Annotated in this window: 38 protein-coding genes (2 of these 38 only partly in view); 19 read left to right on the top strand and 19 right to left on the bottom strand. The window is 41.8% G+C overall.

The features are described from left to right. Positions 1–2,594, top strand: the 3' portion of a protein-coding gene (locus FLL46_RS22040) for a hypothetical protein (RefSeq protein WP_142933778.1). It extends 541 nt beyond the left edge of the window; 2,594 of the gene's 3,135 nt are visible here — the last part of the coding sequence; its start codon lies off the left edge, out of view; it ends in the stop codon at positions 2,592–2,594. Positions 2,595–2,707: 113 nt separating this feature from the next. On the opposite strand, the gene FLL46_RS22035 is transcribed toward FLL46_RS22040, so the two are convergent. Then, a complete protein-coding gene (locus tag FLL46_RS22035) occupies positions 2,708–4,726 on the bottom strand; it encodes a winged helix-turn-helix domain-containing protein (RefSeq protein WP_142933777.1) in 2,019 nt (672 codons plus the stop codon). Positions 4,727–5,151: 425 nt separating this feature from the next. Between FLL46_RS22035 and FLL46_RS22030 the strand changes: the two genes are divergently transcribed. The 9 genes from FLL46_RS22030 to FLL46_RS21990 all read left to right on the top strand — a co-directional run bounded on the left by FLL46_RS22030 (position 5,152) and on the right by FLL46_RS21990 (position 21,740). Next, positions 5,152–7,308, top strand: a complete 2,157-nt coding sequence (locus tag FLL46_RS22030) for a hypothetical protein (RefSeq protein WP_142933775.1) — start codon at positions 5,152–5,154, stop codon at positions 7,306–7,308. A 229-nt stretch (positions 7,309–7,537) separates the two neighbouring features. After that, positions 7,538–7,855 (top strand): hypothetical protein, encoded by a 318-nt coding sequence (locus tag FLL46_RS22025; protein ID WP_142933773.1) that lies wholly within the window; start codon positions 7,538–7,540, stop codon positions 7,853–7,855. Between the two features lie 15 nt (positions 7,856–7,870). After that, entirely contained in the window at positions 7,871–12,031 is a 4,161-nt protein-coding gene (locus tag FLL46_RS22020) for a hybrid sensor histidine kinase/response regulator transcription factor (protein ID WP_142933771.1), read from the top strand. Between the two features lie 204 nt (positions 12,032–12,235). Further along, entirely contained in the window at positions 12,236–12,580 is a 345-nt protein-coding gene (locus tag FLL46_RS22015; RefSeq protein ID WP_142933769.1) for a hypothetical protein, read from the top strand. Positions 12,581–12,652: 72 nt separating this feature from the next. Then, positions 12,653–12,955: a hypothetical protein gene (locus FLL46_RS22010; protein WP_142933767.1), complete on the top strand. Its 303-nt coding sequence runs from the start codon at positions 12,653–12,655 to the stop codon at positions 12,953–12,955. Between the two features lie 50 nt (positions 12,956–13,005). Next, positions 13,006–13,341 carry a hypothetical protein gene (locus FLL46_RS22005; protein WP_142933765.1) on the top strand — a complete coding sequence of 112 codons (336 nt, stop codon included), beginning with the start codon at positions 13,006–13,008 and terminating at the stop codon, positions 13,339–13,341. Between the two features lie 521 nt (positions 13,342–13,862). Then, entirely contained in the window at positions 13,863–16,058 is a 2,196-nt protein-coding gene (locus FLL46_RS22000) for a type I secretion system permease/ATPase (protein ID WP_142933763.1), read from the top strand. Next, a complete protein-coding gene (locus FLL46_RS21995; protein WP_142933761.1) occupies positions 16,055–17,350 on the top strand; it encodes a beta-barrel domain-containing protein in 1,296 nt (431 codons plus the stop codon). The genes FLL46_RS22000 and FLL46_RS21995 overlap by 4 nt, the downstream gene beginning before the upstream one ends. 97 nt (positions 17,351–17,447) lie before the next feature. Further along, complete coding sequence (locus FLL46_RS21990) at positions 17,448–21,740, top strand: calcium-binding protein (RefSeq protein ID WP_142933759.1); 4,293 nt, start codon at positions 17,448–17,450, stop codon at positions 21,738–21,740. Positions 21,741–21,857: 117 nt separating this feature from the next. On the opposite strand, the gene FLL46_RS21985 is transcribed toward FLL46_RS21990, so the two are convergent. Beyond that, a complete protein-coding gene (locus FLL46_RS21985) occupies positions 21,858–22,232 on the bottom strand; it encodes a hypothetical protein (RefSeq protein ID WP_168204284.1) in 375 nt (124 codons plus the stop codon). A gap of 337 nt (positions 22,233–22,569) precedes the next feature. On the opposite strand from FLL46_RS21985, the gene FLL46_RS21980 reads away from it, so the two are divergent. The 3 genes from FLL46_RS21980 to secF all read left to right on the top strand — a co-directional run bounded on the left by FLL46_RS21980 (position 22,570) and on the right by secF (position 26,025). After that, a complete protein-coding gene (locus FLL46_RS21980; protein ID WP_142933755.1) occupies positions 22,570–23,025 on the top strand; it encodes a hypothetical protein in 456 nt (151 codons plus the stop codon). Between the two features lie 214 nt (positions 23,026–23,239). Beyond that, on the top strand, positions 23,240–25,087 hold the full coding sequence (secD, locus tag FLL46_RS21975) for a protein translocase subunit SecD (RefSeq protein WP_142933754.1): 1,848 nt from the start codon (positions 23,240–23,242) through the stop codon (positions 25,085–25,087). Further along, positions 25,084–26,025, top strand: coding sequence for a protein translocase subunit SecF (gene secF, locus FLL46_RS21970; RefSeq protein ID WP_142933752.1), 942 nt, complete (start codon positions 25,084–25,086; stop codon positions 26,023–26,025). Before secD ends, secF begins: the two co-directional genes overlap by 4 nt. Positions 26,026–26,119: 94 nt before the next feature. Here the strand turns inward: secF and FLL46_RS21965 are convergent, their stop codons facing one another. Together FLL46_RS21965 and FLL46_RS21960 are read right to left on the bottom strand one after the other, a co-directional pair. Beyond that, on the bottom strand, positions 26,120–26,566 hold the full coding sequence (locus FLL46_RS21965) for a hypothetical protein (RefSeq protein ID WP_142933750.1): 447 nt from the start codon (positions 26,564–26,566) through the stop codon (positions 26,120–26,122). A 21-nt stretch (positions 26,567–26,587) separates the two neighbouring features. Next, a complete protein-coding gene (locus tag FLL46_RS21960; RefSeq protein WP_142933748.1) occupies positions 26,588–26,941 on the bottom strand; it encodes a hypothetical protein in 354 nt (117 codons plus the stop codon). 1,045 nt (positions 26,942–27,986) lie between these two features. On the opposite strand from FLL46_RS21960, the gene FLL46_RS21955 reads away from it, so the two are divergent. Then, positions 27,987–28,715, top strand: a complete 729-nt coding sequence (locus FLL46_RS21955) for a hypothetical protein (protein WP_142933746.1) — start codon at positions 27,987–27,989, stop codon at positions 28,713–28,715. A 188-nt stretch (positions 28,716–28,903) separates the two neighbouring features. Here the strand turns inward: FLL46_RS21955 and thrC are convergent, their stop codons facing one another. The 4 genes from thrC to FLL46_RS21935 form a co-directional block, all read right to left on the bottom strand. Continuing rightward, positions 28,904–30,184 (bottom strand): threonine synthase, encoded by a 1,281-nt coding sequence (thrC, locus tag FLL46_RS21950; RefSeq protein ID WP_142933744.1) that lies wholly within the window; start codon positions 30,182–30,184, stop codon positions 28,904–28,906. Between the two features lie 44 nt (positions 30,185–30,228). Further along, positions 30,229–31,194, bottom strand: a complete 966-nt coding sequence (gene thrB / locus FLL46_RS21945) for a homoserine kinase (RefSeq protein WP_142933742.1) — start codon at positions 31,192–31,194, stop codon at positions 30,229–30,231. 36 nt (positions 31,195–31,230) lie between these two features. Further along, complete coding sequence (gene thrA, locus FLL46_RS21940; protein WP_142933740.1) at positions 31,231–33,687, bottom strand: bifunctional aspartate kinase/homoserine dehydrogenase I; 2,457 nt, start codon at positions 33,685–33,687, stop codon at positions 31,231–31,233. Positions 33,688–34,128: 441 nt separating this feature from the next. Beyond that, positions 34,129–35,040, bottom strand: a complete 912-nt coding sequence (locus tag FLL46_RS21935; protein WP_142933738.1) for a DMT family transporter — start codon at positions 35,038–35,040, stop codon at positions 34,129–34,131. Between the two features lie 337 nt (positions 35,041–35,377). Between FLL46_RS21935 and FLL46_RS21930 the strand changes: the two genes are divergently transcribed. Both FLL46_RS21930 and FLL46_RS21925 read left to right on the top strand, forming a co-directional pair. Then, positions 35,378–36,112: a TetR/AcrR family transcriptional regulator gene (locus FLL46_RS21930; protein ID WP_142933736.1), complete on the top strand. Its 735-nt coding sequence runs from the start codon at positions 35,378–35,380 to the stop codon at positions 36,110–36,112. 360 nt (positions 36,113–36,472) lie between these two features. Then, entirely contained in the window at positions 36,473–38,971 is a 2,499-nt protein-coding gene (locus FLL46_RS21925; protein WP_142933734.1) for a TonB-dependent receptor, read from the top strand. 571 nt (positions 38,972–39,542) lie between these two features. On the opposite strand, the gene FLL46_RS21920 is transcribed toward FLL46_RS21925, so the two are convergent. From FLL46_RS21920 to FLL46_RS21880, 9 genes are all read right to left on the bottom strand, one after another. Beyond that, positions 39,543–41,864, bottom strand: a complete 2,322-nt coding sequence (locus FLL46_RS21920; protein ID WP_142933732.1) for a xanthine dehydrogenase family protein molybdopterin-binding subunit — start codon at positions 41,862–41,864, stop codon at positions 39,543–39,545. A 1-nt stretch (position 41,865) separates the two neighbouring features. After that, a complete protein-coding gene (locus FLL46_RS21915; RefSeq protein ID WP_142933730.1) occupies positions 41,866–42,330 on the bottom strand; it encodes a (2Fe-2S)-binding protein in 465 nt (154 codons plus the stop codon). 14 nt (positions 42,331–42,344) lie between these two features. Further along, a complete protein-coding gene (locus FLL46_RS21910; protein WP_142933728.1) occupies positions 42,345–43,124 on the bottom strand; it encodes a nucleotidyltransferase family protein in 780 nt (259 codons plus the stop codon). Then, complete coding sequence (locus tag FLL46_RS21905; RefSeq protein ID WP_142933726.1) at positions 43,124–44,173, bottom strand: XdhC family protein; 1,050 nt, start codon at positions 44,171–44,173, stop codon at positions 43,124–43,126. Before FLL46_RS21905 ends, FLL46_RS21910 begins: the two co-directional genes overlap by 1 nt. Before the next feature lie 12 nt (positions 44,174–44,185). Beyond that, positions 44,186–44,650 carry a Fe-S cluster assembly sulfur transfer protein SufU gene (sufU, locus tag FLL46_RS21900; RefSeq protein WP_142933724.1) on the bottom strand — a complete coding sequence of 155 codons (465 nt, stop codon included), beginning with the start codon at positions 44,648–44,650 and terminating at the stop codon, positions 44,186–44,188. A gap of 284 nt (positions 44,651–44,934) precedes the next feature. Further along, positions 44,935–47,073 carry a TonB-dependent receptor plug domain-containing protein gene (locus tag FLL46_RS21895; protein ID WP_142933722.1) on the bottom strand — a complete coding sequence of 713 codons (2,139 nt, stop codon included), beginning with the start codon at positions 47,071–47,073 and terminating at the stop codon, positions 44,935–44,937. A gap of 277 nt (positions 47,074–47,350) precedes the next feature. Beyond that, positions 47,351–48,892 carry a parallel beta-helix domain-containing protein gene (locus tag FLL46_RS21890; protein ID WP_246119377.1) on the bottom strand — a complete coding sequence of 514 codons (1,542 nt, stop codon included), beginning with the start codon at positions 48,890–48,892 and terminating at the stop codon, positions 47,351–47,353. Then, the gene (locus FLL46_RS21885) at positions 48,889–50,160 is read right to left on the bottom strand and encodes a cytochrome-c peroxidase (protein WP_246119376.1); all 1,272 of its coding nucleotides are present in this window, start codon (positions 50,158–50,160) and stop codon (positions 48,889–48,891) included. The genes FLL46_RS21890 and FLL46_RS21885 overlap by 4 nt, the downstream gene beginning before the upstream one ends. A 9-nt stretch (positions 50,161–50,169) precedes the next feature. After that, positions 50,170–50,838 (bottom strand): c-type cytochrome, encoded by a 669-nt coding sequence (locus FLL46_RS21880; RefSeq protein ID WP_142933720.1) that lies wholly within the window; start codon positions 50,836–50,838, stop codon positions 50,170–50,172. Between the two features lie 302 nt (positions 50,839–51,140). Between FLL46_RS21880 and FLL46_RS21875 the strand changes: the two genes are divergently transcribed. Continuing rightward, a complete protein-coding gene (locus FLL46_RS21875; protein WP_142933718.1) occupies positions 51,141–51,704 on the top strand; it encodes a peroxiredoxin family protein in 564 nt (187 codons plus the stop codon). Between the two features lie 74 nt (positions 51,705–51,778). Here FLL46_RS21875 and FLL46_RS21870 read toward each other — a convergent pair whose 3' ends face one another. Beyond that, positions 51,779–53,623 (bottom strand): beta-ketoacyl synthase, encoded by a 1,845-nt coding sequence (locus FLL46_RS21870; protein WP_142933717.1) that lies wholly within the window; start codon positions 53,621–53,623, stop codon positions 51,779–51,781. A gap of 210 nt (positions 53,624–53,833) precedes the next feature. On the opposite strand from FLL46_RS21870, the gene FLL46_RS21865 reads away from it, so the two are divergent. Continuing rightward, positions 53,834–54,823 carry a GlxA family transcriptional regulator gene (locus FLL46_RS21865; RefSeq protein WP_142933715.1) on the top strand — a complete coding sequence of 330 codons (990 nt, stop codon included), beginning with the start codon at positions 53,834–53,836 and terminating at the stop codon, positions 54,821–54,823. 207 nt (positions 54,824–55,030) lie between these two features. Here the strand turns inward: FLL46_RS21865 and FLL46_RS21860 are convergent, their stop codons facing one another. After that, positions 55,031–56,062 carry a DMT family transporter gene (locus FLL46_RS21860; protein WP_142933713.1) on the bottom strand — a complete coding sequence of 344 codons (1,032 nt, stop codon included), beginning with the start codon at positions 56,060–56,062 and terminating at the stop codon, positions 55,031–55,033. Positions 56,063–56,337: 275 nt separating this feature from the next. Between FLL46_RS21860 and FLL46_RS21855 the strand changes: the two genes are divergently transcribed. Continuing rightward, positions 56,338–57,671, top strand: partial view of an aminotransferase-like domain-containing protein gene (locus tag FLL46_RS21855; protein ID WP_210418785.1) — the 5' portion only. The gene runs 130 nt beyond the window's last position; the window shows 1,334 of its 1,464 coding nt (coding positions 1–1,334); it begins with the start codon at positions 56,338–56,340; the stop codon falls past the right edge of the window.

The raw sequence follows: 57,671 nt of genomic DNA, 5'->3' as shown, positions 1-57,671 counted from the left end.
TTGCTGAAGAAGAGTTTACCCTTTTGCGGCATTCAATGAGAATTCTGGATCAGGCGCAAGGTAGCGGCTCAGTAAGTTGCGGCAACGGTTTAGATGAAGATTTCGTTGGTTCAGCAGTCATTACAGCCAGCCAAAAAGCGACGACAGTGGTTAACCAGGTAAGTCCAACAACCATACTCTCTTCGGAGGCTTTTGTCGGTGGCGCGTCGGAATTGTCCCTGCCATTGATTAATATCAATAACTATGGTGTGGGCACTGGCATTGCCGTGCAAAATACCTCGGCACAGGAATCGTTTAATGTGTTGTTGGACGTGACATGTCAAGATCCTGCCGCTTCTTTTCAGAAAAGTGCTGAATTAGGTCCATCGAGTTCGCACAATTTTATTTTTCTGAATTCTGATCAGGAGACTTGTGTAGGCTCCGCAACCTTGACGACTGATTCTAACTCCCCGGACGCTAAAATTGTCGCACTGGTTAATCAGCTAAAGGACGAGCAGGGCTCCGCCTATAATGGTATTGACGTTGAAAAAGCAACCGCAGGCGTGGCCTTTCCCATTATTATGGACAGGCACTATGGCTATTCAACGGCGTTTCAATTACAAAATGTTGGGTCTCAAAGTGCTTTGGTTACTTGCTCCTTCTCAAATTGTTCCGGCAATCAAAATTGTGTTGTCGCAAAAAACATTCAGCCTGATGATAGCGTGACTTTCTATCAAAAAGGCGCATTTGAAGCTGGCTATGTCGGTGCTGCTCTGTGTGTGTCTGATAACCTGAATAGATCGATATTAGGCGTTGCTAACCAACTCGCAGACAATGCTGTTGGCGATCAACTGCTAACTCACAATGGTCTTTCATATCAGCCAAATATTGATCAACAATGCGTTTCGCCCGGAACTTCGGAAACCATTATTTTTGATGATGTCATTGCTGGCGAACAAGTCATTCTGGAAATCAGCGAAGGCGATCTTCACCAGCCTACATGCTTTTACGCCAATTTATCCGAACCCATCGGTATCGATACTGCCATTAGTGAAGCGGTGTTAATTGGTCCAACTCAGTCGTTATTCAATGAGCCTGTGTGCGTGACCTTACCGTTTGATCAGGAACGTTATGAGGCGCTGATAAATGAGGATTATGTAGGAGAGTCCATCAGTATTTTTATAAAAGACCTGGCTGATTTTGGTCAGGGTCAACATCATTCAAATGGTTATCGTCGTTTGAAAACGACACTGGATGTTAGTAACAACACTGCAACTGCCTGCACACTTCAACTGGGTGTTTTTCAAGTGATTGTTTCTGAAAAATTACGTAGTAGTCTGGCGCAAATAGATAAGATAGAGAATCTTGATATGCAGGAAATATGCAAGCCATTTAAAGAATATGTTCAGGCCCCTGATAATGACTGGCCTGAAAACATGGGAATGAAAGTATTGTTTAACGAGGCCAGTGTATTCGAATTTACCCGTGGCACTGTGAAAAAACAAGCGGGTAGTGATAGTGTTTGGGGAATTTGGGATCAGCAGTTCGCTTCGTTTGCGTTTGCCGGAAATGGATTTAATTTTAGTCCTAGTTCATTGGGCGGCGGCGTTTCTTCAGGTGTAGCATGGTCGTCAACAACGGCGGTGTTGGATGCCTGGATTGGATTTTTTGGTTCTTTGGCATATGGCGATAATTGGGATTTAGATAAGTTTGAGAGATTGATCAATCCTTTCACAATATTACTCGACGCCGGCGTTAGTATCGAGCCGTTTATATCCTACACGGATGATCCTGAACAGGGAGGGCATGCTCACATTCCACCTGACGGAACTTTTGGTGCGTCTTTTGGTATTGGTGCTTCGCTAGGTTTGGATATTCCGCTCGACATTCTTGATGATGTCGCTTCGACGGTTCCCAGTATTTCTCTGTCAAATTGGATACCCAATAATGTGGTAACCCAAGCCTTTTTTAATGAGCTTGATGATGGAACAGCATGGTTGAAAAGCAAAGAAATTGGTGGTGTGGATTATAACTACGTGAGTTTTCGACACAGCCTAGACTCTTCCGAACCCTTCGAAAAAAGCGCTCGGAGAATGGCAAAAACCATCGTAAAATCTTCGGGTGGTTTGAATCCGATCGCCGATCTGATTTCGAAAAAAGCAGTTTATGTGGGAGCATGGCGAGATACGCAATGTAAAGACGGGGCTTATCGAGTGGGCAATCAGGACATTCCGCCAAATTTGATCAGCTCTTGTCAATGCGAACTCGGTCATTGTGATTACTATCTTCAGCATTATTCAAAAAGACCGGCTGATACCGATGATTTGTGTAAGTCGAAGTTTAACCTTCTGCCAGGAAGAACCCGCCAGCCAACCTGGAGAGAAAGTTTTTGTCAGGTAGACAAGCGGGGAAATCTGACCGCGATAATCACCCAGGGGATCGGCGGGGACATTATTGGTGATCCTGCTACGCCAGAAAAATGTTCAGAAGCGCAAAAAGGGAATACCTACGGGATTATTTGCTGTCTCAATGAGAAAAAAGGAAAGTTTAAATCTGAAACGACTAAAAACGCTACCGTTGAAGACATTATGAAGACTATGGAGAGCTATCAATAAAGAAGCTCAACTAAACGTATCGGATTTAAGCCTCACCTTGGCTCATCGTTTAAAGGTGAGGCTTAAAACTAAGCCATGTAACTAAAAAATGTGAGTGCCTTTCAATGTTTTTCTCACTCTGAGTCTGCTTTAGTCAATCGCTCGACAGATTCGAGCCGTTTTACAAAGATTTTATTTAATGCTAAGTATCCCAGCCTGTCGCTGGTTGAAATCATTTCTTTAAGCAGCGCTTTTGCTTCAGAAACTTGATTTTTCATTAACAAGAAATTGATTTTGACATTTTGCGCATCTAGCGTTACTTTTTCGTTTTGTAGGGCTTTGGCATTTTCAAATAACTTATCAACAAAGTGAGCTGCTTTAGTTTCGTTTTTTTCACGGATCCAGAAATTGGCTAGTACAGAAAGCCCGACTTTTTCTGCATTTTTGTCGCCGACTAACTGGTAAATTTCTAAAGCTTGAAGATAGAGTTTTAGTGCTTTTTGTTTATCGTCTATTGCAGAATAAGCACCCATTTTAACCAGTGTTGCGGCAACACCTAACTGATTTCCGGCCCTGTTTCTGACTGCGAGTGAATGCTCAAGATAAAGTTTCGCCTGTTCTAGCTGATTAATTTCAAATGACCGTTCCGCTAAAAACTGAAGTGTCCAACCTTGACCGCGTAAGTGCTCAATTTTTTGGTAAAGCGAGAGAGCTGTATTCAGGTGTTGGATGGCGAGCATGGGGTTACGATTGAAGCCTGCGATGCGGCTTTTTAAAATATAGGTCCAGGCCAGCCATTTGTCATTTTTATGTTTTTCAAATATCGCTTGCGCGTAGTTGAAAAGAGAATCAGATTTGTCATAGTGGCCTTGATAGTAATGAATTTTTCCAAGCAGGTTGGCAGAATGCGCGGCGAGCAATTCGTCGACTCTCAATCGCTCAGCGGTATTATTTTGTGAGTCGATAATTGCTTCCAGCAGATTTTTGGCGCGGTTGAGATCGCCGAGTTCTACTTCTGTTTTAGCTAACTTAAACTTGGCTTCCAAAAACTCTGGATGATGTTGTAATACAATCTCAAAGTAATGTTTAGCAAGATAATGCTGTCGTGATAATAAGGCTTCGTTTCCTTCCGCAAAAATTCTTACCATAAAGTCATCTTGCATCGCCGCTGGGTGGTGCTCGAATGTTAAAGCGCCGTGAATAAAGCGGTCTGTTAATTGAAAGTTGAGTTTGTTGATTAAGTTACCGAGAGATGAGTCTTCTATTTGCCTACTAACAGAGAGTTTATCTTTGGCGATATAAATCGAGGCATGCGCACCATAATCATTGCTTTCTCCGCTCACTGTGACTGATACAACATAGTCCGCAGATGTAGTTTGTGCGAGTTTTTCCAGTTGAAACTCATCAAGCAATGTATTGGGCTTGATGGATTGTTGTGATAGTAAACTCAATATACCTTTACTGGGGTAGGTAATAAATGAGTCCTGGTAAGCAACGTTATTTTCCAGTATATCCATCAGCCCCAAGGTAATCCAACTCGCATCAATGTGGGAAGTTTGATTAACGAACGGGAGAATCGCGATCATGGGTTTTCGATTTGAATTGTTAGCCATTGATTGATTGGACGTCGCATTACCCGATCCAGAGGAGTCCGCTATCTCACTCAATAAGTTATCGTTTGTTAGTCCCGTCAAGTTTTTTGATGCCTTCACCGGTTCAACTTTTAACCAATAGGACACCATCATTAAGCCAATGATAAAGATACCGGCAAATGCAAATATTTTAATCAGGTGTCGCTTAAGCTTATTCATTGTTACCCGATTAATGATCGTTTCGGGTTGGTAGGTATCGTAAGGATAGATCCACTGATAGCCTTTTTTGGGAAGTGTTTGGATAAATAAGGAGTGTCGAGGGGAATCTCCTAATGCCTGACGAAGCTCCTTTATTGCATCATAAATGACGTTTTCGCCCACCACTGATTCTGACCATACAGAGGCGAGCAGCTGGTTTTTATCAACGATTTGTGATGAGTTTTCCAGTAATACTTTTAATAAGAGTTTGGATTTCGGTCTTAGTTCAATGACGTGACCGTTTTGGGTTAGCGTGAGTGTCGTGGAATCAAATTTAAACAATGAGAATTGATAAATATCCATAAGATTCCGAAATGAAGTAAAGCTATTGCGAAGCCGGAGTTCGCCTAAAACAATCAGGAGTTAGTAAAAGGTGAAAATAAAATAAAAAATCCAGCTGAAAAATAGTAACAAACATGATGCTTTACGGTAAACGTAAATATTAATAACAAAATGTCTTTGTCGAAAATACTTTTGTATTTTTTGATTTTAATCTCTTCGGGAGATTGTAGGCTTTAAAAAATCCCTTCTAATGCTTAATTAATGTACGAAATAGAAAACACTAGAAAACAATAGAACCCTTTTCTCGACGGTTATTTTAAAAAGGAGGTGCTTGTCAGCATCGCTATTCGGTTTTAATTGAATCGTTTTCGATGATGCTGTTTCGAAGTACTTAATGAATGTTTTATTCAATGGATCTGTTTACGATTTTATACTGGAGAAAAGCCATGCCGAAAAAATATTTTTCACTCTTGTTTTATCTAATTTCTATTGCTTTGCTACCGACTTTTTTTATCGATGATGCTCAGGCAAGGCCAGATTATGGTGATCCTTGGTGGTGTGACCATCTGGATGAAATTCCAGAAGGAAAGCCGTGGCCTGATTGTGATAATCCGACGCCCACGCCGCCCGCGCCACCTGAATTTATTGCTTATACACCTTATTCAGAAAGTGGAACTTTTAAAGTTCGCTGGGGAGACTCACCAACCTCAGGCGTGACTTATCAGTTAAGTCGCCGTGTTAACAATGGAAGCTGGAGCCTAATATATTCTGGGTTGGCGTTAAGCCATCAAGTTTCTGCTTTAGGCAGCAACCGATACCGGTTTGGGGTAAAAGCCTGTAAGGCAGGAAAATGCAGCAATACGGTTCATATTGGCAATATGCTGGTCAAACGGCCAAATCCGACTAGTGTATTTTCTGTTCAAAGTAATCTCAGCACTCAATCTCAAGATGCTAAAGGTGCTGGGGCTATGACACTTTCCAGACAGGCGCTTTCCAGAGATACGGATTTAAACGACGAACAGATAGGTACTCGAGCGATTGCGCCCGATGAAGGAGAGCCTGATGAAGGAGGAGCCGGTTCCGGTGGTTCTGGAGGTTCAGGGGGATCTGGTTCAGGCGGATCAACAACACCCGAAATAGATATCAGCATGCTCGGTAATGGCTACGATAGTTTGAAAGTTGTTGCATCTCCAAGCGATTGCTGGGTTCAAAATGATAACCAGCTGTTGAACGGCGAACTACAACCTTACGATAACAAAGTCTACTTGTTTTCGTTGGCGAATACGCGGTCTGAGTTAGCGACTCATCTGGATTTAAGTAACTCAATCACGGCGGAAGGCGCATATGGTGGATTTTCGGCCAGCTACAACAATACAACCGAACTATATCAAGCCATCAGTAAAGTTGAAGAAACTTCAGTCATTGTAGCGAAGTTAGAATTAAGCTCTTATCGAGCGAATATTGTCGATTCAACTCAACGCCAATTGAGGAGCGGTCATCTTGATGATTTGATTTCGCAAGACTATAACCGCAGAAAAAACTTTCGGCATAACTGTGGTGATGAATACGTCAACCAAATTGTTTTGGGACGACAAACTTATGTGACCATTCAGGTAAACAAGCAAGATGCAACCAAAGAAGAAAAAAGATCAACAACATCTTCGTTGAAAGGTGACTTGAGCATATTTAGCGCAGATCTATCAGAATCTGAGCGCTCATCGCTTTTATCTAAATACTCAGGCTATAGCTTTGAAGTTTTGGCGGTTTCCAAAGGTTCTTCGGTTAATGTTACCAGTATTGGTGGGCTCGCCGAATTGACTAGATTTTTGCAAGATTTTGAAAATGAATCAGCGCTGAGACAGGTTGCTATTCAGCTTTCTCACAAAAAATATGAAATGCCGTTAGAATTAGCAGGCAGCAGCCATTTTGATGTGTTTCTTGACTATCGACCTATGCAAGCCAAACTCAATGCTTGGGAATCCCTTGATCGCCAGGTGGCGAGTAGGTGTGAGCTGTTTCATGTAGACCCAGAGTTTCCAGACGATGCTAAAGAAGATTTAGCGCAGGCCTATAGTGTCGAGGTTTATAAGCGATTAAACATCTATCCACTCAATATCTGCCATTCAACCAAAAGCATGATTAAGTCTGGGGTTGCGCAATGTGCCGATCATGAAAACTGGGCGAACTGCTATGTGCCATTAGATTCTAATTGCCAGGACACCGTTAATAATAATGGTCAATGTATGGTTTTACCTAACAAACTACCGATCTGGCAGATTGAAGAGCATCATGGTTTTATTAGAACGAGAGTAGATAGCTGCTCACTTTTTTCTACTTGTAAAGAGGAGAAAGAATCTGAAATCTGTCTGTCTTCAGCCGATGCCATTCGAGACCTGAGTGTAGGCAGTGGCAATACCGTCGGTGCCTTGATCAGGGTGTCCAAGTTTGGAGAAACCTCTTCATCTCACAGCCTAACTCAAAACGGCAGGTGCTTAAAATCATATGGTAAGTCGGTTAAGCACGGGTGGGGAGCCGGTGCTAAATATAACAGTGACCAGTATTTTTATGGTTATGAGCCGTTGTTTATCGGCTATGGATTTTAGTCAATAGGTGGTCAGATATGTGGCCCGATACATGGTGCCTACACTATTTGTAGGTACCACGTTTGAACTTTTTGTTATTAAGAAAATCTCAGCTAGAAATGTTAATCTTTGAAATTGTACGCAAATATTAATGGTTGGATAATCCATCTATAAATTGGATAATTTCAGTGATAATATTCGCCCTATTTAATGGAGGCTGTAGCCAAAAATAGTTCTAGTAGGAGACACTATGAGATTTACATTTTTGATTAAACTTTCAGTAATAGCAGTTCTAACCGTCGGCTCCTATGCAGTTAGCGCCAATACGTTAAACAAACATGGCAGTGACTGGAAATTGGCGAAACAAGCCATGGCTGAAACAAACAGTGCGTCATTTTGTTCCATTTATTTATGTGAATCAATACTGCCTTATTACGATACACCGCGAGCACGCCGCGATAAAGATCCTGTCGATGGAATGGTAGAAGTTACTTATTGGCATTATATCGGCGGACCAGGTCCACTCCCTCAAGATCCAAGACCAACAGACGGTACGGATGCATCATAAAAGTTTAACGGCTTAATGAAAGTTTTATTATGGATTGGCATTTCTATTTACGGCTTATGTGCACCATTTACGGTAGCAGGCGAGCAATTACTTCATATTGAACCCTACTTTGAGCATATTGCTAACGAGCAAGGACTTTCTAATGTAACAGTTAAAGATATTGCGCAAGATGCGCAAGGGTATCTTTGGTTCGCAACAGATGACGGACTCAACCGTTTTGATGGCTATTCGTTCAAAGTTTATCGGCCTGTAAGTGGCGATGAGTCCTCGATTGCCCACTTTCGCCCCAATGTTTTACTTGTTAACAGTTCAAATCAATTGTTGGTGGGAACACCGCTAGGTTTAGAATTGTATGATGAATCGCAAGATAGTTTTTTACCTGTCAGTACAATACCTGAAATTGCGGAGTCGTTGTCAGGTGTTTCCGTCACGGCACTTTTCGAAGATAAAGATAATAATTTGTGGGTGGGCACCGCCAGAAATGGATTAAAAGTTGTTGATTTTAATCTAAATCAAGTCACGGACTTTAGCGCTTCAGAGGATAACGAGCGTAAGCTTAGCAGTAATTTTATTACCGTAATTAGCCAAACTAAAAATGGCAAAATATGGGTAGGTACTCGAAAAGGTGTCAATGTTATAGATAGCAATAATTTTAAAGTCGCTACCAATTTTCAATTTAAAAGCGATAGCCGTCGCTTAATTGAAGATGATGTCTGGGATGTGTTAATCACGGACCAAGATGACATCTGGTTAGGCTCTAATAAAGGTTTAAGCCTGTTTAATATTAATACTGGAAAATTTGAATCGTTTTTCTCTGGAATAAATCAAGAAAATAACGCAAGTGTTCAGATTATCGAAGAGGGTCCTGATGGGCAATTATGGTTAGGGACTCGTAACGGTTTAATTCTATTTGATCCGGCCACAAAAAAATACGTTCATTATCAACACAAGGAAAATAAACCTGAGAGCCTTGGTGGTCAGTCGATATTGTCAATATTTAAGGATAGAGAAGGATTGTTTTGGTTTGGTAGTTATGCCAAAGGGATCGACAAATATAATCCAGAGATGAAGCGATTTGGCCACCATGTGAGTTCAGGCAATGACGATGAATGTCTTTCTGGTAACCTTATTTATTCATCGTATATAGATAGTTATGGTGATATCTGGTTGGGCGCTAACGGCAAGGGGCTTCATCGTATTGATAGGAAAAACAGTCATTGCTATTGGTACCGTCAGGGAACAACAAATCTTGAGGCGGTAACTTTCAAGAGTATTGTTGACATATACGAAGATGCAGAATCAAACTTGTGGTTTGCCACCTTAAGAGAAGGCCTCATTCAGTATAATCGTAGCGAGAACCATTTTCGACAATTTCTCCATAACAAAGATGAAAATAGTATTAGCTCGAATTACACGCGATCTGTGACTGCCGATCACCTGGGTAATATCTGGGTGGGTAGTTACCGTGAAGGCCTTAGTCGCTACAATATTCGCGAGAATACTTTTACTTCATTGACAGGTAAGCATTCTGAAAGCTTTTCGTTTGATCGTAATGTCATCACAAGCCTTGTGGCAGACAAGAAAAATAACTTATGGGTCGGAACATCAAATAATGGTTTGCTAAAAATTGAACAAAATTCAAATTCTTTGATTGAATTTCAAGGAAAAAATTCACTGTTTCCTCCAAATGTTAGTGCACTAGCATTTGACCAGGCGGGCAGTCTTTGGCTGGGGAGTGCTGGGTATGGTCTTTATCATTTCGATATTAAGACAGAAGAATTAATCCACTTTTCAACGGAGCAAGGATTAGCCAGCAATTTTATTTACCACATTGAAATCGATAATCAGAGAAATGCCTGGGCGTCTTCTAGTGCCGGACTATCTCGAATAGAATTTGACTCCGGTAAAATTGCGAATTTTACTCGTAAAGACGGCCTACAAAATAACGAGTTTACAAGCGCTGGATCTTATCATTCAAAAACGGATGAAATGCTCTTTGCGGGAATCAACGGGTATAATCTATTTAATCCTCAAGGTGTTTTTAGTGATGTTATTCCTCCTCGTATCGCAATTAACCAATTACAGATTTTCAATAAAGATGTTCAGCTAAAAAGAGAGCAATCTGACTCGGTGCTTTCTCAAACAATAAACACGACTCGTCAGCTAAACCTGGATTATGATCAAACGGTATTTGGTTTTGAATATGTTGGGCTAAACTATTTAAACCCTAAACAAACCCGTTATGCATACCAGTTAGTTGGATATGATGATGATTGGATTTACGTTGATTCAAATCGGCGTTACGTCAGCTATTCGAACCTGGATGCCGGCAACTATACGTTTCAATTAAAGGCATCGAATAAAAATGGTGTTTGGAGTGAAGAACCTAAATCAATAGCGATTTCTATTGCATCTGCTCCTTGGAGAACTTGGTGGGCTTATTTACTTTATGCCGTCTTTACTATTGCGATCATGACAACGGTTATCTGGTTATCTTGGCGCAAAAAAGTGGCGCAACAGGAAAAACTTTCTGCACTGGAGGTTGCGAAGGCAAAAGATCGTTTATTTACCAATGTGTCACACGAATTTAGAACGCCGTTGACTTTAATGCTGAGTCCGATCGAATTAATGCTGAAGAGTAACCCGTCGGAGACTACTCGAAGTAAATTAATGATGATGAAGCGTAACGGCCAGCGATTGTCTAAAATGGTTGATCAATTTTTAGAGATGGCTCGACTTGATTCGTCAAGCTCTGAAGAAACACAAATCTATGAACTAAAAAGTTTTATTCAGTCATTACATGCATCCTTCCAATCATTATTAGATGCCAAGAACTTATCTTTAGAAGTCAATATTTCCGAAGAAATATCGCTTAGTCTAACACGTGACTCTCTCGAAATTATCGTCACTAACTTATTGTCCAACGCGGTAAAATATACGCCAAATGACGGCAAAATTATGATAACCGCCGAACGAACTAACGATGACCTGATACTCTCTATTTCGGATACTGGCCCGGGAATCAGTTTAGATAATCAACCATTAGTTTTTGAACGGTTTACGCGATTAAATGATGAGAGTACAGAAAGTATTCAGGGGACGGGTATTGGACTCGCCCTTGTGAAAGAGATTGTTGAACGTAATGACGGTAAAATTACCCTCGAAAGTGAGTTAGGTAAGGGGAGTTGTTTTAAAGTTTACTTACCAATGGAAAAGATAAGCATAACTATGGACTCAGTGGAACTCTCCACTACACCTATTTCGTCGTCGACAGAGTTAGAAATCAAGGTTCTAAGGAATTCTGACTCAAGTGAGCAAGTGACAAAAACTGATGATAGTCTTACACAAGATTTTCAGCTCAAAACGGACATCCCTGAAAATTCGGCTCACGAGAAAACGATACTGTTCATTGACGATAATCGTGACATGAGAGAATTGTTATTGACTATTTTTAAACCCCAGTTTCATTGTTTGGTTGCTAACAACGGCACTGAAGGGTTGAATCTGGCATCAAGCTATGTTCCTGACATAATCATTTGTGATTTGATGATGCCAGGAATTAGCGGTTATGAAGTAGCCTCCAGTCTAAAACAAAACGAAATGACCAGTCATATTCCCATTATTATGTTAACGGCGAAAGGTGGCGTTGAGAGTCGTATGAAGGGCTGGAAAGAGAAGATTGATGATTATCTGACCAAGCCCTTTCACCCTGACGAACTTCAGTTGCGCGTTCAAAATATACTCGATATTCGCAGCATCTTGCGGAAGCGATTTGGTAGTGAAATCACTCAAGGGCCGGGTCAGCCAGGAACAAAACAAAAGCCAACATTGGTTGGAATGAGTGATAAAGATAGCCAGTTTATCGAAAAGTTTACCAAGATCATTGATGAAAATTTCACATGTTCTGAGTTTAATCGAGAACAGGTTGCCAAAGAATTAGGGGTGAGTGAAAGGCAATTAAACCGTAAACTCAGCGCATTAATTGACCACAACTTTTCTGATTACATTAAAAAGTATCGGCTAAATCGATCAGTTGAATTATTTTCGTCGGGTCGGCAAATTGCTCAAATTTCTGAAGATGTTGGTTTTAGCTCGCCTTCTTATTACATCCGCTGCTTTAAAGCGGAATATGGGAAAACGCCAAAACAGTATCAGGAAGAAACCATTCAACGATAACTGTTGTGTTTAAAATCAATCGGTGTGGAAAATATTTATCTTTTGGTATCAAGTGGTTAGCTTTATATTGACCAATATTACTATTTTTGGTCCCGTTTTTAATACTTGCTTTTAAAGCGGGCTGGTTATCATCTCATTGTCATTAAGTTTTTGTATTATTAAAAATGAGAACATCTGAATTCTGATGTTCAAGGAGATTATTCGATGAAAATCATGGGCGTTAAAAATTTAATGTTTGCAGTATGTCTTTTATCTGCGATCGCCTCTTTTGAGATTCTTGCAAGTACTCATAACCCTTCTTTTTCATCAGGTCGGGCATTTCTTGATATTTCTGAAATTGAGGATTTTTGTAATTGGGACGGTGTTTCATATCCCCAGGGAATCGGAAAGTGGCGTCATTGTGTGAGTATAAAAAATTATAGACCGTTTGCACCAATAGGTTCTGAACCTGAGCCTACTAATCTGATGGATGTTTCATACTATTATATCGTTATATTAGGACCACAAGCGCCGGATCCTAAGCCAAAAGGGGGTTATGACACTAAGTAAATTTGCCTGAAGTAGAGTTGTCGTCGTGCCGGATAACTGGGCTCGAATTCTAACGGTTAAGGAGATTATTTAATGAAAATTTTTAGTATTAAAAAGATCACATTGTTGCTAGGTTTCTTATTAGCGTTGGACTCACACGGCTTTCCTCCTGTCAAGGAAGGTCCTGTTGGGCTCGAAACTGTGCTTGTTGATGCTTCTAGAGTTGAAGATTTTTGTAATTACGAGAGTGAAACATTCTCAAGACATTGTATTAGCACTGAACCATTCATTCGCCCTGGTCAATCGGAGCCTTCAAATTTAGTGCTCGTTACCTTTTTGGTGAGGCAGCCGTCGGCTCCAGATCCAAAACCAAAAGGCGGTTATGGTACTCATTAATCTGAGTTCAGGATAAGTTACCAGAGCGTTAATGATCAAGGGGATTATTGGTGAAAATTGTGAATGCTAAAATAGTCACGCTGGCGCTAGGCCTTTTGTTTACAGTTGCCTCTCAAAACACACTAGCTTCGCTGTCAAATCTTGGCGGTTCCTACGATTTGACCACAACGCGTATTAATGTTTCTGAAATTCAGGATTTTTGCAATTGGGACGGTGCGTCAGATCCAGGGATCGGAAGATGGCGCCACTGTACTAGCATTAGACCTCTGAATATAACGGGTCAAACAGAAGCCTCTAATGCCGTGATCGTCACATATTATTTGATTGATGTGGTTGGGCCTTCAGCTCCTGACCCAAAACCAAAAGGCGGCTATGGTACTAAATGACCTTCGTTATACGAGAGTCGGCCATTGAACAGTACTAAAATTATCCCCTGAAGCCGATATGGGGATTATTTTCCACCAAGCTTTTTATTCGGAGTAGAATCAGATTTTGTCTTGAATCTTGTTTTGCTTGGCCGCAATGTAACTTTCCTATCTATGTCTGTTAGTTGTGGTATGCCGGTACGAGTGTGGGCGCTGCCAATCTATTGAGAACCTGGTATTTTTTAACCTTGGAATTAGCCGCTTTGCCGCTCGGACTAAGTATGCGATTCGCTGGTAAGTCGTAAAAAGTAACAATGAAAATAGTGACTTAAATACTTGTGTAAATTAACAGTCACATTCCATATTTACTATTTTCTGTCCCAATCTTAATACCGCCCTTTTTCACCGCCCTTTATTATTTTACCTACTAAATCCTATCCGGTTTTACATAACCTGATTTTGTATTAACCGCTGTTTAACGGTGGATAGCTACTGCTATTTAAAATCCAAATATCAGGTATGAAGCCTTTTGAAATTAAGATATGACAGAAAATATACACTACCAAATGGCAATATCATGCCTGTGCCTTGTGGCTCGCTTTCATCAGGTTCCAGCTGAGGCGAGTGCATTAATTCGAGAGTTTGGATCAGATTCCGAGCAACTTAACGACATTAATTTGTTACGAGCCGCGAAAAGCCTCGGATTCAAGGCAAAGTTGTTGCGTACAAAGACCAACCGCTTACACAAACTGATCTTACCGGCAATTGCCAAACGCCATAATGGCACGTATTTCGTTATCGCTAAAATTTCAGACGATCAAGTGTTAATTCAAGATGTCGCTCTTGGTAAACCTGAACAATTGAGTTTTTCAGAATTGAATGAACAATGGAGCGGAGAACTTGTACATATTGCAAAACGTACTCGCTTATTAAGTGAAAACAGCAAGTTTGGTTTTGCCTGGTTTATTCCTGCGCTGGTTAAGTATAAAAAATTATTAACTGATATTTTACTGGCCTCTTTTTTTATTCAACTGTTGGCGTTAGCAACGCCCATCTTTTTCCAGGTCGTGATTGATAAAGTTCTGGCCCACAAGGGCTTAACTACACTCGATGTTTTAGCTGTTGGCTTTTTCGTAGTGATCACTTTCGAAGTGATTTTGACGGGGCTACGGACATACATCTTTAGTCACACGACCAATCGAGTTGATGTGGAACTGGGCAGTCAACTCTACCAACATATGCTTGCACTCCCTTTCGCGTATTTCGCCGCAAGGCGAGTCGGTGACACGGTTGCGAGAATTAAAGAACTCGACAGAATACGTGAATTTATGACCGGTTCTTCATTGACGGTAGTGCTTGATTTATTTTTTACCTCGATTTTTTTTGCCGTCATGTTTGCCTACGCACCTTTGCTCACCTGGATTGTTGTTGGCACCATTCCTTTTTACATTTTGCTGTCTGTTCTAACAACACCCAGGCTCAAACAGCATCTTAACGACAAGTTTCAGCGTAGTGCAGAAAATCATTCTTTTTTAGTCGAGTCGGTTTCAGGAATAGAAACAATTAAGTCGATGGCAGTAGAGCCACAAATGCGTAATCGATGGGATGAGAAGTTGGCTGATTATGTTAACCACTCTTTTAAAGCGAGCCAACTAAGTAACGTTTATAGCAATGTCGCTGCTTACATTAACAAAATATGTAGTTTGTTGACGCTTTATTTTGGCTCTATTGCTGTTGTCGCCAGTGAATTAACCATTGGCCAGTTCATTGCGTTTAATATGCTTTCTCAACGAGTGTCTGGCCCGATTATGCGACTGGTTAATTTGTGGCAAGACTTTCAGCAAGTCAATATATCGGTTGAGCGACTGGCTGATATTCTGAATTCGCCAAAAGAGCCTGGATATAGTCCGAATAAGACCACGCTAGAATCGATTAAAGGTGAAGTAAGATTTGACGGAGTGAGTTTTCGCTATCGACAAGATCAGCCGCCGGTGTTGCAAAATGTCGAATTGACAATACAACCGGGAGAAGTGGTTGGCATTGCGGGTCGCTCAGGATCGGGCAAGAGCACATTAACTAAACTGATCCAACGTCTGTATGTTCCGGAAAGTGGTCGAGTATTGATTGACGGTAACGACTTATCGCTGGTTGAACCCGCATGGTTACGCCGACAAATTGGGATTGTGCTACAGGATAACTTTTTATTTAATCGGACCGTTCGAGAGAATATTGCAATAGCCGATCCCAGTATCCCAATTGAACGGATTATCACTGCTGCGAGAACTGCGGGCGCTCATGAATTTATTTGTGAATTGCCGGAAGGTTACGACACCATTGTTGCGGAGCAGGGGAACTCTCTGTCGGGCGGACAGCGCCAAAGGATTGCCATTGCTCGGGCGCTGGTGACCAACCCCAAAATTTTGATTTTTGACGAAGCAACCAGCGCCCTGGATTATGAATCAGAAAAAATAATTCAGTCCAACATGCGTCAAATCTGTAAAGACAGGACTGTTTTTATTATCGCTCACCGACTATCTGCTGTGCGGGATGCGGATAGAATTATTGTTATGGAAAAGGGCAGACTCGCCGAGCAAGGCAGGCATGATGAGCTAGTGCAACAGGGTGGGATTTATGCTCATCTCTACGCGATTCAGTCGCTAGTTCAATCGAATGTTAAAAATGCTAGTTCAGTCATTAAAAAAACACCAAAACCAATTCCTCAGGAGACAAGCTCATGAAGTCTTCATCTCTTCAGGATTGCACAACAAGAACAGAGAGTGCGAATAATTTCGAGGCTCCGAACAAGTTCTTGAGTCGCGAGCAGTTAAGTTTTTTGCCTGCTGCACTTGAAGTACAACATGCCCCTCCTGCAAAGTTTAGCCGAATTATTTTGTGGACCATCATGTTGCTGCTGTTCCTGATGATGCTTTGGGCATCTTGGGCCAGCGTTGACATTATTGCGACTGCTCAGGGAAAAATAGTGCCGTCTGGTCAGGTCAAAATTATTCAACCGCTGACTCCAAGCGTTGTCCGTGACATTCACGTCAGCGAAGGTCAAAAAGTTAAAGCGGGCGAACTATTAATTTCTCTAGATAGTACTCAGTACAAAGCCGATTTAGCGAGGCTGGAACAGGAGCAGTTTGAACTATCTGCAGATTTGGCTCGCTTTTCTTTATTGTTAGCTCGACTGGACGCTTCTCGAAATAAAAATCAAAGTCAAAATGATGGCACAGAAGAAGTCACTTCGGCTGAACTCAACTTGCTTCAGAGAAAGCTACTGGAAAATCAATGGGAAGAATATCAAGCGAAGATAACTGGGCCGACAAAACAGTTGAACGGTCTTCAAGGACAATGGAATGATATTACAAATGCGACACACCGATCTAAAAAAAACCTGCCAGAAATACAAGAGCGTCTGAAAAAGCTCACTCAAAAAATGAACGATGTTCAATCCCAGTTAACAACCATCAATCGACACTATGAGAATCAATACCTGGTCGAACAGCAGCGAATTAGTCGTGGGCTACACGGGATAAAACAAGAAATTATCAAAGCAAAAAATAATATTTTAGCGCAGCAGTTGAGATCGCCGGTTGATGGTGTTGTAGACCATTTACGAGCTAACACTATTGGTGGTGTCGTTGCGACTGGTGAAGAAGTCATGCGTGTCATACCTGACGGACAATCATTAGTGATTGAAGCAGGGTTGCTTAACAAAGACATCGGGTTTGTGGAAGTGGGGCAGATAGCGGAAATAAAGGTCGACAGTTTTCCTTTTACTCGATATGGCATTATCGAAGGCGAAGTCATTCACCTGTCATTCGACGCTATGGAAACTGACAATGCAGGACTAATTTTTCCAATAAAAACGAGTATCAGCGATCAATTTATCACTGTAGGAAATAAACAAATTGCTTTAATTCCCGGAATGTCGGTTACCGTGGAAATTAAAACTGGACGGAGGCGAGTGATTGAATTTTTACTCGCGCCTCTGTTTAAAGCATGGAGTGAAGGGATCAGGGAGCGTTAAAGCAATAATGTAGTTGATGTTGTTCGAGTTGTTTTTTCAATAGTCGTATATTTTTTAAGTCGAGCTTATTTAAGAAAATAATTTATCCGAGGTTATTATGAGTTTTCAGTTTAATTTAAATAGTGAAACAGGGGCGTTTGAAATTTCCGACGCCGAAGACAATAAAATTACAATAGATAAGGATGGTAAAGTCACTTTAAATGGTCAAGATATTGAAGTCGTATTTGCCGATGGTAATGCATCCGTCACCTATACATTTGATGGTCAAACTTTTTCGCTAGATAGCGAAGGCAAGTTGAAAATGGAATTATCGATCGCGGATGCGAGTTTTACCATTGAAGCTGCACCTTCCAATGGCGAGCTGAAAGTGAGTAATATTGGTGCCAGTACCGGCGAATATACTTTTGGTGCACCGACATCGCCGTTAGCTGTCAAAATGAAGTTGGATATCGGTTGGACGCCGGAAAAAGGTTCAACCATGTCGGCCGAAGGCAACGTTGCTCTTTTCGGCAAAGATGTTTTAGGTGCTGGCGAAGAGAGTTGGGCTAAATTGCTTCACGAAACACTTATGGCATCTGGTTTCGGCGCGGTGGCAACTACGCTTCAAATGCGCGCCGAATACACCAAGTTTGTTATTATGCTGCAATCTAAAGGGATGGATTTCCCTACGTTTGCTCAGTACATGGCTTTTTCGAAAAGCTTAATTCATGACTCTCAGTCTGATCTTTTCGATAAAATTGAAAACCTGATCCCGAGACCTGATCCATTGATTTTAGATCGAGATGGTGACGGCGTTGAAACGGTTAGTGTTGATCAGGGCGTGTTATTTGACCACACTTCAGACGGTTTAAAACAGGGAACTGGTTGGGTATCTGCGGATGATGCATTGTTGGTTAGAGATATTAACCAAAACGGTACAATTGATTCTGGCAGAGAAATATTTGGTGATAACACTTTGTTGCCAGATGGAACACTGGCTAAAAACGGCTTTGAAGCTCTGGCTGCATTGGACAGCAATAACGATGGGTTGATTGATCAAAATGATGATGATTTTGCATCATTACAATTGTGGCAGGATGCAAACCTTGACGGGCTGACTCAGATTGGTGAATTATCCTCTTTAGCGTCGGCCAATGTCAGTTCTATTAATGTCTCTGACGCCGTGCAGTCGACCGACATTACTCAAAATGGTAACCGAATTGCTTTTACCAGTTACTACACTGCAACCGATGGAAGCATTCATGATATCGGCGCTGTTGATTATGTCGCTGATACTTTTCATTCTGAATTCACGGATACCCTGGATTATGATAATACCATTGCGACACTACCCAACATGCCCGGTTCCGGTGGCGTTAGAAGTTTACGTGAAGCTGCTTCGCTAGATTCAAATCTTACCAATACCTTGTCATTATTTTCACAAGCAAACACTCGCGAAGGGCAACTTGATCTCATTGATGAAGTATTGTGGTTGTGGCACAAAAATGCTTCGACTGAAACGTCCAAGACACACTCCGAAGCCTGGATGCAACGCTTGGGAGAAGTCCTAGGCGGAAATGTTAATGGGGGCTATGGAGAGTATGAGGATCCTTATACTTTTGTTCATATCACAGAAGACAATAACCCCAATGATAATTACGACGCGAGAAAAGTTGATCGTTATACAACTTCATTCCAGTTTGACGGCACAGAAACAGCGACTGAGGATTTGACACTGGATTTGCGCAGATACGAAAACATTGAGCATTTTTCGCGAGTCAAAAATAGTATTGTAGAAGCATTTAATGGAAGAATGAACGATACGCTTTCGAGTGAAGGAGGAATCGTTACTCATGAAGGTACGAACAAAGCAACCAGTAGATGGTCGTGGTTAAATCCATGGCAAGGATTGAAAGCTGACAATAAAGCGGTCGCGGAAGCTGTTCAGGAAACTTATGCGAATCTAAGAGAACAAATATTTGGACCGCTGATTTTTCAAACTCGACTAAAACCACTGATTAATTCGATCACTCTGGAAGTTACCGCGGCTGGCGCAGTTTATGATTTTAGCCAGTTTGAAGCCTTAATGACCGATCATGTTCGTAATAATCCCGCTGAAGGAATGGCAGATTTTTTTGATTTCATTAAAGGTTTTGATCAATTTATTATCGAGGCCGGCTGGTCGCCAACTTACTTATTAAATACCTTTTTAACTGAAGTCTTACCTGAAGTCGATCCAACAGAAACCTGGAAGGAATATGTTGGCAATGAAGCAATCGAATCTGGTTTCCTGACTAATGATGGTGATATCGGTTCCCATATTCATGGGATTAGTACAGCACATATAGAATTGGGTAACGAGGGTAACGATCGGTTACACGGCGGAACAGGAAACGCCTTCCTGGATGGCGGTAATGGAAATGACGTGTTAATCGGCGGTGAGGCTAACAACATTTATGTTGGTGGCGCCGGAGATGATAATCTTTCGGGTCAAAAAGGTAATGATACCTTTCTGTTCTCTCGCGGTGACGGTTATGATTCTATTTCGTTGCGGAACGATGGTAGTCAAATCAAGCGGCTTATTTTCGGTGAAGGTATTACTGCTGATGACGTTGAATATTATCGCGAAGGTGTAGGACTTATTTTCCAAATAAAAGGAACCGATGATATTGTTCATGTTCTAGAGTGGTTTAGTGGTGAACAACATCAACTATCTTCTGTATCTTTTGCCGACGGTAGTTACATCGATATGAATAAAATCGCTTTTAATGTGACACAAATTACCGGCGACGAAAACGGTTTATACCATTATGGCTTCGAAACCGACGATACCATTTGGGGACTGGGCGGAAATGATCGTCTGTATGGAAAAGATGGAAACGATACATTGTTTGGTGGCGAAGGGGATGATGTACTGCTTGGCGAAGACGGCGATGATGTATTAAGTGGAGGCCAGGGTAATGACAATTTACTGGGCGGTGCAGGTGGCGACACTTACCACTTTGGTCGAGGCGATGGACATGACACTATCACTGAAGAAAATAACGGTTCCGATATTAACCGCTTAATATTCGGTGAAAATATTTCCCTCGCAGATCTCACTGCTTTTCGCCAAGGTGATTCGTTAGTTTTTCAGATAAAAAACACTAACGATCAGTTAACAGTTAACAACTGGTATCTTGGTGCTGAATACCAACTTTCCGTTGTGCAATTGTTCGATGGGACGACTATTGATCCAATTGCTTTGACTAATACCCTTAATCAGATCAATGGCGATGAACTGGACAATACACTTCACGGCGAAAGTAGCGATGATGCGCTAAATGGATTGGGTGGTAACGATCAATTGTTCGGCGGTTATGGAGATGATGTACTAGATGGCGGTACTGGGAACGATACTATGACAGGAGATGTCGGTAAAGACACTTACCTGTTTGGCCGCGGTGACGGATACGATAAGGTTGTTGATAACAGTTACTACGAGCGAGGGGATCTAGCACAGCGTGGCGTGTTGCAATTTAAGGCTGGTTTATCAGTTGATGACGTTGAATATTTTCGGCAAAGTTATGATCTGGTATTCCGTATCAAAGATACAGGTGAAACGGTTACTATCAGTGGATGGTTTTTTGGTTCAGCTTACCAGTTGGCAACCGTTGAGTTTGCAGATGGCGGTGAGATAGACGTTAGTGCGATTGCCGAAAATGTGACTCGTGTTAATGGCACCGATGGTAACGATACTCTTAACGGATTTAATACCAACGATACTTTAACCGGGTTTGCCGGAAATGACACATTACGCGCCGACAGTGGTAATGATTTATTGCTTGGTGGAGAAGGCAATGATCAATTATTTGGCGGTTATGGTGATGATATACTTGATGGTGGCACGGGCGATGATACATTGACCGGTGATGTCGGCAAAGATACTTATTTATTTGGTCGGGGAGACGGTTTCGATAACATTGTCGATAACAGTTATTACGAGCGGGGAGACTTGGCTCAACGTGGAGTTTTGCAATTTAAGTCAGGACTTCAGGCAAATGATGTGGAGTATTATCGAAATAGTTATGACCTGGTGTTTCGACTGAAAGATACCGGAGAAACTGTCACTGTAAATGGCTGGTATTTTGGAACTCCTTACCAATTGGCAACGGTTGAGTTTGCCGATGGGGGAAGTCTTAATACGTCTGAATTTGCTTCGGCGAGCGATAATCCAACATCAGCTGACTCGATACTTATTGCGTTCAACAGTTCTGTTGATGAGTTAAGCGGATATTCGTTTGAGCAACAGTTATCACAATTGGTAGATTCAATGAGCCAATTTGGTGTAGTTGATGCCAGTGATATTGATTTAGCTTCAACTCAGCCAGATACAGTTAATGGTTATTTAATAGTGACAGAAAATACCTAAGAGGTACTTTGTAAAAAAGTAACATGCGCTTACCTGTTGGATAAGTGCATGTTTCTTTCAAATTGTTCACCTTGAATCATGTAATTGTTGAACGAAGCGAAGCTTCGGGTGGGGATTTTATTTTAATATAACCTCAATCGAATTTCGTAATCCAATACTTGTTATGCTACGTTTTTGAAGCTCGGTTCTTGCTTCGAGAAATGAGTTATAAGCGGAAAAAACATCGTAGCAGATGCTCCAGTCCATTTTTGTTTTTGAGTCACCGACCCAGCAAGCGCGTCCGTTAGATTCATTGTGAAAGAAAAAGTTAATTTTCTCAAAGTCGACAGAAAACTTTTGATCAAACCCACTTATAGCGGCGCTACGCTTGAAATATCGGGCTGAGTAATAATTGTCTATTAGTTGTTCGTCTGTCAGGGGGGAGCCGTGAGCAAAGTCCCCCAAAAGTAACAAACTACCCAACGCTATTCCTGTTACTAATTTTTTCATCATGGTTTCCTTATTTTAATGGTTAGCTTTTGTTATTGCGAAAAAATAACTCAGACAGGTTAGTTGAGAAGTACTGTTGCTTCAAACCTTAAAATGAAGCGAATTGAAATGATTTGTGATAATAGTTGATTTTATTTTAGGGGAGGTTAATTATTACTATTTCATAAATACAAGTGAGTTATTTCACTTAATAATTAAAAGTGAGCTTTATGGTTTTTTCGAACAGGCACTTGCTTTTTGAGTATTAGTCCCCATTAATTAAACTTAACGCTTCACGACAACAAGCAATTTACTGGTAGTCATTAAACTAATGTAACAATGTGCTGGTGCGACAGGAACTATGAAAAGCTGGATTAAATTGATTGTTTTAGTTCTATCATTTGCTTCCTTGTATGGCGCAGTGAATATAGGCGCGCCGGCTTTCTTGTCAGATAGCGCCATTGTCGAGACTCAGTCACCAACTCTCGAACAACGGTTGTTAGTAACGCTTGATAAAAAATCAAGCTATTCACTGGCGAGTGAGCCAGATATAAAAGAAAGCTCTTCTGATATTTTTTCTTTGTTGCCGAGTCGCATCAACGCGACATTGTTTAGAGATGGCAACCAAAATAACCCAGATTATCGACTCAAAGTTGAATTTTTACTGCCTGATTTTTCAATTCAGTTATTTGAAAATTTATTTTCTTTACCAAAAATATCGCCGTGGTTTATATACTTCAAAAATAGTTCGAATAACCGATTGTCCGGTTGGAAAGACGGTAATTCGCTTTATGCGGCTAATATTACCTATCATTAATTAGTTCTCATCTATTTGCTAAGCGACTATTCAGCTCAGAAATTTTACGGGTAGTTACATTACTTCATTCTGGCAACCGGAAACTAGTTCGCTGGCACACTTCAAAAAAGCTCAATAAATTTAAACTATTCACCGGATAAATATCGGTGAGGTCACCTTTTTATTGCCCGTATTATTGTTTGGCAAGGGTGGCTCATACGTAAGAGATTTCAAGATGAAAACGAACAATTTCAAGACGTTTAGCGCGGCGCAATCGAGGCCGCCATTTACACGATATTCAAAGTGGCAGTACATTGTCATTTTTATTTCGATTATTTTCTTGCTGATTAATGCACTGCCGAATATTTTTCAGGAACAAACAACTTTAGTTGTTTCTGGAAAAAGTGAAGAAATAGAGATGGTTAGTGCTAGCGAGTTGCGAAGCTTGCTTTCGGTTAAAGGTTTTGCAGTCGATACAATACATTCAAACAAAGATGCTAGTCGTATTTTGCTTAACTCAGACAGGCAGAGTTCAGTTGCTCAACAGTATTTAGCTCAAGCACTAGGCGAAGGTTATTCTGTCGAATCCATCGTGGAAGATACCACACCTGAGTGGTTAAAAAAACTGGGTGCCAAACCCATTAAATTAGGATTAGATTTAAGTGGTGGCGTTCTATTTATCCTGAATGTCGATAGTGAACAAGCCTTTTCTGAACGAATATCATTTATCGAGCAGTCGATAAAATCTTCGTTGAGAAAACATAAGGTGCGTGGTGTTCGGGTAACAACAAATAACCATGGAACCATCACCTTGCATCATTCACCTCAAGTCAGACTATTCGATATCACTAGCGAAATTAAAAAACAATTTCCTTTTCTAGTATTAAACAAAACGAAAGAAAATCAAACTGCAATTGATTATCCAGAAGTAGAAAGAAAAAAATTTCACCAGGAAATCATGCACCAATCATTAACGGTCATGCGAGGAAGAATTGATGAGCTAGGCATTACTGAAGCTGTTACTCAGCGTCAGGGGGCCGACAAAATTCGAATTGAATTACCTGGGGTTAAAGATCCTGAGGAAGCTCGACGCATTATCGGCGCGACGGCCTCCCTGGATTTTTATCCGGTGAAATCCCACGGCAAAAAAGTATTTGAAACGCCTGACGGAGAGAAGGTTTTTGTCGAGCCAATTGCAATATTCTCAGGTAAGCATATTAAGGATGCCCATGCTGGTCGTGACGAAATGGGCATACCGCTGGTTAACCTGGTACTGGATAGTCAAGGTGGAGATAAAATGCTCACTTTTTCTTCACAGAATATTGGTCAACCCATGGCGACTGTTTTCTCTGAGTACTATCAAAATGCTCAAGGTGAAACAAATAAACTCAATCGAGTAATCAGCGTCGCAACAATTCAAACGCAACTTGGTTCTCGGTTTAGCATTACTAATCTTTCCAGCACTCAGGAAGCGCAGGAGTTAGCACTGTTACTTCGCGCTGGCTCGCTTTCTGCGCCAATTACTTTTGTTAAACAAAAAGTGATTAGCGCGACTTTGGGGGAGTCGAATATTGATAATGGACTGGCAGCCTTAGCGCTAGGAGTTGGATTTACATTGTTATTTATGGCCTTGTGGTATCGCCGTCTGGGTATAGTTGCTAACTGTGCCTTGTTGTTAAATTTAATCTGCCTGTTAGGGCTTATGTCTCTGTTGCCGGGAGCCGTGCTCACATTGCCGGGAATTGCGGGCTTTGTGCTCACGGTTGGAATGGCTGTTGATACCAACGTGTTGATATTCGAGCGAATTAAAGAAGAAAAGAAGCGAGGTAGAAGCTTACCTTTAGCAGTCGAGTATGGTTACAAAAATGCACTGACTACCATTTTTGATGCCAATATCACCACACTGATCACTGCTTTTATTTTGTATTCCATTGGCTATGGTCCGGTGAAAGGGTTTGCGGTGACTTTAGGTTTGGGAATTATTACCAGTATGTTTACCGGCGTATTTATTTCTCGGGCCCTGACGAATTTATTTTATGTAGAGTTTAATGGGAATTCCAAACGAGCGGGAGCATCATCATGAATTGGTTTTTAAGTTTGCCGATGAATTTTTCTCGGGTTCGCTTCCTTGGTTTATCTTTTTCGCTTTTACTCATTGTACTAGCGCTATTTGGGTTGTTTAGTCGAGGTCTCAACCTTGGTATCGATTTTACTGGTGGATTCATCACCGAATTTTCGACTAGCCAACCAGTTAGTCAGGAAAATATGCAGCGTTTGCTAGAAAAGCAAATCGGCGAAAAGTTTCTTCTGACAGCTTCAGAAGAAAAAACAAACTGGACGGTTCGCCAACCTGATGACGCTAATACCAGTATTAGTAAAAATTGGCTTGCTGAGCTTAGCGAGGAGGCCGAGCTAACCCGTGACCAAATCCAAGTTTCTGCTCTCGACTCTGACTATATTGGAACGCAAATTGGTGCTGAGTTAATTAACCAGGGAGGATTGGCGATGATGGCCGCACTGATAATCATTATGTTGTATTTATCAGCAAGATTTGAATGGCGCTTTGCCCTGGGGGCCATATTGGCATTATTTCATGATGTCATTATTATTTTGGGTTTATTCGCCTGGAGTCAATTAGAATTTAATCTTACAGTGCTCGCTAGTTTGCTGGCTATTATTGGTTATTCTTTGAATGATTCTATTATCGTCGCAGATCGAGTTCGAGAATTGATGCGGTTTAATAAAAATAATTCGCTCAGTGATTTGATCAACTCGGCAATTAAATCGACGTTAACTCGAACTTTAATTACCTCAGGCACAACCATTGCTACTATTAGCGCAGTTTGGTGGCTGGCCGGTAAACCATTAGAGGGATTTTCTGTTGCTTTATTTTCCGGAATATTGGTTGGTACATTATCTTCAATTTGCATTTCTGCAACTTTTCCGCAAGTGGTCGGGTTGAACATTGATTGTTATCGGCTTGATCCAGAGAACGATGAGGAGAAGACTATCAATTATTAGGTAGTTGCCAAAAAAGTTCAGGTAGAAGAGAATTTATTTCTCTTCTACCTATTCGAAAGTTACTCGCTTGTGAACTTATATTAATAACAGTAACTTATAAATCGCAACTCGGGGGTAGCTTGATTGCTCTATCCGCGCCACTTTTTATTCTGTGTAACTCATTTCCGTAATACTCTCGACAAGTGTCATCATCTCCTGGCCCGGGGCCGGTGCCTCCACCTGTAACAATCCGAAAAGACTCCGCTGGCGTATAATTCGCTAGATGAACGCTGCAAGACTGATTTCCAGGGAAAGTGATTTCCACTAACTTGGCTGTCTGGTATGCGTCTAGTCCATCCTTCCATCGTTTTTCGTGTGAATATTCGTATGTGTAGCCCAAGTTAAAATATTTGTGTTTATTTTGTGAGAATTCAACTTCATAAGTATTCTCATCATAGTTGAGCGCCATTCCGGTAATTTTGCCCTGACAGGTTGTGGCAGAAGCTTCAAAATTTGCAAGAATGGCTAATGAACCTAGCGCAATTAATAATTTTTTGTTCATGATAAATTCCTTATTAATAAATTATGGCTGTCTGATCAAAAGAATACGATTAGGAAGACGTTGATTGTGACTTTCACTGGCTCCTTTGCAGGCACTTTCATAGTTATAGTCCAGTCGCACTCCCCATTTTCCATCTGTAATTCTAATGATATCCTCAACAGCCCTGGTAAATTGATTGTATTGATTGTATTCCTTGTAGTATTCGTTATGGACTTTATACCAGCGGTAACCATTTCGTTTTTTGCCCACTTTAATTTCCTTGGGGGCTGTGTATCTTTCAGCGGAGACTTCTCCGCGACACTGTACCGCTGCACTTGCGCTAAATGCACCAAAAATAGTGTTTGCTAGCACTACTCCTACCATCAATTTTTTCATCTTTATTTAACTCCTTAGTTAACGGTCATCTTTATCAAAACTGGCTCGATACATTGCTGTAGAAAGCTGTACTTTGGTACTGCTTACGTTAATCGAACATGGTTCTTAAGATTTAGCATGTCATTAGCTCTTCACCATTTTGACGAACTTGTCGGCGTGGTTTTTTGGCTAACGCACGAATGCTATGTTAAGTCTGTTTCTATCAGGCAAGGTATTAATTTTAGGACAAGAAATATTAAATAAGAGTGTTTTATCGTCATGAAAATTTTAATATTCAACGTCTTAAAATTAGTATTTTTTGTCCCAGTATTAATACCGAAAAATAAAATTCCTCGTTATTAGTACAGTTGGTTAGAAAGCCAAAAACCCAATTGTTAAATAAAAATACCAAAACTATTTATTTAGAATTGAAAGTCACTATTACCTTCCTTAATGAGAAAAAGCTTCTCTCTATCTCTGTTATTGGAGGAATACAAAGATGAAAAATAATATCGTTTTTGAAGAAAAATATTTAGAAATGAGATGTGCTAATAGGTTGGCTTTGTCGTCCAATCGGCAGTGAAATAATTGTTCAGGATGATGTTGAAAATAAAGTTTTAGGCGAGACTGCTGGCTGTATTGCAAAAATAATTGGCGAACAAGATTTACTTTTAAGTTAAGTCTCTAATGATTTAGTTTTAATCTTTATGCAACCGAAATAACTTTTTTGAGTGCAGTAAAATTATTTTATAGAAAAATCTCGTAGTGAGTTTGTTCGGTGGTTGTGTGCTAAAACTTTCACTAGAAATGTCCGTTTATTCTCATTTCCTGTCCTTAAATTGATACCGATTTTTTGTGGTGGTCCCTAAAATTTGTCCAGCATACAACGCAGTTAATTCCACAGAACGATGGAGGCTTCGTTGTTTCCAGGATTGTAGTTCTCCTGATTTATTGAATGACTCATCTGTGTCGCTTGATAAAACGGAGGTAGTCAAATTAAATTCTCAGATCGCTGATTTGTTATTAATGAATTCGGCTGTTGAGGAAATCATTTATAGGATTCGATATGCATAATCAATCAAAAGGTCAGTTTACGCGATCATTATTTAACCTTAATGTAGCGGCATTGTTAATCGGTTGTAGTGCCTTTGCTCAGGCAAAAGCGCCACAAACTTACACCTACAGCAATCAATTTGCCGGTAATAACCAATGGGTTCAATATGGTAGCTTTCCAGTTCACGGCGGTTCAACACTAAAAGCGGTAATGTCGCCGATTGCCAGTGATCCTGATAGTGATCCGGATCTTTATGTGCAATGGGGAGCTGAGCCTGCTTACAACAGTTTTGTGTGTCGACCTTCTACTGAGTTTGTTGATGAAGTTTGTGAGCTTACCGTTCCAGTGGGTGTCACCGAAGCATTTGTTGGCGTTAAAGGATGGGCGTTTAACTCTGACTTTGACTTGACTGTTACTCACCAGGCTCCTGACACTGACTATTGGGCGGGAGACGTAGGCAACACAGAGTGGGCGAGGCATGCACCATACTCGGTGACTCCGGGCAGAGTATTTAAAGTTGTTATGACGCCTAATGACAATGGTTATCCGGACAGTGATGCCGATCTTTACGTACAGTTTGGCAGTGACCCCTGGTTTGGCAACCATAGCTGTTGGGCAAGCACGCAAAGTGAGGAAAGAGTTTGTGAAATCGTGGTGCCTGAAGGGGAAACGCAAGCATATGTGGCGGTTCTTGGGTATGGTTTTCACGCTTCATATGAAGTTAAGGTGACTTATCAGTAGTTGCTGTAGGTTTTGATTCTGTGAAAATATTGAGACTGTTGTTGGGTTTCCTTCGTGAGCGAAACCCAACAACGTTGCTTGAAATTAAAGGTTCGCCCAGAATATTTTAAGATTATAGCTGCGTGTGAGAATTGCTGGGTTTCCTTCGTCTACCCAGCCTACGAGCAGTTAATTTATTGAATTGCTTTTTATTTTAGGTCATATAAAAACTTGGCCAGTTCGCCAAAGTCTGCAGACGTTTGGTGAGAAAGATCTTTTTTCTCTGAACAATCAGCCAGAGCTTTCGGGAGTGGTAATTCAATCGCTAATATTTCCTCTACTGTCGATTTAAATTTAGCAGGATGAGCAGTCCCTAAAAATATTCCAGTTTCATCTTGTTGTAGTGAATCGTGTAGCCCTTTATAAGCAACAGCAGCGTGGGGTTCACTGGTATAGCCTTGTTGATAAAGTGCTTTCAGCGTTTCCGCCGTTTGCTCTTCATTCACTGCTCCGCCGGTTAACAAATTAGAGTCAAACTGATCGGTCTCCATTAAATATTCAATCCGCGGCCAGTTATTTGGCTTGCTTACATCCATCGCATTTGAAATAGTGGCGATAGTTTCTTTTGGGGACCATTCTCCAGTTTGTAAGTATCTTGGGACAGTGTCGTTAAGATTAGTCGAAGCGATAAATCTTTTAATGGGCAAACCTAATGTTTTGGCGATGATTCCTGCACAAAGGTTGCCAAAGTTACCGCTAGGTACGGCAACGACGACTTGCTCTCGCTTTTCTTCTGGAAGTTGGGCAAATCCATCGAAGTAGTAGCAAACTTGAGCCAGCAAGCGACTAATATTAATAGAGTTCGCAGAGTTTAATCCAACTTTTTCGACTAACTCAGTTTGATCAAAACTTTGTTTTACTAATTGCTGACAATCGTCAAAACTACCTTCGACCGCAATTGTATGAATGTTGTCGCCTAAAGTCGTAAACATTTTTTGCTGAAGCTCGCTAATTTTTCCTTTAGGAAATAAAATAACAACGCGAATGTTTTCCAGACCGTGAAAAGCATGCGCTACTGCCGCACCGGTATCGCCTGAAGTGGCTGTTAAAATGGTGATTGGTTTGTCTTCAGCGAAGCTTTTGAGACAGTTGGCCATAAAGTTTGCGCCGAAATCTTTAAAGGCTAGTGTTGGGCCATGAAACAGCTCTAGACAAAATTCGTTTTCAGATACTTTTTCTAATTGAGAAGGAAATGCAAAGGTCTGATCGATAATTTGCTTTAAACTAGAGTCGTCAATATTTTCGCTAACGAAATTTTTCAGTATCTGAAAGTTTCTCTGGTGAACATCCAATTCAAGTAATTCGTCGATATTCGACAGTGTCGGAATTTCTTTAGGGAAAAATAAACCCTGGTTTCTGCCTAAGCCAGTTTTTACCGCGGTTTCAAAATCAACAACTTGTGCTTCATCTTTTAAATTGTATAGCTTCACTGTAGTGGTCCCATATTTAGAACATTAGTTGTCCAGAGTTAGGTTTAATTCGTTTTTCTCGCGCCAGAGTTATCGACTTTGCAAATATGCACAAATCCTTCATCGGACCGAAGGTAGTTTTGTTTCAACCACTGTTGGCTTTTTTCCGCTGTTTCAAGATTATCGCAGACCGCAAATAATGTTGGACCTGAACCTGAAATTCCGGTAGCTAGACAACCATATTCTTTCAGTGTCTGTTGCGCGGATTCGAAATTTGGCAGAAGTTTTTTCCGATAGGGTTCGGCAACAACGTCTTTTAAAAGCGAAAAGGCTTGCTGCTTATCCTTGCGATAACAGGCATCAACAAAGCCAGCCAGGTTTTGGCCAAACTGAATGAGTGTTTTTCTATCGTAGCTATCAGGCAATATTTCCCGTGCTGCTTTGGTGCTCACTTCAATATCAGGATAGGCAATAACCCAATAACAGTCGTCAAAGGTCGGTAAGGTCTGCGTTATTTTTTCTGGGTCATCGAGCATCAACTGCAGCCCGCCGAGATAACAGGGAGCCACATTGTCATAGTGTAAACTACCGCTTATTTCAGCTTCGAGGGCTCCCATTAATTTGAGTAACGTCATTTTATCAAATGGCTGATTATAAAACTCATTGAGTGCGACGAAACCGGCAACTACTGAGCAAGCACTTGAGCCCAGCCCACTACTCACTGGAATATTTTTTTCGAGTGTGATTTTGACAGGTTGAATATCGATAGATTGTTTTGAGAGCGCTTGATTAAATGCTGCTAAACACCGCCATACGATATTTTCATTTTTATTTGACGGAAGCTTGTCGGCATGGCTTCCAGCCAAAACAAATTGGCTGTCTTCTTGAGAGCTGGCTGAAGTTGAGAGAGACTCAATTGAAACTATATCACCAACTAATGTTCCATCAATCGGCGTTACCGCTAAACCTAACGTATCAAAACCAACACTTACGTTGCCGATTGATATCGGTGCAAAAACTGAAACTGACATTGACGACTACCTGTTGTTGCTGTCTAAATTTATTTCTTAATGCTCATGGTCCCAGGCTAGGGTTCGTAGCACATCACCAAATAACCCTGCCGCGGTGACAGATGCGCCTGCGCCATAGCCTCTAATCACATAAGGTTTTGGTTGATAGTAGCGAGTGTGCAACGCAAGCGCATTTTCGCCGTCAGCAACACTGTAGAGTGGGTGACTTGAATCCACAGACTGAATGCCTACTTTGCACTTACCGCCTTCAATACTAGCAATATATCGTAGATATTCGCCATTTTGCTGCGCTTTTTCTATCTTGGGTTGAAAAGTTTGATCAAAGTCAGGCAGTTTTCTCATGAATTCGTCAGCGTCGGTAATGTTAGCGAGCTCTTCGGGTACAACTGGTTCCAGTTCAATGTCCGATAGTTCCAATTCAAGTCCAGCTTCCCGTGCAATCACTAAAACTTTTCTGGCGACATCCAGGCCGCTGAGATCTTCCGCGGGGTTAGGTTCTGTGTAACCCAGATCTTTCGCTTTTATCGTTGCTTCTGATAGTGAAAGGCCTTGATGTAGTTCACCAAATATATACGAGAGTGAACCTGATAAAATTCCTTCAAATTGAACCAGCTCATCTCCAGCTCGCATCAGTCCTTGCAAATTATCGATCACAGGTAAACCTGCACCGACATTCGTTTCATATAAAAATCTTCGTTGTTTCGCATCAGCCGCATCGCGCAGTTTTTGATAATAATCAAAGCTCGCTGTATTCGCCTTTTTATTGGCAGTGACTACGTGAAATCCGCTTTGCAGGTATTCGTGGTATGACATAGCGATGGCTTCGTTACTGGTGCAATCAATAATCACCGGATTATTCAGGTGTGCTTCCAGAATGAATGCTTGCAAACGCTGTAAAGAAAGTTGATCGCTCGCGTCATTCAGTGCAGGCAACCAGTTCTCGAGATTGATCCCCTGTTTGTCTAATAGTAACTTTCGACTGTTAGCGATGCCGACCACATTCAACGAAATATTTTTATCGTTAAGTCGCGGCTGTTGTCTGTGTATTTGCTGGATAAGTTCTTTACCGACAGTTCCACAACCGATAACAAAAGCATCGATCGCTGGTTTTTTTAAGAACAGATTTTGATGGCAAACTTTAATGGCATCGTCAGTTCGTTGGCCTCTTATCACTGCAGAAATACTCCGTTCAGATGAGTCCTGGGCAATCGCAATGATATTGACTCTGGCTTGTGAAAGCGCTTTGAAAAACTTTGCGGCAATTCCTTTTTGTTGCTGCATATGGTCGCCAACTAAAGTCACTACCGCCAAATTCTGTCGAACAGAAATGGGTTCGAGTAGTTCATTTTTGAGTTCTAGTTCAAATGTCTGGTTTAAGCAGTCTCTAGCGGCTTCAGCTTCACTGCCGGGAACACAAAAACTAATACAATATTCAGCCGAAGACTGACTTATCATAATCACTGAGATATCGGCGAGACTAATCGCGGAGAAAACACGACTTGCCATTCCGACCATGCCTTTCATACCGGGCCCTGAGACATTGATCATTGCAACATCAGATAAATTCGAAATCGCCTTAACCATTTCGCCAACCGTTGATTCACTTGATATCAGCGTGCCGGGATTTTGTGGAGAGTGCGTGTTTTTAATGCGGCAACGAATTTGATTTTGAGAAAGTGGTGCGATTGTTTTTGGGTGAAGTACCTTAGCGCCGAAATAAGAAAGTTCCATGGCTTCGTGGTAAGACATTTTATCAATCAGATGAGCGTCGGCCACTAATCTCGGATCGGCATTATAAACACCGTCAACATCGGTCCAGATTTCGCAAGTTTTTGCTTGGACACAAACCGCTAGAATTGCAGCAGAATAGTCTGAACCATTACGGCCTAGTGTACCGGTTTCACCATTGAGTTTTACACCGAAAAAGCCGGGCATTATTGCAATGGTTGATAAATTAGAATAGTTATCTGAAAATCGTTTTTTTGAAATTTCCAGTTCGGCAACGGGTTCTGCTGCACGATCATCAATTGTCAGAAATTTTTCTGGGTCTATGAGTGAGGTTTCATTACCGAGTGTTTGCAAAATCGCATTGAGTAAAGCCACACTGAATTTTTCGCCGGTTCCAAGAATTTGAGCCTGGGTTGCTGATGGGCAATGTGATAAGAGTTTTGCACCTTGAACAAGTTGGTTGAGTCTGACACTAAGGTCTTCGAAAGCAACAGCAATGGCATCGTGGTCAATGGAAGGAAACTGAGTAAAACTGTCTTCTAAGATTGCGGAGAGTTTTTGCAGGATGAGTTCTTGATCAGATTGATTGCTATTCCCTTCGTTTAAACTATCGACCAGGGAGACCAGTAAATTAGTTATTCCTTGAGGCGCTGACAAGACCACTGCGATTGGCCCGGTTTTGCCATAATCGTGAACAATGTTAGCGACTTGTTTGAAACAAGTCGTATTTGCTAAAGAAGAACCACCAAATTTAAGTACTTTCATTTTTTCTCTCTTAATAACAAAAAGCCCGTGAGTCTTGGAAGAGTCACGGGCTTTTGGGAATTTCTTTTATTACATTAGCCTATGACCTTCCAGCAACGCATAATCGTGCCGGTACGCGAGGTCCCGGTAATAATCGCGCTGGTAATCGCTCTGATAACTAAACTTGTAGAAGTAATACGGTTATTTGTCATTTCTCAATCGTAGCAAGTAGCTTAAAATTGTTATTTGTTTTTTCTTATATTGTTTTTTAGTCGTTCTTTTATTACCTGATTTTATTGCTTAAGCTCTATCATTCAAATTTGATTCGCTGAATAGACAGAAGCATCCAGACGATACCTAAGTTTCTCGGGATTACCAAATAGCTTGTAGTTATAATTATCAAGTGTAGACCAGCTATATGGTATTTGCGCTATTCGTGTTTTTGAACAACGATTCAGTCACCTAAGTTTTGTTGTTCCTCAAGCGCTGATAGATTGACAGGTTTTTGTATTTCCCCATGGCGATAAAATTACCGAGTAGAATTGCTAGTAATCCAAATAATCCTTCGAGGGTCCACTGGTAATTTTCGAAGAAAGTTGAAAGGATCATCGCAATGACCGGATAAACCAGGGTCACATAACCTGCTTTGTCCGGGCCTATTCTGCCCAGCAAGGTGAGAAAAGCGCCGAAAGCAATCACGGAGCCAAATAGTGCGAGATAAAGCAGTGAGCCAATATAACTGAAAGACGCATCGAAGCTGAATTGATAGCCGCTGATTAATGCAATGACACCAATGAATAATGAAGCATAGCCCATGCCCAGAGCGTTGGCTTGCAACACTGGTATTTTTCGACGTTGTGTTTTCGCTGAAACAATATTGCCAAGAGAAGCGAACACACTGCCTAAAAGCAGCAAACTGATTCCATACCAGGCATTATTTTGATCGCCTGAAAACTCTAACTCCGGCATAAAAATTAAAACGATTCCTAATACGCCAACTGTTGCGCCAACGAGCACTTCATTACGAATTTCATCGCCCAGGAAGACCTTTGCGAAGACGACATTAAAATAGACGATACTGGTACTTAAAACTGCGGCAAGTGCGCTGTTGATGTGTGAAATGCTCAAATAAGTCAACCAGTAGTTAAAGCCGAACAATAATAAGCCTTGCAGCAAAATGAGAAACTGGTCAATGGGCTCAAAGCGAAACGACTTCTTTTTGATCAAACAAATACTGAACAAAATGAGACTGGCTAATCCAAAGCGGTAAATGACCGATATGATAGGTTCAACGACACCTAGCTGAAAGGTAATCATCAGCCAGGTTGAGCCCCAGATGACTGCGGAAATGATAAACAAGCCAATATTTTGCATAGATTTGATATGCCGGATAGATTAAATGAGTGGATTAAGTGTTTACTATGTCGAAGCACTCATTTGAGAACTTAATGAGCATAAGCATCACTGCTTAACGGTAATAGATAATTCGCATAAAATCGAGAAAAAACTCACTAAAAAGTAATAAAATTGTTTCTAAATAATTTCAAAATGATATAAGACTCTGCGCTAATTACCACCATAATATTCTATCGCCCAAGTAATTAACTTGAGATACAGGCTTTATCAATGGTACTTTGTCACGGGTATTCAATCGCTGGCATTTGAGCTGCCTGATTTAAACCGGCACCATGATGGTGAGAACTTTGTTTGATTGAATAGCATTACTTACTGGTTTTATGGCTTGGTCGCTCATCAACATTTGAATAACTTAATGGAAAAAATCCACCCAATTCTTAACTCCATTCAGGCATCTTATCGCGGACGCATACCGACCCGTGCAGACGGAAAAAAGCGCCGTGAAAAAATCCTCAAAGCGGTGAGAGATATCATTGTAGAGCACGGTGTTCAAGGGGTAAAACATAGAGCAATCGCTGAAATGGCAGATGTTCCGCTCGCAGCTACCACCTATTATTTTCCTGATATCCATGCTTTGTTACATGATGCATTTCTCGATTTTTGTGAGCGTAATATTAACCAGCTACAATCACTTGAAACTGCAGGAAGAGAGTTGTTTGATTCCTTTGCAAGTCTGAGTGAGCTAGCAGATGGTGATTATCAAGTAATACGTGAACGGTTAACTGACATGATTTTGCGGCATATCAGCGTGCAGGTCAAAAATAAGGATGACCGTATGATCGAACGCGCTTTTCGCAATGAGTCATTACGCAATCCCGAATTAGCGCAACTGGTTAATGACATGGAGCTGCAACAACTCAATGCTATCGCGCAATTTTTTCAGGCGCTAGGCTCCAATGACCCCGATTCTGATAGCCGTGAGCTGATCGCAATTATTCTCTATCTTGAACATAGCCTGTTAGCCGGTTTTGTGAGTGAATCGCAAGCCCTGCAAACCTTACAACGAACATTCACACGCCTGGTTTCGTAAATCCAGTTTTTTGATTTGTTGCTAATTTAACCCGAGTTTTGTCCCGAACTCAGGTAAATTTGGTGCGTTCTGTCTTCCTGCTATCATTTTCGTGATGGCGTAAATAACTTATTGATTTTTAATAATAAAAAATAATTTCTATTAATTGTTAATGATTGAACTATCATCAATAATTGACAAGCCTTGTTCTAAAAGGTACTTTCGTACCAGATAGGTTGTTCGCCGATATCAGACGAAATTGCAGTAAATGGTCTGCTGAACGTGTGATTGGAAAGCAAAATAATGTAGTCATCGATCTTGCTCAAAATTAAGAAATAAAAAATAGAATAATTCAAAAACGAAAGATAAAAGGGACAGCAGATGAATTTAACATTAACTAGCGGTCGAATACCTTTTGCCGCAAGAAAAACTTATTTAGCAGTTTGCACAATACTCTTTAGCAGTTTGCTCCCAGCTACTGGTGCGGCAGAAGATCAGGTTATGGACGATAAGCTGATGCATAAAAGCCCTGCGCCGGATGGTCAATCAAATGTTAGTCAACCAGGTGTTTACCAATCACAAAGTGCTGAAAATTCCGCTGGTGATCGCCAAGAAAAACAAAATGAAAACCTGATTGTTGTTACCGCGCAGCATCGTGAAGAAAACCCACAAGATGTACCAATTTCAATTAGTCTTTTTCAAGATAAAGATCTGCAAGATATGGCGGCATTGAGTATTAATGATCTGGGCAGCATTACACCAGGATTTGAAACAAACAACGCTAGCTTTACTCAACCGAGTTACAACATTCGTGGAATAACCACCAACGATTTTGGAATTGGCTCTGACCCTGCAGTAGCGGTTTATGTTGACGGCGTTTATGTGGGTAGAGGCGGCGCGTCTCAGGCTAATTTTAATGATGTGGAACGAGTAGAAATTCTTAAAGGTCCGCAAGGAACTTTATTTGGCAGGAACGCAGCGGCTGGATCGCTTCACGTGATAACAAAAAAACCAGAGAAAGGTTCAAGCGGCGAGTTTGGCGTTACTGTCGGTGACTTTGGACGCAGACAGATTAACGGGATGTTCAACACTGAATTTAGCGATGATGTCTATTTTCGCGCTAGCCTGGTTTCCAATGAAAGAGATGGTTATATTCCTGTGGTCGGTCAAAGAGACACTGGTAATCAGGATAATCAATCGCTAAAAATGTCGCTGCTTTGGGACTACAGTGACGCAACCGAAGTTTTATTTCGAGTAGACTATGACACGGTTTCTCAAGATGCACCGATAGTTGCCAGTATGAACACCGCGATTGCGCCTGCTAATCCATTTGGTGCGATTGAATCTGATATTAACTCTTTGGAGGAGCGAGATCTTTGGGGAGCTTCACTCGAAATTACATCGGATTATTCAGATTTTACTTTAACTTATATCGCAGCATACAGAACCTTCGAATCATCAAGTTTTGAGGAAGAAGACGGTAGCGCCAACCCACGCTTTTTCTTCGCGACCAAAAATAATGAAGATCAAGAGCAAGCGAGCCATGAGCTAAGGCTGTCGTCAAAGGGAGATGGTGATCTGCAATGGACCGTTGGTGCGACATACTCTTGGGAACACGCGAAGCAAGCTCATGAAGTCTTTATCACGACAAATACATTAGATACTTTTTTCTATACCGCTGCAGGCGTTCCGCCAGAAATGATCCCTAATCTTCCGTTGGGGGGAGGGTTAGCTGGATTTTTCGGAAGCGAATTTAGCAATCAATTACAATTGCTTTCATTTTTGAGCGGCCTTGATCCTGCAACCATTCTAGATATGACCGTTGCCGCTAATGTTAATCGCGATTGGTTGGAAACCACTTATGACGATGGCACTTATAACAGTGTGGCGTTTTATGCTGATTTCACCTACGCGATGACTGAGAGGCTTGATGTAACTTTTGGTATCAGGTACACCCATGACAAAAAGTCTTTCGACATTTTAACTTCATGGGATAACGCATTTATCATTCCAATACCCGGTGTTGATCCCGTGCCCTTTGGATTGGTTTTCTTTGATCAGTTTAACCCCGCAAACAAACAAAATGATTCCTGGGATGCGTGGACTCCAAGACTCGTTGTTGATTATCGGTGGAGCGATAATGTAATGACATATTTTAGCTCGGCGAAAGGTTTTAAGTCCGGTGGGTTTAATAGTCTTGGCGTTGACCCTGCTTTCAACGAAGAAAAAATAGTTAACAACGAGCTAGGTTTAAAAAGTAGTTGGTTAGACGATCAATTAATTTTTAATCTCGCTATTTATGATTATGAGTATGAAGATTTACAGATTTTAAAATTGTCAGGCCCTGCCGGTACTATCCCAACTTATAATGTGGGTAACGCGGATGCCGAGGGTAATGGTTACGATATCGATTTACGCTGGCAATTCAATGATAATTTTCGAGTGACCGCTAATTACGGTAATGTGCAAACTGAGTATACGAGTTACTCGTTGTTTCCCGGAGAAACTGCGGCAGATGATTTGACTGGTGAGCCGCTTTCGTCAATTCCAGAAAATAAGTGGAATATTATTTTTGATTACAACTTAAATATGGGAGAGGCGGGGGATTTGGCATTTAGATTTCATCATAATTTTACTGATGATCGGGTTGACCATACCGGGGCTGATCAGTCACGTCATATTGGTGATTATACATTGCAAAATGCTCGGCTTAGTTATTATCCGGCGGATGCTGATTGGGAGGTTTCTATTTGGGGGACTAACCTTGGGGATGAGGAGTATTTGCTTTCTGTTGGGGGGCAGGGGGAGGCGATTGGATCGCCTACTACTACTCGGGCGGAGCCTAAGATGGTGGGGATTGATTTTAGGATGTATTTTTAGTTTTTTAGAGCGGTTTCGCATCGCTTCGCTTGCATGCGAGTTACTTTTGTCCAAAGCCACAAAAGTAACCAAAAGGGCTTTTACGCTGAAGATAACTAATTTTCTGAGTGTTGTAAGACTTGGTAGGCCTTTGCTTTCCTTTCTTGTTGAAAGCGACTCATTGGGCGGAAAAAAACTCGGTTCCCTCAGACATTTTTCCGCTTAATCCAATGAGTCATGAATTCCACAAGCTCGTTATAGCCGCTGGGCGAAGAACTTTTAATGACTGCTTCTGTTTTTCAACCGACTCAGTTAATTTTTGCCTTTCATCCCCACTTGTGGACTTTCAATTTATCTCAATTCACAAACCGTCATCGGTGGGAAGCTAATTAAATACGAGTGGGTAGGCGCAAAAGAACCATTATAGATTTTATGACTAACGTACTCGCGTTGCCTAGCGGCCAAGCGTACGGGCATTTTTGGTTACTTTTTTTGCTCTTGAAAAAAGTAACTCGCACGCAAGCGAAGCGGTGCGAAACGCTCTAAAAAGCTATAGCCAAACCTCCAGTTTGACTATAACTCTCAATAAAAATCAAACAATCCCAAACTGCTGCAAAGGCAACCGCCGATACCTCTCCCCAGTAGCCGCAAAAATAGCATTACACAATGCCGGAGAAAAAGGCGGCACTCCCGGCTCACCAATGCCGGTTGGCAACTCATCACTCTCCACAATGTAAGTGTGAATATCAGGAATTTGATTCATTCTTGCCATTTGATAGTCATGGAAATTGCTCTGCTCAACCACGCCATTTTTCGCAGTGATGTCGCCGTAAAATGCCAAGCTGGCAGAAAATATTGCGGAGCCTTCCATTTGTGAACGAATTCGATCAGGGTTTAAAGCCCTGCCAACGTCAACGGCGCTGTGAATGGCTTCAAGTTTAACGCGACCATTGTCCATCGAAACTTCGACGACTGTGGCAACATAACTACAGAAACTTCTGTGAGCTGCGATTCCCATGCCATGACCTTTAGGTAATTGCTTACCCCAATTTGATTTTTCAGCAACCAATTCAATAACACGTTTCAAGCGCGCGGTATCAGCTGGATACTTATCAAGCGGCTCACCATAATTGCCATACTTGTAACTGTCTTTAGCAAAGTTAACATGCTGATCTTTTCCGATAAGAGAAAGTAAAAAATCTTTTGGATCTTTGCCTGCAGCGTGAGCGAGCTCATCGACAAATGAACTGGCAGCGAAAGCATTATTGATATTAGTCACTGAGCGAACCCACCCGATACGCAAGAAAGTATCGGTATCGCCGAGGTCAACCAGAATATTCGGCACGTCGTACATCATGTCACCCTGGCCCAGGTCTGCACTGCCTGCGGTTTTGGCGGCAGGATTAAAAGTTGCGCCAATTGGATGATTAACCATGCCGTGGTACCAACCTGTCACCTTGCCGTTGTTATCGAGTGTGCCGGCTAACTTTTGATAGCTAGGAGAATGATAGTAGCCATGTTGTACTTCATCTTCTCGCGTCCATAATACTTTGATTGGCATTTTAGTCTGGTTGGCTAAATAGGCTGCTTCAGCAACATAGTCAGGTTTAGATTTTCGGCCAAATCCACCGCCTAAAAGCGTCACATTAATTTCTACAGAGGCTGCTTTTTCTTTGGGGATTTGTAGTACGCCCATTACATTATTTTGCGCTGTTTGAGGGGTTTGTGTACAGGTCCAAACTTCAACGCCATCGTCTGTCATTCGCGCCGTTGCTGCTGGTGGTTCCATCGGTGCATGGATTAATCCTCCAACATAATAGTCCGCTTCAACTACCTTGTTGGCAGAAGTTTTGGCTTGATTAAAGTCGCCTCGTTTACGTACCACCGTTGATGGTTTTTCCAGGGCTTGCTTGAATACTTGCTCATGAGCTTTTGAGTCATAGCTGGCATTTTTTCCATGATCCCACTCAATTTTTAGTTTTTCCCGACCTTTTATTGCTGCGTATGTATTGTCAGCAATGACGGCAATACCACCGAGCATTTTAAAAACAGCAGGTGGTGTAATCGCTGGCAGCTCAACGATCTTTATCACGCCGGGAACTTCGAGTGTTTCACGGGCATCGAAAGATTTTACTTTGCCAAACACTACCGGTGGGCGGGCAATAACGGCAACTTTCATGTCATCGATATCAACATCAAAACCAAAAGTGGCGCGACCGGTTACGAACGCTTTACCATCAACTAACGGAATATTGTCTTTGCCGATGTAGCGCTGTTCTTTTTCTGTTTTTAACTTAAGAGAACTTCTCTCAGGAACAGGCATAGTGGCAGCGATGCTGACCAATTCCGAGAAATCCAACGACTGAGTACTATCTTTTAATCTGGCGGCGTGGTTTTTGATGGTTACGACAGAAGGTTTTACTTTCCAGGTTTTCGCCGCAGCTTGTTGCAGCATCGTTCGGGCGATTGCACCTGCTTCTTTCAACTTTTGATAATTTTTTCTAACGCTACGAGAGCCGTCGGTGTTTTGGCTACCGTATTTTTGATCGCCGATTGCCTGCTCAACCGTTACTCTTTTCCAATCTGCTTCAAGTTCGTCTGCTACCAACAAGGGCAATGTGCTACGAATGCCTTGGCCCATTTCAGAACGATGGCAAATGATAGTGACTTGTCCGTCTGTTGCGATGGAAACAAATACGTCGGGAGAAAATAGATCCTCGTTGTTATTTTCTGCCGCCGCTAAAGCCGGTGACAATTGTATGCCTAACACCATACTGCTACTGGCAATTCCGAGACCTTTTAAAAAGTGTCGACGACTCACATTTTTTATCACTGTTTCGTTTGCCGTTGGATCATTTAGTTGTTCGTCAATAAGCCAATCCTTATCTAAATCTTCACCAATGTTATTAATCATTTTATTTTACCTCGCGAGCGAGTTTAGCGGCTTTATGAATGGCTGCTCGAATACGTGGATAAGTGCCGCAACGACAAATATTTCCAGACATAGCGTTGTTGATATCTTCATCGGTTGGCGCAGCATTTTGCGCGAGCAAAGCTGAGGCAGACATGATTTGACCGGGCTGGCAATAACCACATTGCGGCACGTTCAGATCTTGCCAGGCTTGCTGTACAGGATGATCTCCCTGTTCGGATAGTCCTTCAATTGTTGTGACCTGTTTATCCACTACCGCCGATATTGGCATAATACATGAGCGAACTGCCTGGCCATCGATATGCACTGTGCAAGCGCCGCATAATCCTTTGCCGCATCCATATTTACTACCGGTGAGTTTGGCGATATCACGAAGCGCCCATAGCAGCGGCATTTCCGGATCGACATCAAATTTTTGTTTAGTACCGTTAATAGTTAATTCGATCATAGTTTCTCTCCGATTTACGTTGACCCTTCAATGACCCATTGATTATTTTTAGAAGGTTTATTTTGATAGTGCTTTTTCTGTAGTGATTTGTTCTGGTTTGATAATTGATTTTTAGCTGTATTCAGTTTTTTATTCACCAGATTAAAATGTTTAAAATCTGCTGGTATATCCAGGTCAAACGCAGCATTGTCAATTTTTACTTTTTCAACGTCACTTTCATGTCGCATCAGCAGTTTTCGCGCACCAGTTTCGCGTAACTCGGTCAATTCTGAAAAAAAACTTCGTGGGAATATCGCTGGTGCGCCCATCACCATTTTTTTATGTTTGTGATCGTAGTAGTTCGCTGCCACAATTTTGTCCGGTGTTTTTTGCCATTGTGTTGTCAGTGCTTGCAGATCGACTGGTGTCAGTGCCCACTGATCACACAACAAAATCATCACGCCATTTGTATCATCGCTGAGTGAATTCACACATGTAGCAATTGACGAGCCCATGCCTTGCTGCCAATTCTGGTTAAGGATTGGCTTAACATTTAAAGTCTCAATTTCCTTGCAAAACACCTCTGCACGAAAGCCTAAAACGCAGCTGACATTGCGGCTAATTGCTGTAGCTAACATCGCGGCCTTATTCAGCAAACTTTGTCCGTTTTGTACAACTAATTGTTTTGCTTGACCCAATCTTGATGAGTTTCCAGCGGCGATAATTGCGCAGGCAAGATTGAGTGTCGGGCTCTGTTGTGAGTGCTTCGATGTCTCAGACCTAAGTTCAGAAATTGGCTTTAGTGAGCTGTTCATTATCGCGTTTTGTCCTGATAGCAGAAGCCGACATCTTTTTTCGTTTTCACTGCTTGAATTTCAGCGACGATTGCCAGTGCAATGGTTTCTGGAGAGTCGGCTCCAATATCCAGACCAACCGGACCAAATATTCGGCCTTCGTGGTCGGCAAATGCGGTTCCGCACTCTTCAAGTAACTTATCGCGACGTTTGCTAGGGCCAAGCAGACCTATATACTGGACAGGGCTATCGATTAACCTTGATAAATACGCCTGGTCTCTTTCAAATTGATGACTCATTACGACCACAGCATCGAAATTTTCTAACTCAAATGTTTCCCATTGGCTTCTTTTTACGTGAACAACTTTGTGCGCAGCTGGAAAGTTTCCTGCAGAAGCGAAGTCTTTGCGATGATCAATAATCGTTGTTTGCCAACCTAGCTGCTGGGCAAGTGAAGTAACTGGCGGAACATCAGGTGACGCACCGCAAATTAAAATATTGAGTGGCGCATTGAAAGGTATGACTAACTGTTGACTACTCTTCTCTAACCACGGAGCGGAAGCAATAGTCACTTCCTGGTTGTCGATTTTTATTGTTGCCTGCCGCTTTTTTAGTGCCAGATAACTAAAGCTGTTGTGCAGCGGGCTTTCGGACGCCGAGGCTGAGTTTATCGATACCCGGTCAATTATTAACAGATGATCCTGACCAGCAGACACTCGGTTTAATATTTCGAAAAAACCAAGATGGTTTTCAGTCGCCGGTAAGTATTTTAGCAGCACGTTAATGGCACCGTCGCAGCCTAATCCCATTCCCCATAGTAAATCTTCGTCGCCACGCATATCGTAGTGGAGGATTTTATCTTTTTTCTGCTTAAAAACTTCCGCGCTGTGTTGTTGAATGTCACCTTCAAGACAGCCGCCGCTGATGAGCCCCCAATAATCCAGGGAAGAATTCAGTAACATCATGGCACCGGTTTTACGATAGGTTGACCCTTGCGTGTCGAGTATGACTGCAAGTACATAGTCGCTGTTCTGATCGAAATTTTTTAGTGATGTTAACAAGTTAAGCATTAGGATTTTCGTTTAGCTTTGCGTTGATTTTTGCGCAGTTTGTAGCGCTCTGCCTAGTGTTTGCCAGGGTAACAAAGCACAATTGATTCTACTGGGATAAGCGGAAACAGCTGTTAGACAATTGAGAGGGCTGCTAGTGCAAAGGGACTCTGAAAGAGTCGTTCGATTTTTAATCGATATAGATAAATCGTCGACGCATTTTTGTAACTCTTCTACCGTTTTACCTTCACTATGTTCACAAAGCATTGAAGCTGAGGCTGTGCATATCGCGCAAGCATCAGAGTGAAACCCAATGGCTTTAATCTGCGTTGTCGATGCCGATTTTGTTGGCTCAAGTTGCAAATAAATATCGAGTTCGTCACCACAGCTCGGATTATATCCTTCTGCCTGATGGGTCGGCGTAAACTGAGCGTTAGCGCCAATTGGCGATTGACTGTGCTGTTTGATTGTTTGCTGATAGAGTTGTTTTAGTGACATTTTATTAGTCGTAACGGCCTCTGTGCCTTGGTAAGGTGCATATCCAAGCTTAATTATACATTTTTGTGGTGTAGCTGATGAAAGCTTAGCGTCAGTGTGGCCAAGTTTCAATGGTGTTTAACTCGGTTTGCTATCTTTAGTGAGTCAGTTTGCCCCAAATTCACAGGAATAATCTCCGCTTGAGTATAATCAATGGGCTATTGAAGATTAACCAGCTAGCGATGAAATGACCCGAAATTAAGTTAAATCGCGTCATTCTGAACAGCTAATAGGATAATAGATTTTTAGGTGTCTATGTCGAAACCCAGCGTAATTTGTCGATCAACTTTGTCGGTAAACAGGAATTCATTTTCTTGAGAGTTTTCAATGTTTCGGATGTTTAAATAAATATCAATTGTATTGGATATTCGATGTGTCAGCTTGAAGTTAGCGATAACTTTACTGGCGATGTCATTTTCTACAATCACGTGGCTCATTCTATGGTCATCATAAAAATAAAAATTCCAGTTATAATTCCAATTTCCTTGAGTGTGATTGAGTAAAAAACCGCCATAGTAATTGGGAGTGGCCTGGCTATCGAGATCAATCAGGTTGATATCAGGTAAGCTGGTTATTGGTGTTTCAGGCGGCTGGATGTGGTTGTCTATCTGGTTTTCTACAAAGGTGACAAAACCGCGAAAATAAGTCTGCTCGCTCAGGGATTGGCTATGGCTTAAAGTCACTCCGTTCATTGAGGTTTGCAGTGGCAAATTTTCGTATTGACCGCTTGTTCGAAAAAAGTTGCCGTCATTGCCAACAAAATTCAATTGGACGTCACTATAGTTTTTATTCTTGGCATAAAAAAATTCAGCTTCAAACAGCGCTTTGCTGCTTATTTTATAACGTACTCCTATTTCTGCGGATTTGCTGACTAATGGATCAAGCTCCTGGTTTCCCTTTAATTCGAACAATAACCCTGTCGGCGTTGTGAATGCTGTATTTTGAAATATATCCAGAATAAAAGGTGCTCGATGGGAGCGGCCCATACTGAATCGCCAATGAAGTTGTTGATTCGGATAGTAGTTGATGGCTAGTTGAGACGAGGTTTCTGTTGTATCGGGAGTATGATACTGATCTGCTCTAACAGCACCAATTATTCGCCAGGATTCGGCGGGGCGAAAGTCGGCATGAACTGAGGCTGCATTGGTTATGAGGTGTTTTTCTCCCTGGATAAAAATGCCGTCATAAGATGCGTTGCGATAGCTTAGCGCTGGTCGTAGTAAAAAGTTGTCAGTCACTTGGTATTGGTATTCGAATTGTGCATCGAGCGTATCGAATTGCCATTGCCATCCGGCAATTCCTAGTGCTTCTTGTTCGCCATCCAGAACAGAAACCTGGGCTTTAAAACTTTGGTGTTGAGCGACTAAATCCAGGTAAGTTGAATTTGAAACAGTGGTATTGAGCGGTGTTACTCCATTTTCAAAATAGGCTGTTTGCGCTTTTGAATCCTGGTGGCCAAGTCGCATTTCATAGTGCCAGCTGTTTTCCGGTTTAAATAAAAGAGTTGTATTAATGCCCTTTAATTCTCGTGCAAGTGATTGATCGGGAAAACGCCTGTTGTTGAGTGGTGAGGGGAGCTGAGTATCGAATTCAACCAGGTCAAGTGCATCGTTGATGTACCTTTCTTCAACCAGGCTAAAATATTGAGAATCTTTTCTGTCTCTTTGTTGATAATTCGCTGAAGTTAACCAGGACCAGTGCGATGATTCATATTGAATCCACAAAGCAGCGGAATTTGTGTTGTTTTCCCCAGCCTCGGCCCGACCATTGAATCGGAAGCCTTCAGATTTTGCGTGTCTGGTGATGATGTGAATGACGCCTGATACAGCATTGGGACCATACAGTGGCGATGCTGGCCCCCTGACTAACTCAATCCTGTCAACGTCTAGCAAACTGATTGGCAAGGTTTCCCAAAAAGTTCCCCCGGCAAAATAGTTGTACACGATGCGGTTATCAATCATCACTAAAGTCAGCGAATTAGCAAGAAAAGGTAGCAGAGAATTGGGTGGGATATTATCAAACCCGCGAATATGAATATCATAATTTCCGGCAGACTGCTCCCTAACCAGCGTACCTGGTAATAGTCGTAATGCATCACCCCATGAACTAGCACCAGCTTGAATAATTTCTTTTCGAGTGATAACAGAGATCGATAGCGGGGCTTCCATTTGTTCTTCATCGCGTTTGGTGGCGCTGATAACTCTGACTTGCATTAGCTCTTCAAGAGACAAGTCCATGATGTCAATTTGTTCAGCATTTGCGTTCATATGAATAATTGCAAAAAGACAGGCAACGCAGACAAAGTGTTTCATTTTTTGATGAGCAGACTTCATTATTGTTTGGGAGCTAATATAAATATAGGAGATGGCTGTTAGAACTGCCATTTCGTTATCTGTTGTTTCAAGTGACAGTTTTCTCCAATGTCATCTCGAGCGCAGTCGAGAGATCTCCTAAAGGTTTGGACAGGCATTGAAATAAAGACTGAATTGGAATGGCTTTCTTAAATAAGTAATTGATGGGTTATTGAGTGAGTCAATGTCTGCGGGAGATCTCTACCGTCAAGCGGCACCGAGGTCCACGTTGGTCGAGATGACAGTCCTCCCTGTTGTCATCTCGAGTGCATTCTCAACCCTCCTTTGTTAGCGAGGGCGCTAACAAAGGTTACTTTTTAACATCCAGCATATACTTTGCTGCAGCGATTCTCACTTCCTCAGAAAGGTAGTTTTGGGGTGGCATTTCCGGATAGTCATCGCGCTTTTTAACCGGGTTGGTAATGTAATCAACAATCCCTTGTGGGTTTTCCATGTAAAGTGCCTGGATGACCTGAGTGGGCGGCCCAACCATTTTGACATTGTAGGCATGGCAACCGGCACATATACCGTAGTATGCAAGCTTACCCCTTTCTTCCGCAGTAATCTTTCGAGGTTCCACTGGTTTTTCAAGTAAGTAAGTCTTGGTGCCGTAGGTACTATCGAATGCACAAGTTCCAAACTCATCGATACCGAAAGTTAAGTATTTTTCTCGGTTCAAAATGCAACTTTCTTTGCTTTCTCCCACGCGAATGATATCAGGGCCGCGATTAGACAGCTTGGTCAACATCAGCGCTTTGACTTCATTAACAGGTTCATTGCCATTGTTGTACATCACATTATCAAGTATCGCGATTTTGTCGGAGTTGGGTTCCGCCTCCGGATCGAGTGTCAGGTTGGCTGCGTGTCCATGATCGGTAATGATGATCCCGGCATTATTATTACCAGTAATCACATTGTTTTGCAGTGTGACTTCGTCGCCGGCCATAATTAATATGCCGGTCCCCTTTGGAATGCCTGCGACGATCGAACCCGGTGCACCGAAGTTCTCATGGTTGTTATCAATCACGAAATTGTCACGAATAATGACATCGTAGGTCGTTTTAATCGGTAACCCGGGTGTGATGAAAACGAGAATGCCACCTGTGTTGTTATGAGCAAAATTATTTTCGACAATTGCGTGACGTGAGTTTTCGATTTCTATGCCAGCAACATTGCCGAATACTTGATTGTGCGCAACATGAATGTTGTCGCACATGCCGACGTAAATCGCCGCATCTTCAATTCCAGTTAAGACGTTGTACTCAACGATGCCATTTTTACCAAACTCAGGGAAAATACCGTAAACACCGGTATCGATAATCATGTTGTTTCGAATGATAAAATTGTTGCCTGCCTGTCCCATCACCCCATTACCTTTGTAATGGGTAATTTTGAAATTCTCTACAGTAAAGTTGTTGCCGGAGTAAAGTATGGCGTCATTCAATTTTTTCTCGCCGTCAAGTACCGGCCATTCGCCTTTGACGATGACACCGGTTAGCGTGATATCGTCTTTATCAATATAGACTGTCTCTTTGTAAACACCGGGCATAACTTTTACCATGTCTCCGGCTTTGGCTTGGTTAACGGCTGCTTGAATTGACTCGCCGTCGTTAACTGTATGAACTTGGCCATTGAAAGGGCGGCGTTTAATGGTGGCGACTGAACCAAAACTGACATTGTTATCTGCAGTTGATTCCAATGCTGCGCTTTTCTGGTAACGGTTGGCGTCGCCAACAATTGTGGCTGAACCATCGATGTTCATCTTGCCGACTAACAATCCGATAGCGAAAATGACGATCATTAACAGGTAGGTTTTCCAATTTCGCGTTGTCCTTTTGCTGGTTTGGCTCATGGTTTTTCTCCTCTAACAGAAGTATATTTTTTAATTTTTTTGGTAATGTTTTGGCCAACATTCACAGGTAGTCCTGACGGTACTTTCTGTGGAATTTTCGGGGTAAAACTTTCATCGGTCAGGGTGCCTAGAAAATCGACCAAACGATCAAGTTCTCGTTCGGTTAAATCCGGTTCCCATATGTGCCAATGAAGCAGGAGTTTTTCGCCTTCCGGTACAGCATGGCCTCGGCCTTTAGTATAAAACTCCACAGTATCTCTCAGGTTTTCGAATCTTCCAGAATGCATGTAAGGGGCGGTTTTTACGATATTTCTCAGTGACGGAACTTTAAAACCCGCGCGAAGGTCTGGGTTATTGAAGGTTTTTTCTGCGCCGATATCTAATTCTCTACCTGGCGGTTCTGGTGAACCAAGCACCGCAATTTGTTGGTTGGTAAACAGGGGAGGCGTATGGCACTCGGCGCAACGGGCGACGAAAGAACGGAAAATATTGAGTCCCTCTATTTCATTCTCTGTCAGAGCCTGATGATAACCATGGGCATAGTGATCGTAGCGACTGTTTAAACTGATCAAAGATGCTTCAAAAGCGGTAATGCTGGTGTAAATTTGTTGCAAAGTAATCTTCGCTGATTGACCGTTGGGAAAAGCTTGCCGAAACAAGCGCTGGTAGGTTTTATTGTTATTCAGCTCATTGATTAATTGAACTGGCGTAGTCGCCATTTCTTTTTCGGAGTAGAGTGGTCCAAGCATTTGCTCTTCAAGTGAATGGGCGCGAGAATCCCAGAAAAAATTGCTTAGAAAAGCGACGTTCCAAAGTGTTGGAGAAGCTCTTCCAACATCAACCTGATTAGCGCCGATTGAGCGCGGCAGGCCGTCGCTAAATCCCTTGTCGGGTTCGTGGCAACTTGCGCAGGAGAGCGTGTTATCGCCAGATAATAAGGGATCAAAAAAGAGTAAACGGCCCAGGTCTATTTGCTGTGGAGAAAAACCGTCGCGGACTGTCGGTAATGCGGTTTTCAATCCTCCGACTCCTTTATCGTATAAAGAATCATACTGTTGGTAGAGTGAGCGTAAATGACATTTTTGTTCAATGTTTTCAAAACCAGGTGGGCAGTTAACGGATAAAGTAAATGCGCTATCATCTTGCGAGTTTTGCGTGGCAGGAATTGTTTTGAATTGAATTGGCAGATTTGAATCTGCGGAAAGAGCGTGAGAAAAAACAATAATCGATAGAACCAGAAAAGAATCAATGTATCGTCTAGTGTTCAATGGTTTTTCCTATAGTGTCTTGATGTAAGCGACGACGTCCAGTATTGCTTGTTCATCGGGGAGCGTTTTGGCCATCATAGCCATTTGTTTGCCATATTTGTCCTGAGGGTGAGATCCTCTGAGCCCTGCGCTGAAATTCTTTAATTGATGGATCAAATACCTGTCGCTCTGAATGGTTAATCCTGGCGAGTTGAGCTGTTTGTTACCCCGTCCTTTACTACCATGGCAGGCAGCACAATTAGAGAGGTAATATTTTTTACCTGACTCGGCGTTTGTTGAGTTTGCCGGGGTGTCTGGATTTTGGGATTCTGTATTTTGGGATTCTGGCGTTTGGATTTCTGGTGTTTGAATTTTTGGCGTCAACGCGGCTAACTCTTTAGCAAGACTATTGATTTGAATGTCAGTCAGATTGGCGACGGCACCTTTCATTTGCAAACCAAAAATATCTTCTGACTTATCTCCACGAATACCTTTTTTAAAATTGTTTAATTGACGAACGGTATACCATTCCTCTAAACCGGCTAATGCTGGTGCAGAGAGCATTTCGTTACCTTCCGCTTTTTCCCCATGGCAAACTGCGCAAGTTTGGTAGTTGTTCGTTAGCTCTTCTGCGCTTGCCATTGAAACGGTCAATCCAAGGTAAACTACGAAAAAAGTGATACTTTTCAATAACTTCATAGCGGAGACTCTTGGTTACTTTACTTGTTATTGTTTATTAAGTGGTACTTTCGTACTAATTATATAGGCATATTGGCGAGGTTTTGGGCCATTTGCAAGTAAAAATCGCAGAAACTCAATCTGATGTTCCGTTGTAGAACATTCCCCTACGAAATTTATTCACTGATCTCGTGTATCCATCTCTTGGTGTAATGAATGAGCTGAAGCTGCGTCTAGTTGTTAGCTGGTTTAGTCACAAAACCAGACAATTTCAACGCTGAACATAAAAAGTTGGATATTTTAATATTTGAGTAGGAGTTATTATGCAGTCGTCGGTATTTCGGAAAGTCATTGCAAGCGCGGGATTATTGTTTATTATTGCGGGGTTTGCGGTGTGGAAGTACTTACCTCAAACAGAAGTTTCTTCGCTGCCACCTGGTAAAGTAGCTGCTTCCGGTGAGAAAAAAACTGATGTGCCTTACCAGGGAGTTGACTGGTCTTTAAAGAATCTTGAAGGCCAGGAAGTACGACTTTCTGATTACCAGGGACGACCAGTATTACTCGTTTTTTGGGCTACCTGGTGTCCCTATTGTAAAAAATTACTTCCCGGAATTGCAGAGCTTAATGAAAAATATGAAAGCAAAGGGTTAAAAGTTATCGCAGTTAACATTCGGGAAGACTGGAAGCCTGAAGTATATTGGCGTAACCATGAGTACAAATTTGATGCTGTGCTTGAGGGTGATGCCGTTGCAGAAAATTACGGAATTACAGGGACGCCAGGTTTGGTATTTATCGACCCTGATGGTGAGGTACTCGGAATACGGTCTTTTTCAGATCCTCAGCACCCGTTATTAGAAAAATTTGCGGTGTTTTATACGAAGGAATAATCTACTGGTTGAATAAAACGCCCTGAAATCAAGGGTTTCTGGGCGTTCGTCAATGCAATGGACTAACCCGCTACTTAACAGTACTCAGAATAGGGATTATCTGTACTGAATTTTAGCTGGTTTTTAAATTTGTCTAACTCAATACCGTCTTTGGTGATTTTCAAGTCAGTTCCTTCCATCACTTCAGTGCCGAAATGATAAATCACTTTAAAGTCGCCGCCAATGACTGCTTCGTCATAAGCTTTTGCGTTCTCTTTCACGTTTTGATTCTTCGTTTGATACTTAGCAATGGTTTCTGCGCCATATTTTTTCTCAAGCATTTCCATCGTCGTGTGGGGAGATAGAACCAGACCGGTGGCGTTGTTACCGCCAAAACCTTTTGAGTTCAAAATAGCGGCTTTCATTTGGTTGCCCTTGTCACCAACGGCTTTATGCTCCATGCAAAATTCAAGATTAGAATCATAAACATCGTCAGCGATTTTAGAGATGGTATTGATTGAAGGAATAAAACCATATTCCCAAACGCCCAGAGTGGCTGTTAACTGATCGCCACCAGCCGGTCCAAGGGAATGGCCAACATAGGATTTTATTGCAGCCACCGGCCACTTTTCGATATCGAAAGTTTTGGCTACCTCATTTAATATGTGAGATTCGGTTACTCTGTTTTGTGGGGTTCCGGTTCCGTGTGCCTGGGCAAATGTTTGTTTTACACCTTCTTCGCCTAATATATTTTTCGCCAGCGCCATGGCTTTCGCAACGGTAATATAGTTGCCGACACCAGGAGATGAGATGGACTTTTTGTTAGCGTCAGCATTTACGAAAACGTCGGGAACCGAACCATAGATAGTGGCGCCCAACTCAAGTGCTAATTCGTCGTCCATGAGGATAAAAAACTGAGAAGCTTCTGCAATGGTAAAGCCTGCATTTTCGGCAAATGGTCGGCATGCCCTTTTATTGTCAGCTTGTTCTGTGCCATCAATTGCCGCTAATTGGGCATCTTCGGCTAATGCGCCCATCGCTTTAAAGCCTTCGATAACCTCTGGTTGAATTGGGGCTTCTGCACCGCCTACGATAACAACACGAGCGCGTCCGGCCTGGATATCACCGACGCCTTGGCGAAGATTATAGAGAAAGGTCGCGCAAGCACCGATATTCGCGCCAGTAGAGCCAACGCTATTAATCATGTAGCTGTTAACAAAATCAGCGGGCATTTGAGTCAGCATAAGCGGCATTTGCTTAGACGTTACTCGACCGCCCTTTAGCATTGCTTGCGCTAATCCACGACCACCGAAGTCGTCAAGTTGTCCAATGGCAGATGCGGCATAGACAGAAATTTCATCAGGACCGATGTGTTCTAAAACTGTTTCCCAGTCCATTCCAAGCGAATGGATAGCGTCAGAGGCGCCAAAAACGGCCAATTGCAACCCTTTTGGTTGGTTGCGCGAAGTGTAGAGTGCGGCAGGATCAAAACCAGTTGGTAGTTGTGCGGCGCTGGTAACTGCTGGCGTGTAGCTGTCGTGAGTCATCACTTCCATTTCGCCTTTTACAGTGACATTGACGGTTCCACCACCTAAATCTTCAACCTCCCAGTTTTCAGGGAGTTCGGTAGGCAATTGGCGTTTGCGAGTCTGAAATTTAATCGCTTCACCATCAGCTTGCATGGTGGTTTTACGATGGGTTTTGACGCTATTAATATCAAAGGTTTGGGGTTCTATCTTACGAATCAACGTCTGGTCGAGCATCGCCTGGCGATCACTGTCTTCTTCTTTTCCCATCAGTTTGGCCAGGCCTTCAAACATTGGGGCCAGATCTTCTTCTTTGAGCGCTTCGTGGACCATGCGCCGATAGCTATGATGAAAAGAACTTCTTCCGGCGGCATTGACGCCACCAAAACCTACAATTACGGGTAACCTTTGCATTTTGACCTATCCAGATGTAACGAAAGTATTAATTTGCTGACGCTAGTTTATTTGACCTGACTAAAAATTATATAGGATAATCTGGCCGAGTAATTGTATATTTAAGCCATGTTTCTTATGAACCTGATTTGGCTTGTTCAAATGAACTGACTTAAATCTTTAATCTCAGGTTAATTACTTCGATAACGCTGACTTGATCGGGTATATATCATGGGTCCATCTCTATTTATCTGCTATCCACGGGCATTGCTAACCAGTATAAGCTTACCAATGGAAATGATTGCTGCGGCCACGTCGGTTGCAAGAATCAAAAGGGCTGAAAACAGGCACTGGCAGTGCCATATTGTTGCGGCTCATTCCAACGCAAAAGAGCCCATCGAGTTCGCCAAAGGACTGAATATATTGCCAAGTTATGATTTGTCGAATAGCCCGCAGCCGCAGACGATTTTTCTTCCACCTATTTGGGGAAAGCCTGATGTTATTGTAGATAAATCGCCTCAGCTCGTTGACTGGCTTTTGCAGCAGCATGAATCTGGAGCACAGATATGTGCAACCGGCACCGGCGTTTGTTTGTTGGCACAAGCGGGTTTATTAGATGGCAAAGTTGCCACAACCCATTGGTATTACTTTGATGAATTCGAAAACAAATATCCTGATGTGAGTCTGCAACGGCATCATTTTATTACTCAAGCCGGACGTTTATTTTGCTGTGGAAGCATCAATGCGCTTGTGGACTTGACGGTTTATTTTATCGAGAGTTATTTCGGGAAAGATGTCAGTCAGGTTATCGAACAACACTTTAGTCACGAAATCAACCGAACTTATGACAAGCCCTGGTATAGTACAGGCACTTCGCGTCATCCCGACGAAGGCATTATCGAAGTTCAACAGTGGATGCAATCTCACTATTCTCAAGAGTTTAATTTAAAAGCTCTGGCTGAACTCGCGAATATGAGCGTCAGAAACTTTTCCAGGCGTTTTAAGGTGGCGGTTGGAAAGTCTGCATTAGCTTATGGCGCGGATTTAAAAATGCAAGCTGCCAGAGATTTATTAAAAAAAACCAACTTAAGTCATCAGGATATTGCCGATCAAGTTGGTTTTAAAGACGCTGCTTATTTTTCTCGACAATTTAAACTAAAAAACAAAATTACACCTAAAGAGTATCGTGAAATGGTGAGAGGTAAGTTGTTTAACCTTTAGCTGATTTAGCCTCAACAGCTGGGTAACCACAATATTTGTGAGCGAGGAAAATAAACCTGTTTTAAAAGAGGCTAGAAAATAATTTTGCCAAAATAAATAGTATCGAGAAATAAGCTGACAAAAATATTGTAAAGTATAAAAAATCCCAACCTAAACATAGGAGACTCTTATATCTGGTTGGGACAAAGGGGCACATGGCTGTGCAGACTAACTCGGTTGATTGGTCTGAGTAACTTTCAGACCGCTAGTTGCTAAGCGATTAGCTTTCAGGTTAACTGTTTTCAATCCTTTTACCTTAATCGACGAACCATGAGGTTCTTGCTTCAATTTAACTCCGCTTAACATTCTGGAGAAAGCCGCTTTCATTTTTTCGGCAGGTATTAGTACAATTAGATTACCGCCGGCGACTAATAAGAAGCCTCCGATAGTAAACTCAGTCCAGGTAAACCCTTCATAAAGCGTACTTAAAATGACTGCGACAACCGGAAAAAGAACGATGCTGTAACTGGCTTTTTCCGGGCCGATATTTTTAAGCAATACAAAGTAACTGTAAAAGGCAACAATTGTTCCAAAAATAGTTAAATAGGCGAATGAAATCCAATAACTGGGTTGAGTGCTATAAGTAAACTCAGCTTGGTTAAATAACGCAAACACTAGTAAGAAAAATGTACCGTATAACATTCCCCATCCGCTGGTTTGCAAGACTGGAAAATCGTTTTGAGAATTTCTAACGCTGACCATGTTACCCAGTGAAGCCGAAAAGGCGCCGCCCAATACTAATCCAAGACCTAGTAAGGTACTCTCACCAGCTTGGTAACTAATCACTTCTGGCCAAAACAAAACCAATATGCCAGAGATGCCTACCAGTGCACCAAAGTAAGTTTTTATCGGAATTTTTTTACCGAAAAATATTCTTGTGTTCACAATATTCATTAACAACAACATCGAAAAGCCAATCGAGGTTATTGCCGACGATAGATATTTTTGTGCTTCATAAAGGGTCACATAATTTAAACAAAAATTGAGCAAACCTAATACGGCGATGTAGCCATGTTGTTTGAGGCTAAAACGTAAATTAAGTCCTGCGATTTTACTAAAAAGTAAAATAAGAATACCTGCCAGACCAAATCGATAAATCAGTGATACTTCAACAGCAACTTCGCCAAGTTGATACTCAATGGCGAACCAGGTTGACCCCCAGATCAAAACCGTGATCGTATATAAAAATGTATTCTTCATATTGGTGGCCCTTTTGCAAAACCATTTGCAAACTGAATTTATTGTTAAACAGGATGATAAATATACGCTTAATGTGTATACTTAACATACACAGAAAAATGAAAATACGACCTATACAGATTTGTGAGTAGCTTTGTTGTAAAACTTGAGCTGTTTATAATTGAAAATAATTTGGTTTCGAGGCCTGTTAGTTGGGCGTTTCAGGCACAATTGAATGCGGTAGGTAATAGTTTTGGAGACTATTTATACTAACCAATATATGAGAACTTTTTGTTATGTCTAGCATGATTCAAAAGGGAAGCGATCATTTTTTGTATCAACAGGTGATTGACTTAATTCAGGCGATGCAAACCTCCGGTACTTTGAGGCCGGGAGATAAATTGCCTTCCTTGCGTAAATTGAGCAGTCAGTTAAATGTGAGTATTCCCACCGTTAAACAAGCTTACGTTGAACTGGAACGATTAGGTAAAGTTGACGCCAGGCCCAAGTCGGGATATTACCTACGCTCTGCGCGAATGGGAATTGCCAGTCCAAAGCGTCCGACTTTTGTCAGGCGTCCGGTAGAGGTGCGGTGTCAAACGCTTATTGAAGAAGCATACGAAGCCGTACATTCACCTAACATGATGCCGCTAGGTGTTTCCCACCCGGTTATGGCGAGCCCACCTGATAAAGCGTTAGCACGAATTATGCGCCGAGTTTTAGCGCAAGCAGGCCCAAAAGCGATGGCTTACGGACCGATGGATGGATATGCGCCCTTAAAACGTCAAATCGCACAGCGGTATTTAGAACAGGGCGTTGAGGCCAGGCAAGAAGATATTATTATTACCAACGGCGCTCAGGAAGCGCTGGCGATTGCAATTCAATGTACTGCAAAAGCAGGGGACATTGTTGCGGTTGAGTCTCCGACTTATTTTGGCATTCTTGAATTAATCGAAAACCTGGGGATGATGGCTCTGGAAATTCCAACCTGTTCTCTTGATGGAATTTGTTTAGACGATTTACAAGAATCGCTTGATGCTCATGATGTTAAAGCCTGTATATTCTCTTCATTAATTAACAATCCCACCGGTTCTTGTATGCCGGAACGTAAAAGACAAAGATTAGTTGAAATTATCGAGTCGAGAAACATTCCGCTGATTGAAGATGATGTTTACGGAGAGCTACATTTTTGTGATGAAGAGGTATTGCCATTGCAAGCATATTCAAAAAAAGGATTAGTTATTACTTGCAGCTCATTTTCAAAAACAGCCGCTCCCAGTTATCGAATTGGCTGGATGCTGTCTAGTCGATATGAACAAAAAGCGAAGGGATTTAAACGAGCATTATCTTGTTCATCATCGCTGTTAAATCAGTGGGTGTTAACTGAATATGTGCGTAGTGGTGACTTTGATCGCAACATCAAACGATTACGACAGGTATTGCGCCAAAATAAAGAACGAATTTTGTCATTGATCGAACAATATTTTCCTGAAAAAACCTGTGTGTCTAATCCTCAGGGAGGCGGGGTAGTGTGGGTTGAATTACCACCAGGATGTGATTCGACTGAATGGTTTCGGCTGGCAGTGAGTGAGAGCATTAGTATAACACCTGGAGTACTGTTTTCCGCCAC

Source organism: Aliikangiella coralliicola, from assembly GCF_007004725.1.
Lineage (GTDB): Bacteria > Pseudomonadota > Gammaproteobacteria > Enterobacterales > Kangiellaceae > Aliikangiella > Aliikangiella coralliicola.
This window is presented reverse-complemented; position numbering and strand designations above follow the sequence as displayed.

Bases quoted from the DNA above. Each gene is read 5' to 3' on its own strand.
- FLL46_RS21915 (WP_142933730.1), bottom strand. From the start codon at position 42,330: ATGATCGAATTAACTATTAACGGTACTAAACAAAAATTTGATGTCGAT.
- FLL46_RS21875 (WP_142933718.1), top strand. From the start codon at position 51,141: ATGCAGTCGTCGGTATTTCGGAAAGTCATTGCAAGCGCGGGATTATTG.
- sufU (WP_142933724.1), bottom strand. From the start codon at position 44,650: ATGTCACTAAAACAACTCTATCAGCAAACAATCAAACAGCACAGTCAA.
- FLL46_RS21995 (WP_142933761.1), top strand. From the start codon at position 16,055: ATGAAGTCTTCATCTCTTCAGGATTGCACAACAAGAACAGAGAGTGCG.
- FLL46_RS21860 (WP_142933713.1), bottom strand. From the start codon at position 56,062: ATGAAGAATACATTTTTATATACGATCACGGTTTTGATCTGGGGGTCA.
- FLL46_RS22030 (WP_142933775.1), top strand. From the start codon at position 5,152: ATGCCGAAAAAATATTTTTCACTCTTGTTTTATCTAATTTCTATTGCT.
- secD (WP_142933754.1), top strand. From the start codon at position 23,240: ATGAAAACGAACAATTTCAAGACGTTTAGCGCGGCGCAATCGAGGCCG.
- FLL46_RS22010 (WP_142933767.1), top strand. From the start codon at position 12,653: ATGAAAATTTTTAGTATTAAAAAGATCACATTGTTGCTAGGTTTCTTA.
- FLL46_RS21925 (WP_142933734.1), top strand. From the start codon at position 36,473: ATGAATTTAACATTAACTAGCGGTCGAATACCTTTTGCCGCAAGAAAA.
- secF (WP_142933752.1), top strand. From the start codon at position 25,084: ATGAATTGGTTTTTAAGTTTGCCGATGAATTTTTCTCGGGTTCGCTTC.
- FLL46_RS21935 (WP_142933738.1), bottom strand. From the start codon at position 35,040: ATGCAAAATATTGGCTTGTTTATCATTTCCGCAGTCATCTGGGGCTCA.
- FLL46_RS21920 (WP_142933732.1), bottom strand. From the start codon at position 41,864: ATGATTAATAACATTGGTGAAGATTTAGATAAGGATTGGCTTATTGAC.
- FLL46_RS21910 (WP_142933728.1), bottom strand. From the start codon at position 43,124: ATGAACAGCTCACTAAAGCCAATTTCTGAACTTAGGTCTGAGACATCG.
- FLL46_RS21870 (WP_142933717.1), bottom strand. From the start codon at position 53,623: ATGCAAAGGTTACCCGTAATTGTAGGTTTTGGTGGCGTCAATGCCGCC.
- FLL46_RS21985 (WP_168204284.1), bottom strand. From the start codon at position 22,232: ATGATGAAAAAATTAGTAACAGGAATAGCGTTGGGTAGTTTGTTACTT.
- thrA (WP_142933740.1), bottom strand. From the start codon at position 33,687: ATGAAAGTACTTAAATTTGGTGGTTCTTCTTTAGCAAATACGACTTGT.
- thrB (WP_142933742.1), bottom strand. From the start codon at position 31,194: ATGTCAGTTTCAGTTTTTGCACCGATATCAATCGGCAACGTAAGTGTT.
- FLL46_RS21905 (WP_142933726.1), bottom strand. From the start codon at position 44,173: ATGCTTAACTTGTTAACATCACTAAAAAATTTCGATCAGAACAGCGAC.
- FLL46_RS21865 (WP_142933715.1), top strand. From the start codon at position 53,834: ATGGGTCCATCTCTATTTATCTGCTATCCACGGGCATTGCTAACCAGT.
- FLL46_RS22000 (WP_142933763.1), top strand. From the start codon at position 13,863: ATGACAGAAAATATACACTACCAAATGGCAATATCATGCCTGTGCCTT.
- FLL46_RS22025 (WP_142933773.1), top strand. From the start codon at position 7,538: ATGAGATTTACATTTTTGATTAAACTTTCAGTAATAGCAGTTCTAACC.
- FLL46_RS21980 (WP_142933755.1), top strand. From the start codon at position 22,570: ATGAAAAGCTGGATTAAATTGATTGTTTTAGTTCTATCATTTGCTTCC.
- FLL46_RS21960 (WP_142933748.1), bottom strand. From the start codon at position 26,941: ATGAAAAAATTGATGGTAGGAGTAGTGCTAGCAAACACTATTTTTGGT.
- FLL46_RS21895 (WP_142933722.1), bottom strand. From the start codon at position 47,073: ATGGCAGTTCTAACAGCCATCTCCTATATTTATATTAGCTCCCAAACA.
- FLL46_RS22015 (WP_142933769.1), top strand. From the start codon at position 12,236: ATGAAAATCATGGGCGTTAAAAATTTAATGTTTGCAGTATGTCTTTTA.
- FLL46_RS21990 (WP_142933759.1), top strand. From the start codon at position 17,448: ATGAGTTTTCAGTTTAATTTAAATAGTGAAACAGGGGCGTTTGAAATT.
- FLL46_RS22035 (WP_142933777.1), bottom strand. From the start codon at position 4,726: ATGGATATTTATCAATTCTCATTGTTTAAATTTGATTCCACGACACTC.
- FLL46_RS21880 (WP_142933720.1), bottom strand. From the start codon at position 50,838: ATGAAGTTATTGAAAAGTATCACTTTTTTCGTAGTTTACCTTGGATTG.
- FLL46_RS22020 (WP_142933771.1), top strand. From the start codon at position 7,871: ATGAAAGTTTTATTATGGATTGGCATTTCTATTTACGGCTTATGTGCA.
- FLL46_RS21965 (WP_142933750.1), bottom strand. From the start codon at position 26,566: ATGAACAAAAAATTATTAATTGCGCTAGGTTCATTAGCCATTCTTGCA.
- FLL46_RS21955 (WP_142933746.1), top strand. From the start codon at position 27,987: ATGCATAATCAATCAAAAGGTCAGTTTACGCGATCATTATTTAACCTT.
- FLL46_RS21890 (WP_246119377.1), bottom strand. From the start codon at position 48,892: ATGAGCCAAACCAGCAAAAGGACAACGCGAAATTGGAAAACCTACCTG.